General features: G+C 67.3%; 40 protein-coding genes, 1 tRNA gene, 1 pseudogene and 2 riboswitches (1 of these 44 running past the window's edge). Of the genes and pseudogenes, 14 read left to right on the top strand and 28 right to left on the bottom strand.

Going from position 1 to position 57,671, the window contains the following annotated elements:
* Positions 1-1,353, bottom strand: the 5' portion of a protein-coding gene (locus tag C8J26_RS14475) for a TonB-dependent receptor (RefSeq protein WP_107958994.1). Its footprint begins 1,035 nt before the window's first position; the window shows 1,353 of its 2,388 coding nt (coding positions 1-1,353); it begins with the start codon at positions 1,351-1,353; its stop codon lies beyond the left edge, outside the window.
* Between the two features lie 170 nt (positions 1,354-1,523).
* On the opposite strand from C8J26_RS14475, the gene C8J26_RS14470 reads away from it, so the two are divergent.
* Entirely contained in the window at positions 1,524-3,203 is a 1,680-nt protein-coding gene (locus C8J26_RS14470) for an alkaline phosphatase D family protein (protein ID WP_107958993.1), read from the top strand.
* A gap of 123 nt (positions 3,204-3,326) precedes the next feature.
* Here the strand turns inward: C8J26_RS14470 and C8J26_RS14465 are convergent.
* Positions 3,327-3,403 (bottom strand) — tRNA-Pro (locus tag C8J26_RS14465).
* A 108-nt stretch (positions 3,404-3,511) separates the two neighbouring features.
* On the opposite strand from C8J26_RS14465, the gene lepA reads away from it, so the two are divergent.
* The 6 genes from lepA (at position 3,512) to C8J26_RS14430 (ending at position 14,013) form a co-directional block, all read left to right on the top strand.
* Positions 3,512-5,332 (top strand): translation elongation factor 4, encoded by a 1,821-nt coding sequence (gene lepA, locus C8J26_RS14460; protein ID WP_055877500.1) that lies wholly within the window; start codon positions 3,512-3,514, stop codon positions 5,330-5,332.
* 730 nt (positions 5,333-6,062) lie between these two features.
* The gene (locus tag C8J26_RS14450; protein ID WP_107959186.1) at positions 6,063-8,369 is read left to right on the top strand and encodes a TonB-dependent receptor; all 2,307 of its coding nucleotides are present in this window, start codon (positions 6,063-6,065) and stop codon (positions 8,367-8,369) included.
* 158 nt (positions 8,370-8,527) lie between these two features.
* Positions 8,528-11,896 carry a polysaccharide deacetylase family protein gene (locus C8J26_RS14445; protein ID WP_107958992.1) on the top strand — a complete coding sequence of 1,123 codons (3,369 nt, stop codon included), beginning with the start codon at positions 8,528-8,530 and terminating at the stop codon, positions 11,894-11,896.
* Between the two features lie 79 nt (positions 11,897-11,975).
* Positions 11,976-12,734 (top strand): molybdate ABC transporter substrate-binding protein, encoded by a 759-nt coding sequence (modA, locus tag C8J26_RS14440; protein WP_107958991.1) that lies wholly within the window; start codon positions 11,976-11,978, stop codon positions 12,732-12,734.
* Positions 12,735-13,424 (top strand): molybdate ABC transporter permease subunit, encoded by a 690-nt coding sequence (modB, locus tag C8J26_RS14435; protein WP_107958990.1) that lies wholly within the window; start codon positions 12,735-12,737, stop codon positions 13,422-13,424.
* Entirely contained in the window at positions 13,414-14,013 is a 600-nt protein-coding gene (locus C8J26_RS14430; protein WP_107958989.1) for an ATP-binding cassette domain-containing protein, read from the top strand. Before modB ends, C8J26_RS14430 begins: the two co-directional genes overlap by 11 nt.
* A gap of 47 nt (positions 14,014-14,060) precedes the next feature.
* Here the strand turns inward: C8J26_RS14430 and htpG are convergent, their stop codons facing one another.
* Complete coding sequence (htpG, locus tag C8J26_RS14425) at positions 14,061-15,983, bottom strand: molecular chaperone HtpG (RefSeq protein WP_107958988.1); 1,923 nt, start codon at positions 15,981-15,983, stop codon at positions 14,061-14,063.
* A gap of 167 nt (positions 15,984-16,150) precedes the next feature.
* On the opposite strand from htpG, the gene C8J26_RS14420 reads away from it, so the two are divergent.
* Both C8J26_RS14420 and C8J26_RS14415 read left to right on the top strand, forming a co-directional pair.
* Positions 16,151-17,281, top strand: a complete 1,131-nt coding sequence (locus C8J26_RS14420; RefSeq protein WP_107958987.1) for a nucleoside hydrolase — start codon at positions 16,151-16,153, stop codon at positions 17,279-17,281.
* Positions 17,282-17,447: 166 nt separating this feature from the next.
* Positions 17,448-19,730 (top strand): TonB-dependent receptor, encoded by a 2,283-nt coding sequence (locus tag C8J26_RS14415; protein WP_244185324.1) that lies wholly within the window; start codon positions 17,448-17,450, stop codon positions 19,728-19,730.
* Positions 19,731-19,732: 2 nt separating this feature from the next.
* Here the strand turns inward: C8J26_RS14415 and bluB are convergent, their stop codons facing one another.
* From bluB to cbiE, 7 genes are read right to left on the bottom strand one after another with little or no spacing between them, the layout of a single operon-like run.
* Complete coding sequence (gene bluB, locus C8J26_RS14410) at positions 19,733-20,383, bottom strand: 5,6-dimethylbenzimidazole synthase (protein WP_056415324.1); 651 nt, start codon at positions 20,381-20,383, stop codon at positions 19,733-19,735.
* Positions 20,380-21,141, bottom strand: a complete 762-nt coding sequence (gene cobF / locus C8J26_RS14405; protein WP_107958986.1) for a precorrin-6A synthase (deacetylating) — start codon at positions 21,139-21,141, stop codon at positions 20,380-20,382. Before cobF ends, bluB begins: the two co-directional genes overlap by 4 nt.
* Positions 21,138-21,869 (bottom strand): uroporphyrinogen-III C-methyltransferase, encoded by a 732-nt coding sequence (cobA, locus tag C8J26_RS14400; protein WP_244185323.1) that lies wholly within the window; start codon positions 21,867-21,869, stop codon positions 21,138-21,140. Before cobA ends, cobF begins: the two co-directional genes overlap by 4 nt.
* Entirely contained in the window at positions 21,866-23,173 is a 1,308-nt protein-coding gene (locus C8J26_RS14395) for a cobyrinic acid a,c-diamide synthase CobB (protein WP_107958985.1), read from the bottom strand. The genes cobA and C8J26_RS14395 overlap by 4 nt, the downstream gene beginning before the upstream one ends.
* A complete protein-coding gene (cobM, locus tag C8J26_RS14390) occupies positions 23,170-23,955 on the bottom strand; it encodes a precorrin-4 C(11)-methyltransferase (RefSeq protein WP_107958984.1) in 786 nt (261 codons plus the stop codon). Before cobM ends, C8J26_RS14395 begins: the two co-directional genes overlap by 4 nt.
* The gene (locus C8J26_RS14385; protein ID WP_244185322.1) at positions 23,952-24,332 is read right to left on the bottom strand and encodes a cobalamin biosynthesis protein; all 381 of its coding nucleotides are present in this window, start codon (positions 24,330-24,332) and stop codon (positions 23,952-23,954) included. Before C8J26_RS14385 ends, cobM begins: the two co-directional genes overlap by 4 nt.
* Entirely contained in the window at positions 24,314-25,513 is a 1,200-nt protein-coding gene (gene cbiE / locus C8J26_RS14380; RefSeq protein ID WP_425275411.1) for a precorrin-6y C5,15-methyltransferase (decarboxylating) subunit CbiE, read from the bottom strand. Before cbiE ends, C8J26_RS14385 begins: the two co-directional genes overlap by 19 nt.
* Here cbiE and C8J26_RS14375 point away from each other — a divergent pair.
* A complete protein-coding gene (locus C8J26_RS14375) occupies positions 25,512-26,261 on the top strand; it encodes a cobalt-precorrin-6A reductase (protein ID WP_107959183.1) in 750 nt (249 codons plus the stop codon). The genes cbiE and C8J26_RS14375 overlap by 2 nt on opposite strands.
* Here C8J26_RS14375 and cobJ read toward each other — a convergent pair.
* From cobJ to C8J26_RS14325, 10 genes are all read right to left on the bottom strand, one after another.
* On the bottom strand, positions 26,237-26,986 hold the full coding sequence (gene cobJ, locus C8J26_RS14370) for a precorrin-3B C(17)-methyltransferase (RefSeq protein ID WP_107958981.1): 750 nt from the start codon (positions 26,984-26,986) through the stop codon (positions 26,237-26,239). The two genes, C8J26_RS14375 and cobJ, sit on opposite strands and share 25 nt — an antisense overlap.
* Positions 26,983-27,720 carry a precorrin-2 C(20)-methyltransferase gene (cobI, locus tag C8J26_RS14365; protein ID WP_107958980.1) on the bottom strand — a complete coding sequence of 246 codons (738 nt, stop codon included), beginning with the start codon at positions 27,718-27,720 and terminating at the stop codon, positions 26,983-26,985. Before cobI ends, cobJ begins: the two co-directional genes overlap by 4 nt.
* Complete coding sequence (locus C8J26_RS14360; RefSeq protein WP_107958979.1) at positions 27,717-28,346, bottom strand: precorrin-8X methylmutase; 630 nt, start codon at positions 28,344-28,346, stop codon at positions 27,717-27,719. The genes cobI and C8J26_RS14360 overlap by 4 nt, the downstream gene beginning before the upstream one ends.
* Positions 28,347-29,480, bottom strand: a complete 1,134-nt coding sequence (locus C8J26_RS14355; RefSeq protein ID WP_107958978.1) for a cobalamin biosynthesis protein CobG — start codon at positions 29,478-29,480, stop codon at positions 28,347-28,349.
* Positions 29,477-32,707: a cobaltochelatase subunit CobN gene (gene cobN / locus C8J26_RS14350; RefSeq protein ID WP_107958977.1), complete on the bottom strand. Its 3,231-nt coding sequence runs from the start codon at positions 32,705-32,707 to the stop codon at positions 29,477-29,479. Before cobN ends, C8J26_RS14355 begins: the two co-directional genes overlap by 4 nt.
* Before the next feature lie 9 nt (positions 32,708-32,716).
* A complete protein-coding gene (gene cobW / locus C8J26_RS14345) occupies positions 32,717-33,766 on the bottom strand; it encodes a cobalamin biosynthesis protein CobW (protein WP_107958976.1) in 1,050 nt (349 codons plus the stop codon).
* Between the two features lie 104 nt (positions 33,767-33,870).
* A riboswitch (cobalamin riboswitch) is annotated at positions 33,871-34,086 on the bottom strand.
* A 157-nt stretch (positions 34,087-34,243) separates the two neighbouring features.
* Positions 34,244-35,260 (bottom strand): HoxN/HupN/NixA family nickel/cobalt transporter, encoded by a 1,017-nt coding sequence (locus C8J26_RS14340; protein WP_056415862.1) that lies wholly within the window; start codon positions 35,258-35,260, stop codon positions 34,244-34,246.
* A 224-nt stretch (positions 35,261-35,484) separates the two neighbouring features.
* A riboswitch (cobalamin riboswitch) is annotated at positions 35,485-35,703 on the bottom strand.
* Positions 35,704-35,733: 30 nt separating this feature from the next.
* A complete protein-coding gene (locus C8J26_RS14335; RefSeq protein WP_107958975.1) occupies positions 35,734-36,879 on the bottom strand; it encodes a PepSY-associated TM helix domain-containing protein in 1,146 nt (381 codons plus the stop codon).
* Positions 36,879-38,912: a TonB-dependent receptor gene (locus C8J26_RS14330; protein ID WP_107958974.1), complete on the bottom strand. Its 2,034-nt coding sequence runs from the start codon at positions 38,910-38,912 to the stop codon at positions 36,879-36,881. Before C8J26_RS14330 ends, C8J26_RS14335 begins: the two co-directional genes overlap by 1 nt.
* Before the next feature lie 87 nt (positions 38,913-38,999).
* On the bottom strand, positions 39,000-39,383 hold the full coding sequence (locus C8J26_RS14325) for a hypothetical protein (RefSeq protein WP_244185321.1): 384 nt from the start codon (positions 39,381-39,383) through the stop codon (positions 39,000-39,002).
* A gap of 210 nt (positions 39,384-39,593) precedes the next feature.
* On the opposite strand from C8J26_RS14325, the gene C8J26_RS14320 reads away from it, so the two are divergent.
* Positions 39,594-41,660 (top strand): catalase, encoded by a 2,067-nt coding sequence (locus C8J26_RS14320; RefSeq protein WP_056415278.1) that lies wholly within the window; start codon positions 39,594-39,596, stop codon positions 41,658-41,660.
* A 198-nt stretch (positions 41,661-41,858) separates the two neighbouring features.
* A complete protein-coding gene (locus C8J26_RS14315; protein ID WP_107958973.1) occupies positions 41,859-45,176 on the top strand; it encodes a PAS-domain containing protein in 3,318 nt (1,105 codons plus the stop codon).
* Positions 45,177-45,326: 150 nt separating this feature from the next.
* On the opposite strand, the gene C8J26_RS14310 is transcribed toward C8J26_RS14315, so the two are convergent.
* Both C8J26_RS14310 and acs read right to left on the bottom strand, forming a co-directional pair.
* Positions 45,327-45,950: a response regulator transcription factor gene (locus C8J26_RS14310; protein WP_107958972.1), complete on the bottom strand. Its 624-nt coding sequence runs from the start codon at positions 45,948-45,950 to the stop codon at positions 45,327-45,329.
* A complete protein-coding gene (gene acs / locus C8J26_RS14305; protein WP_107959181.1) occupies positions 45,947-47,902 on the bottom strand; it encodes an acetate--CoA ligase in 1,956 nt (651 codons plus the stop codon). The genes C8J26_RS14310 and acs overlap by 4 nt, the downstream gene beginning before the upstream one ends.
* A 155-nt stretch (positions 47,903-48,057) precedes the next feature.
* Between acs and C8J26_RS14300 the strand changes: the two genes are divergently transcribed.
* Together C8J26_RS14300 and C8J26_RS14295 are read left to right on the top strand one after the other, a co-directional pair.
* Positions 48,058-49,506 carry a DcaP family trimeric outer membrane transporter gene (locus C8J26_RS14300; RefSeq protein WP_244185320.1) on the top strand — a complete coding sequence of 483 codons (1,449 nt, stop codon included), beginning with the start codon at positions 48,058-48,060 and terminating at the stop codon, positions 49,504-49,506.
* A 224-nt stretch (positions 49,507-49,730) separates the two neighbouring features.
* Positions 49,731-51,398, top strand: a complete 1,668-nt coding sequence (locus C8J26_RS14295) for an MFS transporter (RefSeq protein ID WP_107958971.1) — start codon at positions 49,731-49,733, stop codon at positions 51,396-51,398.
* A gap of 247 nt (positions 51,399-51,645) precedes the next feature.
* On the opposite strand, the gene C8J26_RS14290 is transcribed toward C8J26_RS14295, so the two are convergent.
* The 6 genes and pseudogenes from C8J26_RS14290 to C8J26_RS14265 form a co-directional block, all read right to left on the bottom strand.
* Positions 51,646-51,861, bottom strand: coding sequence for a hypothetical protein (locus tag C8J26_RS14290; protein ID WP_107958970.1), 216 nt, complete (start codon positions 51,859-51,861; stop codon positions 51,646-51,648).
* Between the two features lie 133 nt (positions 51,862-51,994).
* A complete protein-coding gene (locus C8J26_RS14285; protein ID WP_107958969.1) occupies positions 51,995-53,107 on the bottom strand; it encodes an SGNH/GDSL hydrolase family protein in 1,113 nt (370 codons plus the stop codon).
* Positions 53,086-54,093, bottom strand: a complete 1,008-nt coding sequence (locus tag C8J26_RS14280; protein WP_244185319.1) for a glycosyl hydrolase — start codon at positions 54,091-54,093, stop codon at positions 53,086-53,088. Before C8J26_RS14280 ends, C8J26_RS14285 begins: the two co-directional genes overlap by 22 nt.
* The gene (locus C8J26_RS14275) at positions 54,093-55,412 is read right to left on the bottom strand and encodes a glycoside hydrolase 5 family protein (RefSeq protein WP_483009887.1); all 1,320 of its coding nucleotides are present in this window, start codon (positions 55,410-55,412) and stop codon (positions 54,093-54,095) included. The genes C8J26_RS14280 and C8J26_RS14275 overlap by 1 nt, the downstream gene beginning before the upstream one ends.
* A gap of 51 nt (positions 55,413-55,463) precedes the next feature.
* Positions 55,464-56,252: a TolB-like translocation protein gene (locus C8J26_RS14270; RefSeq protein ID WP_244185318.1), complete on the bottom strand. Its 789-nt coding sequence runs from the start codon at positions 56,250-56,252 to the stop codon at positions 55,464-55,466.
* A 420-nt stretch (positions 56,253-56,672) separates the two neighbouring features.
* Positions 56,673-57,244 (bottom strand): annotated as a pseudogene (locus tag C8J26_RS14265) (tyrosine-type recombinase/integrase).
* Positions 57,245-57,671 lie beyond the last annotated feature (427 nt).

Raw genomic sequence — 57,671 nt, 5'->3', positions numbered from 1 at the left:
ACCGCCGGTCAGTACCGATGTCGCGCGGGTCGCCGGGATCGTGCCGTCGGCCGCGACGCAGCCCGTTCCGGTCGGAATTCCGGCGGCGTTAAGCGCGGAGCGAATCGGCGCGAACGAAGCCGACACCGAGCAGGCGAGATACGTGCCTTCCTCGGTCGCGAACGGTACGCGCTGGAAACCGTTCTCGAAGAACGCGTTCCAGCCGACCGAGGCGCGGTATTTCGGGCCTTCGAAGGCGAAGCGGCTTTCATGGCTCCACTGGTCGCCCTTGGCGTCTTCGGCGAACTCGAGATACGCTGCGGGGCCGCCATCCGCATCGAAGATCTCGAGCGCATCGAACCGACGATAGCCGTTGACCGTGGTGAAGGTTATGCCCGGCGACAGGTCAGCGGTAATCGTCAGGTTCGCGTCATAGACATTGCGGTCGAGCCCGAGCTTGCGCGCGCCGAGCGCCGCTTCGCTGTACGGCGAGCCCGAAAGCTCGGCATAGCCATAGTCGCCGGTCTGGCCGCCCGTCGGGGCATGCGCACGGCTCTTGAACGCGGTGCCGGGGTTGCGCTGGCCGTCATAGGTGAGGACGAGATCGGCGGTGATGCTGTCACTGGGCGTGAAGCGCAGCGAACCGCGGACGCCACGCTGGTCCTGCCCGTTCAGATCGTCCTGGTCGACGCCGCCCTGATTCTGGTTCGGGACGTTCGCGTCGCCCGCGATGTTGCGGACATAACCCTTGCGATATTTGTACGCGAAGGCGAGCCGCCCGGAGAGGATGTCGTTGCCCGCGTTGAGGAAGCCCGACACCTGCGTCCGGTCGAAATTGCCATAAGAGGCATCGAGCGCGCCCGAAAATCCCGGCTGCGGCTTGTTCGAGATGAAGCTGACCGCGCCGACCGCGGCGGCGGTGCCGAACAGCGTCGCCTGCGGGCCCTTCACGACTTCGATCCGCTCGAGGTCGTACAGATCCTGCCACGCGCCGCGCGACCGGCTGATGTCGATGCCGTTATAGTAGAGGGTGACGCGCGCGCCCTGCTGCGACGAGCCGTTGTCCGAGGTGATGCCGCGGATCACGAAGCCGGGATTGTTTGCGCTCTGCTCCTGCACCTGCAGGCCGGGGATGAACGCGGCGACCTCGTCGAGTTCGGAGACGCCGATCGCGGCCATCCGTGCGCCGGTCAGTGCGGTGACGGTGACGGGAACGTCGGCGATCCGCTGTTCGCGCTTCTGTGCGGTGACGATGATGTCGTCGCTCGCGGTGCCGGCTTGCTGCTCGGCCTGCGTGGTGGCCTGCGCGAGTGCCGCCGTCGAGCAGGTCGTGGCGAGCGCCGTCAGCGCCAGCCGCGTGAAGATGTGTGTCATGAAGTCCCCCCGTGTCGTTGGGGAGCCACTAGGCGGCCGACGTGACGTTTCGATGGCGTAATAATGAAAGGAAGATGACGCTTGCGTAACGACGCTGTCACATCGCTGCCACCGCGCTGTCTTCGATCGCGGCTAGCAGGCGCTCACACCGCTCAAGAAAGCCTCAGCCGATGACGATCAACCGCCGCGACGCCTTGAAGAATGCCCTGAAGCTGGCCGGATCGGGTGCCACGCTCGCGCTGCCCGCCGTCGCGACTCAGGCGGCGGACGCGGTCAGGAGCCGGTTCGACCACGGCGTAGCGAGTGGCGATCCCTCGGTCGACGGGGCGATCCTGTGGACGCGAGCGACGCCCGCCGACCTCGCGCAGTCCAGCGACATCGCGTTGACGTGGCACGTCGCCGAGACCGAAGGCGGCAAGCCGGTTCGATCGGGCAGCGTCAAGGCGCGTGCCGCACGCGACTTCACGGCAAAAGTCGAGGCGACCGGGCTGCAGCCGGGCCGCGAGTATCGCTACTGGTTCGACGCTGCGGACGGGACGCGCTCGCCGGTCGGCCGGTTCCGGACGCTGCCAAGGGGCAAGGTTGCCGACGTCGTGATGGCAGTGGTCTCGTGCCAGCTCTACGCGGGCGGGCTGTTCAACGCCTATGATGCGATCGCCAAGCTCGACCGGCTCGATGCGGTGCTTCACCTCGGCGACTATATCTATGAATATGGCGTCGACGGCTATGGCGCGGACATCGCCAAGAAGATCGGCCGCCTGGTCGAGCCGCGCCACGAGATCGTCAGCCTCGCCGACTACCGGGTGCGCCATGCGCAGGTGAAGCGCGACGTCGACATGCAGGCCGCGCATGCTCGCGCTGCGTTCATCTGCGTGTGGGACGACCACGAGGTCGCCAATGACGACTGGATGCACGGCGCCGAAAACCACGATCCCAAGACCGAGGGCGACTGGGAGGCGCGCAAGGCCGCCGCGATGCAGGCCTATTTCGAATGGATGCCGATCCGCGATCCCAAGCCCGGCCAGCCCTGGGCGGCGATCAACCGCAGCTTCGATTTCGGCGATCTTGCCACGCTGGTGATGGTCGAAACGCGGCTGCTCGCGCGCAGCCATCAGGTCGTGTCGAAGGGCGAGGAGATCACGCCCGCCGAATATGCGCCGATGATGGCGGAACGCGCGCGCAACGACCGCGAACTGCTCGGTCCCGCGCAGCTCGCCTGGGTCGAGAAGACGATGGCGAGCTCGGTTGCGGCGGGCAGGCCGTGGCAGGTGCTCGGCAACCAGGTGGTGATGGCGAAGGTCGCGGGACCCGACATGGAGCGACAGCTCGGCGCGGCGAAATTCGCCGAGACGATGGCCAAGCTGCCGACGATATGGCGCGAGCGGCTGACCGCGAGCATCGCGTCGTACCGCGCAGGGCTGCCGTTCGGGTTCGACAGCTGGGATGGCTATCCGCCGGCCCGCGAGCGGCTGTACGCCGCGTTCCAGCGTGCCAAATCGCGCCCGATCGTGCTGTCGGGCGACAGCCATGCGGCATGGGCGAACGATCTGCACGATGCATCCGGCACGCTGGTCGCCGCGGAATTCGGCTGCACCGCGATCACGAGCCCGTCCTATGGCTCGCTGCTGCCCGGTATCGGCACGCTTATCGCCGACGCCAATGCGGGCGAAGTCCGCTTCTGCGACCAGGACGGCAAGGGGTTCACGCTTCTGACGCTGACGCCGGAGCACGCGACGGCTGATTCGATCACCGTATCGACAGTGATGACGAAGCCCTACACGCAGGCCACCGCAGCGCGCTTCCGCACGCACACCGATCGCCGCGATCAGCCGCTGGAAAAAATTGCCTGAGACTTGCCGGGCGCGTCGACGGCCTTGGCCGGGAATGCGCCCAATCGGGCCCACGATAGGCGCCGCGTGATCTTAAAGCTCGGGGAAGATCGGGGGGCTCGGAACCCCCCGAAAAATCGGCAATGGTCGGGGCGATAGGATTCGAACCTACGACCCCTGGACCCCGAGACCAGTGCGCTACCAGACTGCGCCACGCCCCGACAACATTGCCGGTGAGCCCCCTAGCCGCGACGCGGGTGGCGATCAAGACAATTATGGACTGTCACCATGATCTATCGCGCGCGCGACGTCGCTGCTAGGAGCGCGGCATGACTCCGCTCGACCGCATCCGCAATTTTTCCATCATCGCCCATATCGACCATGGCAAGTCGACGCTCGCCGACCGATTGATCCAGCAGACCGGCGGCCTGACCGCGCGCGAAATGTCCGAGCAGGTGCTCGACAATATGGACATCGAGAAAGAGCGCGGGATCACGATCAAGGCGCAGACCGTGCGCCTTGCCTACAAGGCCAAGGACGGTCTCGATTACGTCCTCAACCTGATGGACACGCCGGGCCATGTCGACTTCGCTTATGAAGTGAGCCGCAGCCTCGCCGCGTGCGAGGGCGCGCTGCTCGTGGTCGACGCGGCGCAGGGCGTCGAGGCGCAGACGCTCGCCAACGTCTATCAGTCGATCGAGCATGATCACGAGATCGTCCCCGTCATCAACAAGATCGATCTTCCCGCCGCCGAACCCGAAAAGGTCCGCAAGGAAATCGAGGACGTGATCGGCATCGACGCGTCGGGCGCGGTGCTCGCGTCGGCAAAGTCGGGGATCGGCATCGAGGACATCCTCGAGGCGATCGTCACGAAGATCCCGCCGCCCAAGGGCGATCCCGAGGCACCGCTGAAGGCGATGCTCGTCGACAGCTGGTACGATCCGTATCTCGGCGTCGTCATCCTCGTCCGCGTGATCGACGGCGTCCTGAAAAAGGGCCAGCAGATCAAGTTCATGCAGACCGGCACGATGCATCTGGTCGACCGGGTCGGGTGTTTCCGCCCCAAGATCGAGCAGCTGACCGAGCTCGGCACGGGCGAGATGGGCTTCATCACCGCGCAGATCAAAGAGGTCGCGCAAACACGCGTCGGCGACACGATCACCGATGCGAAGCGGCCTGCGCTCGAGGCGTTGGCGGGCTTCAAGGAAGTCCAGCCGGTGGTGTTCTGCGGGATGTTCCCGGTCGATGCCGCGGAATTCGAGAAGCTTCGCGAGTCGATCTCCAAGCTGCGGCTGAACGATGCGAGCTTCTCGTTCGAGATGGAGACGTCGGCGGCGCTGGGCTTCGGTTTCCGTTGCGGGTTCTTGGGACTGCTGCATCTGGAGATTATCCAGGAGCGCCTCACGCGCGAATATGACCTCGACTTGATCACGACCGCGCCGTCGGTGGTGTACGAGATCGAGCTGACCCACCCCGATCCCGCGGGCACGACGCATATCGAGTTGCACAACCCCGCCGACATGCCCGAGCCGAACAAGATCGCGACGATCAGCGAGCCGTGGATCGAGGCGACGATCTACGTCCCCGACGAATATCTCGGCAGCGTCTTGAAGCTCTGCCAGGATCGCCGCGGCATCCAGAAGAACCTGACCTATGTCGGCGGCCGCGCGCAGGCGACCTACGAGCTGCCGCTCAACGAAGTCGTGTTCGATTTCTACGATCGGCTGAAGTCGATGTCGAAGGGCTATGCCAGCTTCGATTATCACCAGATTGGCTATCGCGAGGGTGACCTCGTCAAGATGGGCATCCTGGTCAACGAGGAGCCGGTCGACGCGCTGAGCATGATCGTCCACCGCGGTACCGCCGAAGTGCGTGGTCGCGGCATGGTCGAACGGCTCAAGGACCTGATCCCGCGGCATCTGTTCAAGATCCCGATCCAGGCGGCGATCGGTGGCAAGGTGATCGCGCGCGAGACGATCAGCGCGATGCGCAAGGACGTGACCGCCAAATGCTATGGCGGTGACGCGAGCCGCAAGAAGAAGCTCCTCGAAAAGCAGAAGAAGGGGAAGCTGAAGATGCGCGAGTACGGCTCGGTCAGCATCCCGCAGGAAGCGTTCATCGCCGCGCTGCGGATGGGCGACGACGCCTGAGGCCAAGCTGTGCTTGGACGAGGATAAGCGTCTAGCCGGGCGGCGACCCGCCGAGCTTGTACTCGGTCGTGTCGTCCGACGACGCGGCTTTGCCGCGGCGCCGCTTCGTTGCATTCTACCGCGACGCGCGTAAGTTCGCGTGATGGCGCAAGACTCGTCCAAACCCTTCGGGTCCAAATTCCCGATTCCAGCGGAAGCCTATGATAGCTGGCTACGAGAAAAGTCGCGCACTCGTTGGCGGATCCTCGTCCGTCGATCGCTCACGAAGACGCCGTTGCCGCGATGAGCTTGGTCTTTGCGCCCTTGGGCCGTTCCAACCGACACTATTGAGCCGCGTTATCCGCGGATCACGCTCGCCGCCTACCGCCGTCACCCCAGCGAACGCTGGGGTATCCGCAAGGTGCGGATGCGGCTCAGTCGCGGAGATGCCAGCTTTCGCTGGCATGACGGAGCAGGGTTTCGTTTTTCCTCAGCAGCAGAAATATCGCATGCCGTTGCAAACCCGCAACGACCCGTAATCTTCGTCACCGCCTGTCATCATACCAACACAATCCCCGCCTAACCGCCGGCCCGGGGAGTGAGCGTCGCGAGGCGTCGTCGCACCGTCCGGGGAGGGCGGGCGAGGGCAAGCCGCGACGTTGTATTTTGGGATGTGCGGCCGGTCGTCAGGGACGGCGCCGCACGATTGGGGAATATCATCTTGAAGATTTCGGTCGTTAAGTCGGCGCTGATGCTCGGCGTCGCGTTTGGTTCGGTTGTGGGTGGCACGGCCGCGTTCGCGCAGGCTGCGCCGGTCCAGGATCAGGCTACGCAGGCCGCGCCCGAGGAAGGCCTCGGGGACATCGTCGTGACCGCCGAGCGTCGTTCCGAGAACCTCCAGAAGGTGCCGCTGTCGGTCGGCGTCGCATCGGGCGATGCGCTGCGCGCCTACACCGCCGGCGGTGACGACACATTGCTTGCGCTGTCGGGCCGCGTCCCCGGGCTGTACGTCGAATCGACGACCGGCCGCATCTTCCCGCGCTTCTACATCCGCGGTCTGGGCAACATCGATTTCTACCTCGGCGCGTCGCAGCCGGTCACGATCATCCAGGACGACGTGATCCTCGAGCATGTCGTGCTGAAGTCGAACCCGGTGTTCGACGTCCGCCAGGTCGAAGTGCTGCGCGGGCCGCAGGGGTCGCTGTTCGGGCGCAACACCACCGCCGGCATCATCAAGTTCGATACGAACAAGCCGACCAACGACTTCGAGAGCCGCGCCTCGGCCTCGGTCGGATCGTACAACAGCGTCAGCCTGGACGCCGGTGTCGGTGGCCCGCTGATCAAGGACCTTTTGGCGATCCGCCTGTCGACGCTGATCCAGCACCGCGAGAACTATGTCGACAACGCGTTTGCGGGCACCAGCCAGGACAGCACGGCCACGCCGCGCAAGAACGCGATGGGCGGCTTCGACGATCGCAACGTCCGCCTCCAGCTCGCGCTGACGCCGGGCAACGCGTTCTCGCTCGACCTGTCGGGCCATGCGCGCTGGTATGACGGCACCTCGACGCTGTTCCACCGCGGCGCGCTCAAGAAGGGCTCGAACGACGTCTCGGCCGAGCCGCGCAACACCGTGTCGCTCGACGAAGGCAACGACAACCCGCAGAGCTACACCACCTATGGCGGCTCGGTCCGTGCGACCTACGACTTCGGTCCGGCCGCGCTGACCTCGATCACCGCCTATGAGACGACGTCGGGCTTCAGCCGCGGCGATACCGATGGTGGGGCGGGTGCGAACTTCCCCGTGCGCGGGGTCGCCAACGGCTTTGGCCAGTCGCAGGGCCAGATCCGCGATCTCGACCAGTGGTCGCAAGAAGTGCGGGTCGCGGGCACGCCCGGCGGGCGCTTCAACTGGCAGGTCGGCGGCCTGTATTTCGACAACCGCGACATTACCGACTTCTATCAGCGCACGTTCTTCCTGACGACCGCCGCGCGCAACCCGAACAACTGGGTGCGCCTGCACGACGTCAACACGTCGTGGTCGGGCTTCGGTCAGGTCAGCTATGAACTGGTCGACAAGCTGACGCTGACGCTCGGCGGCCGCATCACCGAGGACAAGAAGCGCACGCAGCTGCTGAAGACGGTGCAGAATGTCGCGGGTGTCAGCCAGTATCCGGCCAATTTCCGTCGCGACGTGACGCTCAAGGCGACCAAGCCGAGCTGGGATGCGAGCCTCCTGTATCAGGCGAGCCCGGACGTCAGCGTGTACACGCGCATTGCGCAGGGCTTCCGCGGACCGACGATCCAGGGGCGTTCGGCGGTGTTCAACTCCGACTTCTCGACCGCGAAGTCCGAGACGATCCTGTCGGGCGAGGCGGGCGTGAAGAGCCGGCTGTTCGACAACACGCTGACGCTGAACGCGACGGTGTTCGCCTATCGCGTCAACGACATCCAGCTCAACGGCAACGACGTCAACGGCAACGGGATCCTGTTCAACGGCAACAAGGCCGACGCGTACGGCATGGAAGCCGAGGCCAACTGGAAGCCGGTGCCCAACCTGACGCTCGGCGCAGGGCTCAGCCTGTTGCATAGCGAGATCCGTGACAAGACGACCGAGGTGCAGATCTGCGCGCTCAACAACGCCGTGGTGTGCACCCCCTCGGCGGCGGTTCGTCCGGTCCCGGGCGCGTTCGGGACGACCTATCTGGTGAAGATCAACGGCGAGCCGTTGCCGAACGCACCAGAGTACAACGTCGACCTGACCGCACGCTACGACCAGCCGCTGGGCAATGGCGGCCGCGCGTTCATCGCGGGCGACTTCAACATCCAGGGCTACACGCAGTTCGTGCTGTACAAGACCAAGGAGTTCACCGCGAACGGCAACTTCGAGGGCGGCCTCAAGATCGGCTATGCCGCGCCCGACGATGCGTATGAGCTGTCGGTGTTCGCGCGCAACATCACGAACGAGAAGAACCTCAAGGGCGTAATCGAGAACTATATGGCCGCGGTGTTCAACGAGCCGCGGATCATCGGCGTGTCGCTGAGCGGCAAGTTCCGCTGATCGACTGATCGACCGGCGCTTCCCCCTCCCGACCGCGGGAGGGGGAAGCGTGCTTAACATCCGCGTGACGCATTTTTCAGGAGCGCGGCCTGTAACCGTGTCGTAGCGATCTGAAATGGCGATTTGCCGTTTTCCTTCCGCCGGTTGATACTCCCCCGATGTCGCTCAATCCTGTCTTCTACGATGCTAGCGGCCGTCGGCGCCGGCGGTTCACCTTTGGCGTTGCCGCGTTCGTCGCGCTGCTTCTGCTGTCGATCGCCGTGTTCGCGGTTTCGATCGGCGCGGTGCCGACCGCGCCGCTGTTGCCGATCGAGCCGGAACACCCCGCGCTCCACAAGCTGCCGGCACCGCGTGGCGGCATCCTGCGTGAGACGCGGCGCGACCTGAACTATTACGCCAAGCAGCTGTTCGGGACGAGCGCAGCCAAGCCCGGCGTCGGCAACGGCGCCAACCCCCAACTCGCGATCGCCTTCCACGCGCCATGGGACGAGGCGAGCACCGCCAGTCTCGCGCGGCATGTCGAGCAGCTCGACTGGCTGATCCCTGGATGGGTCTCGATCACCGGCAAGGATCACCGGATCACCGTGTTCCGCGACCAAGCGGGACGCGACATCCTCAACAAGGCGGTCCACCGCCCGATGATCTTGCCGATGGTGCAGAATGCGGTCGATGGAAACTGGGACGGCGCGGGCAGCGCGGCGCTGTTCGCCGACCCGAAGGCGCGGTCGGCGTTCCTCGACAAGCTCGTCCCGTTCCTTAGCGCGAATCATGCCGGCGGCGTGTTCTACGATTTCGAGGACCTGCCGGTCAGCGCGCAGCCCAACTACCGGGCGTTCCTGGCGGAGACGCGGGCGCGGTTCGCGCCGCGCGGCTGGGTGGTGGCGATCGCGGCGCCGGTCGCCAATCCGGACTGGAGCCTGCCGGCCTACGCCAAGGTCACCGACAAGATCTTCCTGATGGCGTATGACGAGCACGAGACGAGCGGCGCCCCCGGTCCGATCGCGTCGCAGCGCTGGTTCGCGCGGATGGTCGCCGATGCCGCGCGCGGGATCCCGCCGTCGAAGCTGGTCGTCGCGATCGGCTCCTACGCCTATGACTGGCATGCCGGCGCCGATGCGGGCAATGGCGACGCGCTCGATGTCGAGGAAGCGTGGCAGAACGCCGCCGATTCGGGCACGATGCCGACCTTCGACAAGGCCAGCGGCAACAGCAGCTTCGCCTATTCCGAAGGCGGCGTGCAGCATCAGGTCTGGCTGCTCGACGCGGCGTCCGCGTACAACCAGATCGCGTTCCTGCAAAAGGCCGGCCTCGGCAGCGTCGCCTTGTGGCGGCTCGGCTCGGAGGATCCCGGGCTCTGGTCGATCTGGGGCCGCGATCACCGCAAACTGCCCGTTCCCGATGCGATCGACGCGATGCCCGCGGGTACCAATGTCGATATCGAGGGCAGCGGCGAGATCCTGAAGATCGCCGCCGAACCTGTCACCGGCATCCGCGATGCGGTCCCCGCCAAGGACGGTACGATCGCCGACGTCAACTTCACGCGGATGCCGTCGCCCTATGTCGTGGTGCGGACCGGCTATCGCCCCAAACAGCTTGCGCTGACGTTCGACGACGGCCCCGATCCGGAATGGACGCCGCAGATCCTCGACGTGCTCAAGCGCGAGCATGCGCCGGCCACCTTCTTCGTGATCGGCGAGAATGCGCTGACCGAGCGGCCGCTGCTCGAACGGATGGTCGCCGAGGGACACGAGATCGGCAGCCACACCTATACGCACCCCAACCTCGCCAACGTCTCGACGCGGCAGGTGAAGTACGAGCTCAACGCGACGCAGCGGCTGTTCCAGGCGTTCACCGGCCGCTCGCTGCGGCTGTTCCGCGCGCCCTATTTCGGCGATGCCGAGCCGAGCACCGCGGACGAGATCCTGCCCGCGCTCGAAGCGCAGCAGCGCGGCTATATCTCGGTCGGCCTCCACGTCGATCCCGACGACTGGAAGCGGCCGGGCGTGCAGGCGATCATCGACCGGACGATCGCCGGCGTCGAGGCGGGCAACCCAGAGCGTAGCGGCAACGTCATCCTGCTCCATGACGCCGGCGGCAATCGCGCCGAGACCGTCGCCGCGCTGCCGGTGATCATCGAGCGGCTGCGCGCGATGGGCTATAGCTTCGTCCCCGTCTCGACGCTCGCCGGGCTGTCGCGCAACCAGTCGATGCCGGTGATCTCGTCGAGCGACCGCGTCGCAGCGGTCGCCGATCTCGCGCTGTTCAGCACGCTTGGCGGTATCGTCGTCGCGCTGCGCTGGATCTTCGGGATCGCGATCACGATCGGCATCATCCGCGCGCTGGCGCTCTCCGCGCTGGCGCTGATCCAGGCGCGGCGCGAGTTGAAGACGGTGTTCCCGGCGATCGATCCGTCGCGGTTTGTCACGGTGATGATCCCCGCATTCAACGAGGAGCGCGTGATCGTCCGCGCGGTGCAGGGCGTGCTCGCATCGACCGATGTCGCGATCGAGGTGATCGTGATCGACGACGGATCGAGCGACGGCACCAGCCGCGTGGTATCCGACGCGTTCGCGGGCGACGACCGGGTCCGCCTGCTGACGCTCGAGAACGGGGGCAAGGCGCGCGCGCTCAATCGCGGACTCGAACTCGCGCGCGGCGAGATCGTGATCGCGCTCGACGCCGACACGCAGTTCGAACCGATGACGATCGCGCGTCTGGCGCGGTGGTTCGTCGATCCCAAGCTCGGCGCGGTCGCGGGCAACGCGAAGGTCGGCAATCGCGTCAACCTGATCACCAAATGGCAGGCGCTCGAATATATCACCGCGCAGAATCTCGAACGCCGCGCGCTGGCCCGTCTCAATGCGATGACGGTTGTTCCAGGCGCGGTCGGCGCGTGGCGGCTCGAGGCGATCCGCAGCGTCGGGGGCTATCCCGACGATACGCTCGCCGAGGACCAGGATCTGACGATCGCGATCCAGCGGCATGGCTGGACGGTGCAATACGACCAGTTTGCGATCGCCTGGACCGAGGCGCCCGAGACGATGCGCGCGCTGGCGAAGCAGCGCTTCCGCTGGGCGTTCGGGACGCTGCAATGCCTGTACAAGCACCGCTCGGCGATCGGCCGTTCGCAACCGCGCGGGCTTGGCTGGGTTGGGCTGCCGCAGGCGATCGTGTTCCAGATCATCCTTGCTTCGATTTCACCGATCATCGATCTCGCGCTGCTCGTGAGCTTCGCCTCGACCTATCTCGCGGTGCAGGCGCATGGCTGGGAGCAGACGAGCCACGACGTCTATACGATGCTGGCTTACTGGCTGATCTTCACCGCGATCGACCTGCTCGCCGCGACGATTGCATTTGCCTTGGAGCGCAAGGAGCGCTGGCGGTTGCTGTGGCTGCTGATCCCGCAACGGATCGGCTATCGCCAGGTGATGTATTACGTCGTCCTCAAGGCGATCGCGCAGGCATTGCGTGGGCCGCTGGTCGGCTGGGGCAAGCTGGCGCGGACGGGACGCGTGACCGCGAACTGAGCGCGCAACATATCGCACCGACTGGCGTTATGGTCCCGCGCTATATATCGGTATGCGCAAGGTTCGAGGGACAAGCGGCATGCGGTATCTGACGTCGGCGCTGGGGATCGTGGGGTGTTTCGCGGCGCCGAGCGCATACGCACAGGCTCGCCCGCCCTTGGTGCTCGCCGCCGCATCGTTGCAGGAATCGTTGACCGCAGCGGCCGATGCGTGGGCCAAGCAGGGCCACGTCAAGCCGACGATCTCGTTCGCGGCGTCGTCCGCGCTCGCGCGACAGGTCGAGGCTGGCGCACCTGCCGATCTGTTCGTCTCCGCCGACGAAGACTGGATGAACGCGCTCGCCAGGAAGAACCTGATCGTCGCCAGGACGCGGGTCACGTTCCTTGGCAACCGCCTGGTCGTCGCGGAGGCGGCGGGTAGCAGCGTGCGCATCCCGGTGCGTCCGCCTGCCGCGCTTGTCCGCGTCCTGACCGCGGGGCCGCTCGCAATGGCGGATACCGCGGTGCCGGCGGGGAAATACGGGCAGGCGTCGCTCGAGGCGCTGGGGGTATGGGCGCAGGTGGCACCGAAGGTGGTCCGCGCCGAGAATGTCCGCGCGACGCTCGCGCTGGTCGAACGCGGCGCGGCGCCGCTCGGGATCGTTTATGCGACCGACGCAAAGGCGTCTGCCAAGGTACGGATAGCAGGCGTTTTTCCCGAGCGCACGCACCCGGCGATCACCTATCCGATCGCGCGGCTCAGCGCGTCGACCAATCCCGAGGCGGAGGCGTTTCGCCGCTTCCTCGTCTCGCGCGCGGGCAAGGCGATCTTCGTGCGCTATGGCTTCTCCGCGCGCTAGATGCTCGATGCGACCGAATGGGGCATCGTCGCACTGTCGCTGAAGGTCGGCGGCGTGGCGATGCTGGTGACGCTGCCGGTCGCATTCGCGTTGGCTTGGCTGCTCGCGCGTGTCCGCTTCCCGGGCAAGGTGATCCTCGATGCGGCGATCCATCTGCCGTTGGTGGTGCCGCCGGTCGTGACCGGCTGGATGTTGTTGCTCGCCTTCGGCCCCAATGGCCCGATCGGCGGCTGGTTGCAGGGCTGGTTCGGGGTGACCGTGCTGTTCCGCTGGACCGGGGCGGCGATCGCGGCGGGGGTGATGGCTCTGCCGCTGATGGTGCGCGCGATGCGGATCTCGATCGAAGCGGTCGACCTGCGACTCGAGAATGCGGCGCGGACGCTGGGCGCAGGGCGGTGGCGCGTGTTCTGGACGCTGACGCTGCCGCTCAGTATTCCGGGCGTGCTGGCAGGGGCCGTGCTGGGCTTTGCGCGGTCGATCGGGGAATTCGGTGCGACGATCACCTTCGTCTCCAACGTCCCCGGCGAGACGCAGACTCTCCCGCTGGCGATCTACTCCGCGCTGCAACAGCCCGGGGCGGACGCCCTCGTATGGCGCTTATCGTGCGTTTCCGTGGCCTTGTCGCTGGTCGCTCTCATCGCATCCGAACTCCTGACGCGGCGCGCGGGGAGGGGGCTGCATGTCCTTTGAGATCGATATCGAGAAGCGGCTCGGCGATACGCGGATATCGCTGACGCTCGACGCGGGGCAGGGTGCAACGGTGCTGTTCGGTCCCTCCGGGGTCGGCAAGTCGAGCATCCTGAACATGGTCGCGGGCCTGCTTCGCCCCGATCGCGGACGCATCGCGATCGACGGCGAGACGCTGTTCGGCAATGGCATCGACTTGCCACCCGAACGACGACGTGCCGGCTATGTCTTTCAGGAAGCGCGGCTTTTTCCGCACATGCGAGTCCGTGCCAACCTATTGTATGGCGTCCGTGGCGAGGCTGATCGGTTCGAGGATAGTATCGGCTTTCTCGGCATCGGCCATCTGCTCGATCGCTGGCCACGTACGCTGTCGGGCGGCGAAGCGCAGCGCGTCGCGATCGGGCGCGCGTTGCTCAGCAAGCCGCGTTTCCTGTTGCTCGACGAACCGTTGTCGTCGCTCGACCGTGCGCGGCGCGACGAGATCATGCAGGCGATCGAGCATGTCCGCGACGTGCTCGGACTACCGATCCTGATGGTGACGCATGATCCGGACGAAGCCGAGCGGATTGGCACGCGGGTCGTGCGGATGTAGCGTGCCGCGTGACCCCGCCCAGCGCGGGCGGGGTCACGCGGTGCGACTTAGCCCAGCGCGCGCGTGAACAGCCGCGCGAGGCGGGCGGAGAAGGCGCGGGGGTCGAGCGGGCGCTCGCCATCCGCGATCTGCGCCTCGTCGAACAGCAGATGCGCGGCGTCCTCGCGCAGTGCCGTCTCGTCCTCGCCGAGCGCGGCGAGCCGGGCGATCAGCTCCGAGCGCGGGTTGATCTCGAGCACCGGCTTGGCGGCGGGCATCGCCTGGCCGCTCGCCGCGAGGATCCGTTCGAGCTGGCGGTCCATGCCGCTGTCGGCGGCGACGAGGCAGACCGCGCTGTCGGTCAGGCGCTCGGAGGCGCGAACCTCCGACACGGCATCGGCGAGCGTCGTCTTCACGAACGCGATGAACGCCGCGACGTCGGGCGTGGTCTCGGCGGTCGGCTGCTCGGCGCCGTCGAGCAGCGGGATGAGGCCGAGATCGGCAGCGCCCTGCGTGACCGATTTGAACGGCTTGCCGTCGGAATCGATGCCCGCCGAGACCCAGAACCCGTCGACCGAGTCCGGCAGCAGCAGCACTTCAATCCCGCGCGCGCGGAACCCTTCGAGTTGCGGCGAGGCTTCGAGGCGATCGAGATCGGTGCCGACCGCGTAATAGATCGCGGTCTGGTTGTCCTTCATCGCCGCGACATAGTCGGCCACCGAGCGCCAGGCGCCGCCGGACGTGGTGGTCTTGAACCGCGCGAGCTTGAGCAGCGCTTCGCGGCGTTCGAAATCCTCGTACAACCCCTCCTTCAGCACCGCGCCGAAATTCTCCCAGATCCTGGCGTATGCCTCGGGATCGCGCGTCGCGAGCTTGTCGAGTTCGGCGAGCACGCGGCCGGTGACGCCCTTGCGGATCGCGGCGAGCATCGGGCTCTCCTGGATCATCTCGCGCGACACGTTGAGCGGCAGGTCGGACGAATCCACCAGCCCGCGCATGAAGCGGAGGTAGCGCGGCAGGACCTCGGCATCGTCGGTGATGAAGACGCGCTTCACGTACAGCTTCATCCGGCCGTTGCGATCGGGATCGAACAGGTCGAACGGCTTGGCACCGGGGACGAAGGCGAGCACCGAATATTCGTGGAGCCCCTCCGCCCGGTAGTGGAGCGTCAGCGCGGGCTCGTCGAATTGGCCCGAGACGCTGCGATAGAAATCGGCATAGTCTTCGGGGGTGATGTCCGACTTGGGCTTGGTCCAGAGTGCTGCGCCGTCGGCGATGTCGACCGGCTCGGCATCGGGCTTTTCGCGCAGCGTGATGGGGACGGGGACATGGCCCGACTGGTCCTTGATCAGCCGCTCGACGGTGTAGCGATCGGTGAACGACGTCGCGTCTTCGAGCAGATGGAGCACGACGCGGGTGCCGCGTGCGGGGGCCTGCGCGATGTCGACGGGCGCGATCGTGTAGGTGCCCAGACCGTCCGAAGACCAGACCGATGCGGTGTCGGCGCCTGCGCGACGCGAGACGACGTCGACCTTCGCGGCAACCATGAACGCCGAATAGAAGCCGACGCCGAACTGGCCGATCAACTGCGCGCCTTCGCTGCCGCTGGAGGCGGCGATGCGGTCCATGAACGCCTTGGTACCGGACCGGGCGATCGTGCCGAGCGCCTCGCCCATGTCGTCGGCGGTCATGCCGATGCCGTTGTCCTCGATCGTCAGCGTGCGCGCGTCGGGATCGAGCGTGATCGCGATCTGCGTGCGCGCTTCGTCACCGAGCAGGTCGGGGGCACTCAGCGCCTCGTACCGGAGCTTTTCGCAAGCATCGGCGGCGTTCGAGATCAGTTCGCGCAGGAAGACGGTCTTATCCGAATAGACCGAGTGCACCATCATGTGCAGCAGCCGCGCGACATCCGCCTCGAACGCGTGCGTCGCGGTGGGCGTATCGGTGGTCTGCGGGGTCTCGGGCTCGATCGATGCGGTGTCTGTGGTCATGATGCGGACTGACTTTCGCTGGAATTCTATGGGCGAGAGTTGGACGGGGACCGTAACGAATTCAAGAGGCGGCGGCGGGTACGCTGGCAGAGGACCGGCGGACGCGTCATAGGCAGCGGTGCTGGCGTGGCAGAAAGTCGCGCGCTGCGAAGGGGCGGGACGTGACCATGCGAAGAGTTCTCCGGTTCGGCGTCGGCTGGGCGCTGATCCTTGCTCTCGCCGTGCCCGTTGCGGCGTCTTCGGGACGCGATGCGCCGACGAAGCGGCTCGTGCTGATCGACGATGACGTGGTCGGCCTGAGCGGTGCGCCGGCGCTGTTGCTGCAGGCGCCTGATGTCGAGGTGCTGGGCATCACGACGACCAGCGGTTCGGTGTGGCGCGATACCGCCACCGCCTATGCGCTGCGCACGGTCGAGATCGTCGGGCGTACCGATGTGCCGGTCGTGCCGGGTGCGACCTACCCTCTGCTCAACAATGAAGCCGCGACCGCGCGGTGGGAGGCGCTTTATGGCCGCCTCGAGTTCAAGGGGCCGTGGACTGCGCCAGCACCGGGGGGTGCGAGCGGGGCGGAAGCGGGCACGCCGTCGCCCGCGGTCGTGCCGAGCCTGTCGATCGGCAATCCCGTCACCAAACCCAGCAGCGAGATCGCCGCGGCGTTCCTCGTCCGGATGGTGCGGGCGCACCCGCACCAGATCACGCTGTTCGCGACTGGGCCGATGACCAACATCGCGATCGCGCAGAGCCTCGACCCGAGCTTTGCCGCGAACGTGAAGGAGCTGGTCTATATGGGGGGCAGTCTGAGCCCGCAGCAGACACTCGACACGCCGGCGGCCGCTGCGTTTGCACGTGGTTTTCTCGATACGCCGCGGCGCGAGTTCAACATACGCTGGGATCCCGAGGCGGCGCGGATCATGGCACATGGTGCGTGGCCCAAGGTCACGATGGTGCCGATCGATCCGTCGACCGGGACGCAGTGGACTCGCGCTTTCCTCGGCAGCCTGAAGCCTGCGCACACCCCGCTCACCGATGCGCTCCGGACCGGGCTCGAACCGGGGTTTCCGATGTGGGACGAGATCGCGGCGATGGTCTGGCTCGAGCCCGGAATCGTCACGCGTGCCGAGACGCTCTACATCGATTTCGACACCAGCCAGACCGCGGGATATGGCGACACGTTGTCGTGGCAGGCGGCGGACAGCCCGCATCTGGGCGAACGCGCGCAGACCGTCGTGTTGCGCGTCGACCGCGCAAAGATGGAGACGGCGATGCGCGCGCTTTACATGCGGCGCATCAGGCGCTGAGCCGACCGGCGCGGAGTGGGGCAAAGATGTCGCGGTGGCGGGTAAAAGCGCACCCAGCCTGATCCCGCCTATTGCAGCGCGTTACAGCGGTGTTACCGATCCACGACAGATCCGGGGCACACGGATCGACGCCGGAGGATGTTCGAAACCCAAGGGGGGACCATCCATGATTCGCTTGCCCGTTCGTACGTCTGCCATCGCCCGCCTGCTCGCTGCCAGCGCGCCGCTGCTCGTCTTCGCCGCGCCTGCCGCCGCTCAGCATCAGGGGGCGGCGAGTCAAGCCGTTGCCGATCCGGCCGCCGATCAAGGCGTGGGCGAGATCGTCGTCACCGCGACCCGACGGCAGGAATCGTCGAAGGACGTGCCGCTGGCGGTCACCGCGATCAGCGGCGAGAAGCTCGACGTTCTGAACTCGAGCGGTCTCGACATCCGGTTCCTCGCCGGCCGGACGCCGAGCCTCCAGGTCGAATCGTCGTTCGGCCGCACCTTCCCGCGCTTCTACATCCGTGGCCTCGGCAACACCGATTTCGATCCGAACGCCGCACAGCCGGTGTCGGTGGTGTATGACGACGTCGCGCTCGAAAATCCGATGCTGAAGTCGTTCCCCGTGTTCGATCTGCAGAGCGTCGAAGTGCTCCGCGGCCCGCAGGGGACGTTGTTCGGGCGCAACACGCCGGCGGGCGTCGTGAAGATCGATTCCGCCAAGCCGAACCCGGACAAGGTCTCTGGCTATGCGACCGGATCCTGGGCGACGTACAACACGATCAACGGCGAGGCAGCGATCAACCTGCCGATCGGCAGCGGCTTCGCGTTCCGCGCGTCGGGCCTGATCCAGTCGCGCGACGACTGGGTCACCAACGATTCCACGACGGGCAATGCCGACCGCAAGCTCGAAGGCTATCGCGATGTCGCCGGCCGCTTCCAGCTCGGCTATACGAGCAGCGACTTCAACGCGTTGCTGAACGTCCACGTCCGTGACCTGACGGGCTCGCCGCGTATCTTCCGCGCCGGGCTGTTCAAGCCGGGCACCAACGACTTCAACACCGGCTTCGACCCCAAGCACGCCACGCTCGACGGCTATACCAGCCAGAGCCTGACGCAATGGGGCACCAACCTGCGGCTCGACTATCATCTCGACGGCATCGGGACCTTCTATTCGGTCACCGGTTACGAGCAGGCCAAGGTCGAGAGCACCGGCGACGTCGATGGCGGCAACAGCTATCCGTTCACCGGCGGCACGATCGGTGCGATCGGCGTCGGGCTGTTCCCGTCGAACACCGGCGGCCTCACCAAGCCCAAGGAGTTCAGCCAGGAGCTGCGCTACGCCAGCGAGGACATGAACGGCATCCGCCTCCAGGGCGGGCTGTATTATTTCCACCAGACGCTGCGCTATCATCAATATGACTATGCGTTCGGCGGCACCGGATCGCGCGCGACCGACCTGACGCAGGACGTCTTCCACGACAATCGCAACGAGAATTACGGCGCCTTCGCGTCGATCGAGGCCAAGCCGACCGAGTTGCTGACGTTGCGCACGGGCGTCCGCTATTCGCACGACTATCGCAACGACCTGGTCACCGCACCGATCCCCGGCACGGGGATCAGCGACACGCTGCCGGCGCGCGCGGTCGTCCGCGGCTCGAACGTGACCTGGGACGCCAGCGCGACCTACGAGCTGACCCCGGCGATCAACGTCTATTCGCGGCTCGCGACCGGCTATCAGGGGCCGGCGATCCAGGACCGCGTGACGTTCGGCAGCGTCCAGAGCACCGCGCCCAAGCAGACGACCTTCTCGGGCGAGAGCGGGTTCAAGGGCACGCTGCTCGACCGCAAGGTGAACTTCTCGCTCGACGCCTATTGGTACGACACCAAGGACCTGCAGATCACCGCGGTCGGCGGCAACAGCAATTCGGCACGTCTGATCAGCGCGAACAAGGCGATCGGCTATGGCGTCGAGGGCGAGTTCGAGGCGCGGCCGGTGCCCGAATTGTCGCTGACCGCGAGCGGCAGCTACAACTTCACCGAGATCCGCGATCGCTCGATCGGCGTGGGGGTCTGCGCGACCTGCACCGTGCTCGATCCGATCGTGAACGGGTTTGCGATGATCGACGGCAACGACCTGCCGCAGGCACCGCGCTGGATCGCCAACTGGACCGCGCGCTACGGGATTCCGCTGGCCAATGGCGGCGAAGTCTATGCCTATACCGACTGGGTGTATCGCAGCCGCGTCAATTTCTTCCTGTACGAAGCGGTCGAGTTCACGGGCAAGTCGTCGCTCGAAGGTGGTCTGAAGATCGGCTATAAATCGCCGCAGGGCTATGAGGTCGGCGCGTTCGTGCGCAACATCACGAACCAGTATCGCAGCATCAGCGCGATCGATTTCAACAACCTGACGGGCATGATCAACGAGCCGCGGATCATCGGCGGCCAGTTCAAGGTCGCCTTCTAGGATCAGCGTTCGACGATCCGGTCCGCGATCGGTTCGCGGTGCTGCCAGTCGCGGCGTTCGAGCTCGGGGACCGCCGACGGGTCCTCGGGATAGCCGAGGCACAGCACCGCGATCAGCGTCCAGTCGTCGGGTACGCGCAGCATTGCGGCGACCGTCGCCGGATCGAGGATCGAGACCCAGCCAAGCCCGATCCCGCGCAGCCGTGCCGCGAGCCACAGCGTGTGGATCGCCATCACCGTCGAATAGCGGAGCGTCTCGGCCATCGTCGTGCGGCCGAGACCGTGGCCGGCGCGCGGGGCCTCGTCGGAAAAGACGGCGACGATCTCGGGTGCTTCGCGCAGGCCGTGGAGCTTGAGCGAACGGTAGCGGGCGCGGCGATCGGGGTCGGGCTGCGCGTCGGCTGCGTCCTGGTTGGCGGCATCGACGTGATCGGCGAGGCGCGCGCGCAGACTGGGCGAGCGGAGGCGGACGAACCGCCACGGCTGGGCGTTGCCGACAGACGGCGAAAGCGCGGCGGTTTCGAGCAGCGCGTGGAGATCGCCCTCGGCGATCGGCGTCGTGCGGAAATGGCGGACGTCGCGGCGCCAGCGCAGCAGCGTATCGAACTGCGCGGCGAACGCGGCGGGGAAGACCGGCGGTGGCTCGGGCGTCATGCGCCGGCCGGCGTGCGCCGCAGGAGATAGATGTCCATGATCCAGCCGTGCCGCGCGCGTAGCGCCGCGCGGTCGGCGACGATGCGCGGGCCGACCGTTGCGAGTGGACCGCTTGCAAGCTCTTCGTAGGCCATGCCGAGATAGGCGCCCCACCATATCGTCACGCCCGCAGGGTCGAGCGTGTCGAACGCGCATTTGCCGTCGAGCATCACCGCGAGCGTGTCGACGCCGTCCGGCCAGCCGGCTTCGCGGAGCCGGCGGCCGGTGGTGATCAATACGGGCGCGGCGACATCGTTGAGCGGGATCGCATGCGCGGCGGTGAGCGCCTGGAGACTGGTGATGCCCGGGACGACGGTGACCGTCATCGCCATGCCGCCGGCGCGCAGGCGATCGGCGATGCGCAGCGTGCTGTCGTAGAGCGACGGGTCGCCCCAGACGAGCAGCGCGAGGCGTCCGCCGTTCGGGAGATGCGCTGCAATCTGCGCGGCCCAGGCGTCGGCGATCGCGTCGTGCCACTGGTCGACGGCGTCGCGATAGGGCGTATCGGGGTCGCGGTCGGGGAGGTCGAACGCGATCACCTGCGTCTGCCCCGTCAGGACCTCGGCGCACAGGGCGCGGCGGACGTCGATCAGATCGGACTTCTCATCGCCCTTGCGCGGCAGGAGGATCAGGTCGGCGGCGTTCATCGCGGCGATCGCGGCGCGCGTGAGGTGGTCGGGGTTGCCGGTGCCGGTGCCGATGAGGTGGAGATCGATCATTCGGCGTCCATCAGCGGGCCGTAGAGGATGAGCGCGGGCTTGCCGGAGAACCCCGCCTGCAGGCGTGCGGCGAGCTCGGCGATCGTCGAGCGTGTCAGCGACTGATCGGGGTGGCCGACATTTTCGGCGATCAGCGCAGGCGTGTCGGGCGAGAGCCCGCTTGCGATCAGCGATTCGGCCAGCGCGGGAAAGGTACGCTTGGGCATGAAAACGACCGTCGTCGCATCGGGATCGGCGAGCGCGGCCATGTTGCGTTGCTCGGGCAGGTCGCCGGTGACGTCGTGGCCGGTGACGAACTGGACTCGGCGTGCGCTGAGGCGGCGGGTGAGCGGGATCTGCGCGGCGGCGGCGGCGGCGCTGGCGGCGCTGACCCCGGGAATGATCTCGAACGGGATCCCTGCTGCCCTCAGCGCGACGATCTCCTCTTCGAGGCGGCCGAACACGCCTGCGTCGCCCGATTTGAGGCGGACGACGCGGATGCCTGCCTGCGCATACTCGACCAGCAGTTGCGAGACGTGCGCCTGAGTCGGCGACGGGCGACCTGCACGCTTGCCGACCGCGACGAGGTCCGCCCCAGTGCGCGCATGGCCGAGCACGGCGGAGGAGAGGTCGTCGAACAGCACTGCGTCGGCGGATTGCAGGCGGGCAACCGCCTTCAGCGTCAGCAGCTCGGGATCGCCGGGGCCCGACCCGACGAACGAGACGAAACCGGTCATGTGCTCGGTCATGCCTCGCCCGCGATCATGTGGAAGAAGCTGCCCGAGACGTGACCGCGATATGAGCCGGTCTCGGCGACCGCGGTGCCCTGCGCATCGGTGACGTGCGCGAGCGGGGCGTCGGGCTGGTCGAGGATCGTCGAATAATGGAACTCGTGCCCGGTGAGCGCCGCGCCCGCGGTAAAGCCGCCCATCGGCGCGCGGAGCGTCGCGCTGCGATAGCCCAGATGCATCTTGCGCTGCGCATAGCTGGTGACGAGGCCGAGCAGCCCCGCCATCCGGTGACGCGTGCCATCGGCATCGATGAGCGCCTCGCCGAGCGCCATATAGCCACCGCACTCGCCGTGGACCGGCCGCGTGTGCGCGTGCACCGCGAGCGCCGCGTGGAAGTTGCCTGCCTGTGCGAGCGTGCCGGCATGGAGTTCGGGATAGCCGCCGGGGAGCCAGACGAGATCGGCGTCCGCGGCAGGCGCCTCGTCGGCGAGCGGCGAGAAGGGCAGGATCTCCACACCGGCGCGCCGCCAGGCTTCGAGCACATGCGCGTAGGTGAACGAGAAGGCGGCGTCCTGCGCGAGCGCGATGCGCTGGGCGGGCGGGCGTATCCAGCTCTGCGCGGCTGTCGGCCGGGCGCTGGCGGACGCGGCGGCGCGGAGCGCTGGGATGTCGACATGCGCGCGCAGGAAGGTCGCATAGTCGTCGATCCGGGCGTCGAGGTCGGGATGCTCGGCGGCCTGCACGAGGCCGAGGTGACGCTCGGGCAGCTTGAGGTCGCCGCGTCTCGGCAGGCTGCCGAAGACGGGAATGCCGACCGCCGCCATGCCGCTGCGCGCAAGCCGGTCGTGGCGCGGGCTGGCGACGCGGTTGAGGATGACGCCGGCGATCGGCACGTCGGGATCGTAGCGGCTGAACCCGAGCGCGGTCGCCGCGGCGGACTGTGCCTGGCCGGAGACGTCGATCACCAGCACGACCGGCCAGCCCATCCTGCGCGCGATATCGGCACTGGCGCCGTTTCCGGTCACACCCGGCGTCGCGACCCCGTCGAACAACCCCATCGAGCCCTCCGCCAGCGCGAAATCGGCGTCGTCGGCCTTGGCGGCGAGCGTGTCGAGCATTGGCGCGGGCATCGACCAGCTATCGAGGTTGAACGAGGCGCGACCGCTCGCGGCGCGGTGGAAGGCGGGATCGATATAGTCCGGGCCGCTCTTGAACGGCTGGACCGAGAGGCCGTCGTCGCGCAACGCCCGCAGGAGGCCGAGCATGACGGTCGTCTTGCCGGTGCCCGAGGCTGGCGCGGCGATGAGCAGGCCGGGGGTCATGTCAGGTCTCCAGCGAACTTGGACTGCGCGGATTGCGGGCGGAAGCGACGATCATAGCCTGTCGCATAGAGGCTGCTGTCGGCAAAATCGCGCGGCGAGATCGCCTGGCCGACGAGGATCAGCGCCGTGCGATCGGGCTTGCCCTCGATCGTCGCCGCTATCGTCGCGAGCGTCGCGCGCTCGATCTGCTGGTCGGGCCAGCTGGCGCGCCAGACGATCGCGACCGGGCACTGCGCGCCGTAGGCCGGCGTCAGGTCCGCGACCACCTGCGCGAGGTTGTGGACCGACAGATGAATCGCGAGCGTCGCGCCGGTGGCGGCGAAGGCGGTCAGCGTCTCGGCGGGGGGCATGGCGCTGGCACGACCGGGGGTGCGGGTCAGCACCACCGACTGCGCGACGCCGGGCAGCGTCAGTTCGATCTCCAGCGCGGCCGCGGCTGCGGCGAAGGCGGGCACGCCGGGCGTGATCGTGACCGGGATGTCGAGCGCACGCAGCCGACGCAACTGCTCGCCCATCGCCGACCAGATCGAGAGGTCGCCGGAATGGAGGCGCGCGACGTCGTCGCCAGCGTCATGCGCGGCCTGGATCTCGGCAATGATGTCGTCGAGCGAGAGCGGTGCGGTGTTGATGCGGCGCGCGCCGGGCGGGCAATGATCGAGCATCGCCGCGGGGATCAACGAGCCCGCATAGAGGCAGACGGGCGAGGCGGCGATCAAGTCGCGGCCGCGCAGGGTGAGCAGATCGGGCGCGCCGGGGCCTGCACCGATGAAGTGGACGGTCATGCTGGGAGTCCTTGAGCGATGGCGCAGGTCGCCATTCGGTCGGGCGAGATGTGGCGGGTGGCGAGCAGCTGCGCGCCGGGGCCGGCGGCGGCGAGCGCCGACGCCTCGGCGACGCTGCCCGCGCGTCGTGCCGCGAGACTGGCGACCGACTGTGTTGGCGTGGTGGCGCGCTGCAACGTGCCGGGTGATACCGCGATCACGGGGAGGCCAAGCGTTTCGGCGAGGGCGGAAACCAGCGCCAGCTTGTCATGCGGTGCCGCGACCGCCGTCACATCGGGGTGCCCCTCCTGAGCCTCGCGGAGCGCCGTACGCAGCGCATCGAGAGTGGCGTCGCGCCGAAATCCGAACCCGGCGACGATCACAGAACGACGCTCCACTGCACGACCGGATAGCTTGCCCGCCAGCCGCGACGCGTGCCGAGCGGGGCGGCCTCGGACAGCTCGATCCGCAGCAGCGTGCCGCCTTTCGACGCATGCCAGGCGGCGAGCAGCGCTTCGGATTCGAGCGTGACGGCGTTGGCGACGAGGCGCGTGCTGGTGGGGAGCATGCTCCAGAGCGCGTTCAGCACCGCGTCCGACAGCCCACCGCCGATGAAGACGGCATCCGGCGCGGGCTGGCCTTCGAGCGCGTCCGGCGCGCGGCCTTCGACGACGCGGAGGCGATCGACGCCGAGCGCGGCGGCGTTGCTTCGGATGCGGTCGGCGCGGGCGGGGTGGGCTTCGAATGCGGTCGCCTGCGTGGACGGATGCGATCGCAGCCATTCGATACCGATCGATCCCGACCCTGCGCCGATGTCCCACAGCGTCTCGCCGGGCTTGGGCGCGAGGGCGGACAAGGTCAGCGCGCGGACGGGGCGTTTGGTGATCTGGCCGTCATGCTCGAACCACCTATCCGCCAGCCCGGAGACGCATGGCAGCACCGAGCCATCGCCGGCAAACGCTATGCCAACGGCGACCGGGTGCGCGACGTCGTCGTAGTCATAGGCGGCGGCGGTCGTTTCGCGGATGCGCTCGCGCGGTCCGCCAAGCGCTTCGAGAACGTGACACGCCGAGGCGCCGAAGCCGAGTTCGTCGAGATATCGTGCGAGCTGCCCCACCGCCTCGCCGTCGCGGACGAGGACGAGCGCGCGGCGATCAGGCGCGATATGCGGGCGCAGGCGTGCGAGCGGCGTGGCGTGGAGACCGAGGCAGGTCGTATCGTCGATCGGCCAGCCGAGCCGGGCGGCGGCAAGCCCGAACGTCGAGGGTGCGGGATGGGCGACCCACTCCGTCGGGGCGAGATGGCGGGTTACCGCGGAGCCTGCGCCGAACCAGAACGGATCGCCCGACACGAGCATCGCGACACGGCGACCGCGCTGGTCCAGCAGGCGTGCAATCCCGGCGTCGAACGGGACTGGCCACGGCATGACCGCGCTCCTAAGATTGGGCAGCAGCGCGAGATGGCGGGGCGCGCCGGTGACCAGTTCGGCTTCGTCCAGCGCCGCTTTTGCCGATGCGGACAGGCCGTCCGCGCCGTCTTCGTTCAGTCCGATGATCGTCAGCCAGGGAGTGTCAGCCATGTCGAACATCCTGGTGCTGGGCGGCACGACGGAGGCCAGCGCGCTTGCTGCGATGCTGGCAGCGCGCGGCGATGCGGCGGTGCTGAGCTATGCCGGGCGCGTGGCAAGCCCGAAGGTTCAGCCGATCCCGACGCGGGTTGGCGGCTTTGGCGGTGTCGAGGGGCTGGCCACTTATCTCAGCGATCACGGCGTGACGCATCTGGTCGACGCCACGCATCCGTTCGCGGCTCGAATGAGCGCGAACGCCGTCCTCGCTGCGGCGCGGACGGGGGTCGCGCACATCGCGCTGACGCGGCCCGCCTGGGTGCCCGTGGCGGGCGATCGGTGGATTCGCGTTACCGATATCGAGGCGGCAGTCGCGGCGCTCGCCGGGCCGCCGCAGCGCGTGATGCTGGCGCTCGGGCGGCTTCATGTCGATGCGTTCTCGGTGCAGCCGCAGCACGCGTATCTGCTGCGGTTCGTCGATACGCCCGATCGTCCGCCGGGGTTGCCGCGGCATCATCTTGTGATCGACCGGGGACCGTTCGACGTCGAGGGCGACCGGCGGCTGATGGAGGCGCACGGGATCGAGGTCGTGGTCTGCAAGAATGCAGGCGGGACCGGTGCCGACGCCAAGCTGCATGCCGCGCGCGCGCTCGGGCTGCGGGTAATCATGATCGATCGGCCGGTCCTGCCGGCGCGGCTGGAGGTGCATGCGCCGGCGGCGGTCCTGCGCTGGATCGATCATGGTGCCGACCGCGGCGTGTAAAGGATCGGGCCGGCGGGGCGTTCGATGATTCGTGTGAGGCTGGAGCCGATGATGATCATCGTCCGCATGTCGGCCATCTCTGCGCGTGCTGCGGGCAACGCGACGATGCGCAGCGCTTCTTCCGGGGTGGAGACGGCGCGGGCGAACAGCACCGGGCGATCGTCCCGGCAGGTTTCGCGCAGGATCTCGAAGACACGGATCAGCGCATTGGGGCGCGCCTTCGAGCGAGGATTGTAGAAGGCGATTGCGAAGTCGGCTTCGGCAGCGAGGCGCACGCGGCGCTCGATCAGCGGCCAGGGCTTGAGATTGTCCGACAGGTTGATCGCGCAGAAATCATGTCCGAGCGGCGCACCGGCGCGCGCGCTCGCGGCGAGCATCGCGGTGATGCCGGGGAGGACGCGGATATCGAGGTCGCGCCACGGCGGCGGGCCGGCTTCGAGCGCTTCGAAGACCGCTGCGGCCATGGCGAAGACGCCGGGGTCGCCGGACGATACCACGACGACGCGGTGGCCCTCCGCCGCGAGTTGGAGCGCGTGCGTGGCGCGGTCGAGTTCGACGCGGTTGTCGCTCGGGTGGAGCGTGAGGCCGTCGCGCGGCGCAACCCGCGCGACATAGGGGATGTAGCCGATGACGTCGGTCGCATCGACGAGCGCGGCGGTGACCTCGGGCGTCACGAGCGCGGTATCGCCGGGGCCCAGCCCGGCAATGGCGAGCCAGCCGGTCATGGACGCCGCCCCTGGCCATGGATCAGCAGGATCGAGAAATAGGGCGTGATCGCGTCGGCATCGCACAGCCGCGTGACCCGCTGATCCGCCATCGCAGCGTATTCGACCAGCCATGCCTCGTCCTCGCGCCCGGCAGCGGCGACCGCCCGGCGGAGCTTGTCGAGGTGGCGGCCGATCTTCATCACCACCAGCGCGTCGGTGTCGCGGATCCGGCGGACCAGATCCGCCTCGGGCAGCGTGCCCATCAACACCGTGAGAACGTCGTCACCCCAGGTGATCGGCGCGCCGCTCGCGGTCCATGCGCCCGACATCCCGGTAATGCCGGGAACGACCGCGACCGGGGCGATCGTCTGGAGGCGCGTATAGAGGTGCATGAACGAGCCGTAGAAGAACGGATCGCCTTCGCAGAGCACGACGACATCCTCGCCCGCGCTCGCGAGAGCTGCAAGATGGTCGATGCAGCGGCTGTAGAAGGCCGACAGGCAATCATTGTAGCGCGGGTCCGATACGGGAATCTCGGTGGTCACCGGATATTCCATCGGGAATTCGACCACATCCGCGCGGAGCATGCCTTCGACGATCTTGCGCGCCTGCCCGGGACGCCCGGCCTTGCGGAAATAGGCGACGTGGCGCGCGGTTCGGACGAGGCGATCCGAACGGACGCTCATCAGGTCCTGCGCGCCCGGGCCCAGCCCGACGCCATGGATCATGCCACCCGGTCGCATCGCGGTCATTCGGTGCCGCTCGCCAGCGCGTTGATCGCCGCCACGGTGATCGCGCTGCCGCCCATCCGGCCCTCGACGACGACGCAGGGGACGGGCTGGTCGGTCCAGAGCGCCGCCTTCGATTCGACCGCGCCGACAAAGCCGACCGGGCAGCCGATAATCGCGGCGGGGCGCGGGCAATCCGGATCCTCGAGCATGTTGAGCAGGTGGAACAACGCGGTCGGCGCGTTGCCGATTGCGACGACCGCGCCGGCGAGGTGCGGGCGCCAGAATTCGAGCGCGGCGGCCGATCGCGTGTTGCCCATCGCGCGTGCGAGATCGGGCGTCTCGGGGGCGTGGAGCGTGCAGACGATGCGGTTGTTCGCAGGCAATCTGGCGCGCGTGATGCCCTCGGTGACCATGCGCGCGTCGCACAGGATCGGGGCACCCGCCTGGAGCGCGCGGCGCGCATCGACCGCGAAGGTCGGCGAGAACCGGATATGCTGCGCGAGGCCGACCAGTCCGGCGGCGTGGATCATGCGGACGGCGACGGGTTCTTCCTCGGGTGAAAACCGGGCGAGATCGGCTTCTGCGCGGATCATCGCGAATGACTGGCGATAGATCGCCGCGCCGTCGGTTTCATAGGCGTACGGCATTCAGGCGGCTCCGAACTGGGCGAGGATCTGCGCGGTATCGAGTCCCGCGCGGGAAGGGGGTGCACCGGCGCGCGCATCGAACGCGAGGTCGTAGCGGCCGTCGCAACCCGTCAGCGTGACGTCCGCCGGGCCAGCGCGCGCACACCCCTTGGCGCATCCGGAGACGTGGAGGCGTCCGACGACGTGCGGCGCGAGGCGGCGGGCGAGGGTGCGGGTCTCGACCGTGGCTTGCGGGCAGGCGGGGGCGCCGACGCAGGCGTCGGTGCGGAGCAGCGCCGTGGACGGCGTGGTGATGAAGGCGGCGGGATCGGGTGTAGCCGCGAGCGGCGACTCCGTTTCGAGGACCGCGATATGCCAAGGCGTCAGGCGGATCGCGCGGATCGCGGGCTCGACCTCGAGCAGGCGGGTGAGCGCCGACGCTTCGATGCGACCGAAGGGCAGCCCGAGCGCGTGCGGGCCGGGTTCGAGCCGGGGTGCGGACCCGGCGGGGGCGATCGTCGCGGCGGCCCAATCGGGCAGCGGTGCGTGATGACGCGCCATGCGCCCGCTGGCGGTGCCGCCACTGTCGACGAACCAGCGGGCGAGCGCGATCAGTCGGTCGACTTCGGTGCCGGGCGACAGCGGCCTGCCGTGATCCCGGCCGTCGGCGCGGAGGATCAGGTGGCCGCTCGCGGCGCGTTCGATCCGGAAGTCCGCGGATGCGTCCGCGAGCATTGGCGCGACGCCCGCGTCGATCGCGAAGCCGACCTTGCCGGGAAGGTCCGGCAGCTCGTGCAGTCGGGCGTGCAATTCGGAAGCGATGCGGTGCGTGTCGTCGCCTTCGCGCCAATCGGGAGCGACGAGGATGTTGGCGCGGGCCTCACGCGCCGTATCGGGGTCGATCAGGCCGAGTTCGAGCATGGCGTCGATCAACGGGCGCCACTCGTCGTCGGAAACGCCCCGGATCTGGAGGTTGGCGCGGCTGGTGACGTCGATCTGGCCGCTGCCGTGGCGAACTGCAGCGGCGCACAGGCCGATGATCTGCGCCCGGGTCAGGCGACCCAGCGGCGGGCGGATGCGGACGAGCAGGCCGTCGCCGGCCATCATCGGGCGCCACGCATCGGGGCACCAGCCCTTGACGACGAACGCGCTCATGCCGGCAGGTCGAGCTGCGCGAGGATCGAGTTGCGGCGGGTCGGCCAGAGACCGGCGGCGTTGAGCGCGGCGAACCGCGCCTGCATCGCCGCGAGCGCTTCGGGGTTGGCCTGGGCGAGGAACGCCCGGACGTCGTCACGGCCGAGCGTCGCATCGTGATAGAGGTCGATCAGTTCGGGGCGGACTACGCCTGCAAGATGCGCGAACGCGCCGAGATGGTCGAGCGTCGCGGCGATCTCCGCACCGCCGCGAAAGCCGTGGCGCATCATGCCATCCACCCAGCCGGGATGCGCGCGGGCGTGGACGACGCGGGCGATCTCTTCCTTCAGCGGGCGGGCCCTGGCCTGAATCGGGTCGCGCGCGTCGAGATGGTAGAGCGTGGCGTTTCCACCCGCGATCGCTTGCGCGGCGGCGAAGCCCGCTTCGTGCGCGGCATAGTCTGCCGCGAGGAGCAGGTCGGTCTCGGGCAGGTCCTGCACGTGGACGAAGGCGTCGGCGGCGGCGACGCGGTCGCGGATGCCGATAGGGTCGAAGGTGTCGTTGCCGTCGTCGAACGCGTGGGCGGAGGCCGACAGCCATGCCTTGCCGGCATCGAGGCGCGCGTCGGGCGTGTAGGTCTCCGCGGCGTCGCCCATGCTCAGGCCGTAGCGGCCCGGTTCGGGACCATAGACGCGCGGCGTCGACGGTCTGCCGACGAACGGGTTCCAGTCCGCGGGTTCGTCGCGCGTGCCGAGCGCACGTACGGTCTGGCCGAACATCGTGCACAGCGTCGGGAAGGCGTCGCGGAACAGCCCGGATATGCGCAGCGTGACGTCGATGCGGGGCCGGTCGAACGTGGCGAGCGGGAGGATCTCGATGCCCGTCACACGGTCGGACTGCATGTCCCAGACGGGCTCCGCACCGAGCAAATGGAGCGCCATCGCGAATTCCTCGCCCGCGGTGCGCATCGTCGCCGACGCCCAGAGGTCGATAACGAGCGTGCGGGGATAGTCGCCATGGTCCTGCAAATGGCGGCGGACGAGTTCGGCGGCGAGCGTCACGCCCTGGCGATGCGCGGCGCGCGACGGGACGGCGCGTGGATCGGTGGTGTACAGGTTGCGGCCGGTCGGGAGGACGTCGGATCGACCGCGCCACGGCGAGCCGGACGGGCCCGAGGCGACGCGTTTCCCCTGGAGCGCCGACAGCAAGCCGGCGCGTTCCGCCGCGCCGTGCTCGCCGCGGCCATAGATGTGCAGGCCGTCGCCATATTGGCTTTCCTTCACGTCGCACACGAACGTGTCGATGCGGGTAATCGCGTCCGCTGGCGACTGCGCGTCGTCGAGCCCCAGCGTCGCAGCGAGGCCGGTGGCGGTCGCTTCGTCGCGAATGTCGCGCTGCAGCCGATCACGCCGCGCGGGATCAAGGCCGTCGGCGTTGGAGAACTCGTCGAGCAACGCTTCGAGGCGGCCCAGCCCGGCGCCGGTGCGCGTCCGTTCGAGCGGCGGCGGGACATGGCCGAGCGTGACCGCGCCGATCCGGCGTTTGGCTTGCGCTGCCTCGCCGGGATCGTTGACGATGAACGGATAGATGACGGGCATCGCCGCGGTCAGCGCCTCGGGCCAGCACCTGTCGGACAGCGCGACCGACTTGCCGGGCAGCCATTCGAGCGTGCCGTGCGCGCCGACATGGACCAACGCGTCGACCCCGCGGGCGTGCAGCCAGAGGTAGAAGGCGACATAGGCGTGCGACGGACAGCGCGAGAGGTCGTGATACTCGTCTGCGCGATCCTCGCTGCGGCCGCGTTCGGGTTGCAGCGCGATCAGCGCGCCGCCCCGGTCGATCGCGGTGAAGGCGAAGTCTTCGCCAGGCTCGCACCAGACGTCGTGAAGCTCCTGGCGCAGACCTGCGGGGAGCTTTGCGAGTGCCGTGCGATACGCGGCGAGCGGCCAGTGAATCCGCGCCGTCGCCAGGTCGCGGTCGTCGGGCGTGATCGCATAGCCGGCGGCGGTGAGATCGGCGAGGATCGCCTGCGTCGACGCCAGCGCGTCGAGCCCGACGGCGTGCGCCATCTGGTACGCCTTGCCGGGGTAGGTCGACAGGACGATCGCGATGCGGTGATCGGCAACGGGCTTGCTGGCGAGGCTGATCCACGCTGCGATGCGCGCGGCGATGGCGGCGATGCGGTCCGGGTCGGCGCGGTGTTCGCGGCGGGTATATTCTAGATCGCCGTCCCGGGCTGCGGCTTCCTTGAAGCTGGCGACGCCGGCGAACAGGCGGCCGTCCACTTCGGGCAGGACGACGTGCATCGCGAGGTCGGCGGGCGACAGGCCGCGCGTCGCACCAAACCAGGAGGCGCGGTCGGAGGTCGCCAGCGCGATCTGGAACACGGGCACGCCGGCACCGTCGAGCGGCGTGGCGTCGGTCGCGCCACGCGCGGAGAAGGCGGTGGCGTTGACGATCGCAGCCGGCGCCAGCACGTCCACCCAGCGCGTCAGCCAGCCGGCTGCGTCGGGCGCTTTCAGCGAGGGCGCGAACAACCCGATCACGTCGAAGCCCCGCCCGGTCAGTGCGGCGTGGAGCGCCTCGATCGGGTGGAGATCGGCCGCGGTGAGGTACGAGCGGTAGAAGACGATCAGCACGCGCGGGCGCTTTGCGGTCAGCGCAAAGGCGGCCGGGCAGGTCACGCCCTCCTGCGGCTGCCATCCCCCGACATCGGCGATCGCGCGGACCCCGGCGACCGGGCCGGCATAGCAGCCCGCGGCGAGCGCGAACTGCGCCAGCGCCGCGTGCGCCGCGACCGCCCCGCCGGTATCGCACAGCGTCGCGAGCTGGCGCAGCGTCGAGACCGGGATCGTCGAGGCGGCATCGAGCCGCGTATCGATCCGACCGTCTGCGGCGAGGACCGCCAACGCGATGCCCTTTTCCCGCGCGAGATGTTCGACCTGTTGCAGGCCGTAGCTCCAATAAGACCGCCCGCCGATTAGCCGGATCAGGATCCCCTTCGCGCCCGCCAGCGTCTGCTCGACATAGGTGTCGACCGACAGCGGGTGCTGGAGCACCGCCAGGTTCGCGAGGCGCAGTGACGGCAGGCGCCGCCCGGCGGCATCCGCACGCCGCCAGCCCGCGGCGAACGCGCCGAGGTCGCCGTCGGAAAAGGACAGGACGACGAGGTCCGCGGGGGATTGCGCGAGATCCTGCGGGACCGCGTTTTCCTCCAGCCCGTGGGTCTCGCGGAAGACGACGTGCATCGTGGCGCCTCAGGCGTCCAGCGCGGCCTTGATGCGGGCCTCGTCGATGCGATCATGCTCGGCGATGACCACCAGCTGCGTGCGGCGGGGTTCGTCGGCGCGCCAGGGGCGGTCATATTGCGTGCGGACTCGTGCGCCGACCGCCTGGACGAGCATGCGCATCGGCTTGCCGGTGACCGCGGCATAGCCCTTTACGCGCAGGATGTCGGCGCTGCGGGCGAGCGCCTCGATTTTGGCGGCAAGCTCGGCCGGATCGGCGATCTCGCCGAGCGCGACGACGACGCTGTCGAAATCGTCATGCTCGTGATCGTCCTCGCCGTCGTGATGCGACGGGCGGCTGGCGATGTCGTCCTCGGCGGCGGCGTTCAGGCCGAGGATCACGCGCGGGTCTATGATGCCGTCGGTCAGGTCGATCACCGGAAGCGGGCGGGCGGACTCGGCGGCGATGACCGCGCGCGCCTTGGCGACGCCCTCGGGACCGGCAAGATCGACCTTGGTGAGCAGGACGAGATCGGCGCAGGCGAGTTGGTCCTCGAACACTTCCGAGAGCGGCGTCTCATGATCGACGCTCGGATCGGCGGCGCGCTGCGCATCGAGCGCGGCGACGTCGGGTGCGAACCGTCCGGCGGCGACCGCCTCCGCATCGGCAAGCGCGATGACGCCGTCGACGGTGATGCGCGAGCGGATCGCGGGCCAGTCGAACGCTTTCAGCAGCGGCTTGGGGAGCGCGAGGCCGGACGTCTCGATCAGGATGTGATCGGGGCGCGGGTCGAGCGCGAGCAGAGTCTCGACGGTCGGGATGAAATCGTCGGCGACGGTGCAGCAGATGCAGCCATTGGCCAGTTCGACGACGTTCTCCGCGGGGCAATCGGGGATTGCGCAACCCTTGAGGATGTCGCCATCGATGCCGAGCGTGCCGAATTCGTTCACCACGACCGCCAGCCGGCGGCCGCCCGCGTTGCGGATCAGGTGGCTGATAAGCGTCGTCTTGCCCGCGCCGAGAAAGCCGGTGACGATGGTGACGGGGACTTTTGCCAAATTGGGCGAGCGGTCCGACATTCTTGTTCTCCTTCGAGCATACGCAGGCACGCACGACCTTTCGGCCGCACGCGTTCGTCGCTCAGACGGAGTACCGTGCCGCGACCATCCCCTGGATCAAGGCAAGAGCGACCGTTACGCTGGCAGGTCTCCTGGCTCACGGGTCAAAGCTCGACACACGCCTTCCCAGGTCTTCGACCCAGTGGCTGCCCCCTCGCGAAGGGCCTGTGCGTCTCGCTCACCGCTTACAGTTGCAGGGACAGCCGCGGCATTGGGAGGACATCCTCCCGCACCGCATTCCCATTCAAGCCCCGAAGGGCACCGGCGCGATCTGTTGAAGTTCGGTAAAACCGAGCCTCGGGCGTGGGGTTAGAGGAATATCACGGGACTGCCAACTCGCTCGCGCCCGTCATCCTGACGAAAGTCAGGATCCAGAGTTACGCATGCTTCGGTGTTTGGCTCTGGGTCCCGGGTCGAGCCCAGGATGACGAAGGGGTATCATCCGTGCACGACCTCGATCTCGTCGAAGCGTTTCCAGCGATAGATCGCAAAGCTCAGCACCCAGCACAGCACGAACAGGCCGATGATCGCAAAGCCGAGGCCGTTGAAATTCTCGCCCAGCGCGGCCGCCAGATCCCAGACGCCGCCCGATAGGCCGAGCTTGGCGCCCAGCAACGCGAGCGTCTCGATCCCGCCGATCGCGATCGCGACGATCGCCGATATCAACGTGATGGTGATGTTGTAGTAGAGCTTGCGGATCGGCTTCACGAACGCCCATTCATACGCGCCGAGCATCACGACACCGTCCGCGGTGTCGACCAGCGCCATGCCGGTCGCGAACAGGATCGGGAGGACGAGGATGGTGCCGATCGACAGACCATCGGCGGCCTGGCTCGCGGACAGGCCGAGGATCGCGACCTCGGTTGCGGTGTCGAAGCCGAGCCCGAACAGGAATCCGAGCGGCGCCATGTGCCAACTGCGCGTGACGAGCCGGAACATCGGCCGGAACAGACGCGCGAGCAGCCCGCGGTTGCCGAGCAAAAGATCGAGGTCTTCCTCGACATAGACGCCGCCGCTGCGGACATGGCCGAACGTCCGCCAGACCGAGCGCAGGATGACGAGGTTCATCGCGGCGATCGTGAACAGGAACACTGCCGAGATGACGGTGGCGATCACGCCGCCAACCTGTTTGAACGCCTCGAACTGCGCGAGCGCGCTGGCGGTAAGCGCGATCGCGACCGCGGCGATCAGCACGATCCCCGAATGGCCGATCGCGAACCAGAAGCCGACCGCGATCGGGCGCTGGCCGTCCTGCATCAGCTTGCGCGTCACATTGTCGATCGCGGCGATGTGGTCCGCATCTACCGCGTGGCGCAGGCCCAGCCCCCAGGCGAGCAACGCGGTGCCGAGCATCAGCGGCTGCGCGTGGAACAGTGAGAAGGCCCAGCCCCAGGCGGCGATATTGGCCGCGACCAGGCTTGCGAACATCCAGCCGATGCGTTTGCGCGTCGCCATCCGTGCCGGCCCGCCGGGCGTTTTCTTGGCGGGCTCATCGATCGTCATCGTCGTCATGCAGAACTCCCCGGCGTCCGACGAGGACGGGGACCTGCCGCACGCGGCCGGGACGCGTGAAGACCGGACGCCATGAGCGGCCGACGCGCGTCGTCGATGCGGCCCCCGCCACAAGGTCGTCGCTCAGACGGCGTTCACCGTGCCTCGGCCACCCCCTGGGCCGGGACGAGAGCGACCAGACGCCGGCAGGTCTCCTGGCTCGCGGGTCACGGCTCCACGCCACACCTTCCCAGGTCGTCGACCCAGTGGCTGCCCCTCGTCGCGAAGGGCCTGTGCGTTTCGCTCGCCGCTTACAGTTGCAGGGACAGCTGCGGCATTGGACGGCGAACCCTCCGCACCGCATTCCCCTTCAAGCCCCGAAGGGCACCGACGCGATCTAGCGAGCCTCCGGTTGAACCGGCTGCTCACGCGCCGTGCTAGCCGGGTTCGCCGCGGGTGCCAATCGTCCTTTGCGGCGTACGGCGTTCGCGACGAAGCTGCCACCGGAGCAGGCCCGTCACGAACAGCGCGATCGGCACGAGGCCAGCGATGAAGGCCAGGATGCGCCCCGTCAGCCCCAGCGCCTCGCCGCCGTGCAGCGGGTGGAGCCAGTTCAGCACGACGTCGCCGCGGGTCTCGGCAAGCCCGTCGCGCGTCGCGAGGACGGCGCCGGTATAGGGATCGAGCCAGACGTTGGTGCGCGGGAAACGGCGGCTGGGTTCGCCGACCTGCGCGAGATTGATCCGGATGGCGCCGATCGGCGAGGCCGGCGTCTCGATCCAGGCGAGCGCGGCTCCGGGGAAGACGTGTTCGGCAATGGCGACCAATCGATCGACCGGCAGGGGCGCGCCGCGCGCGACCACGGCCCGCGGCGGGGTCCGGTAGAGGGGCGAGGCGCACGCGATCACGAACCGGGTCTGGTCGGGCAAATCGAGCATCACCCCGGTCGCGGTGACGACGAGCACGAGGATTGCGCCGCCCAGACCGATCAACTTGTGCCAGTCATACAGACGACGGAGCGGCGCGGCGTCGCGCTTGAAACGGAGCGCGCGCCACCAGCTGCCGGGGCGGGGCCACCATGCCCAGATCCCGCTGGCGATCATCCCGAGCATGACGATTCCTGCGATCCCCATGACGACACCGCCGGGCTTTTCCAGCAGCAGCCGGTAATGGAGATCGTAGATCCAGGTGACGACCGTATCGCCCCAGAAGCCGATGCGGATCGTCGTCAGGCGGACCGGATCGACCCAGGCCAGGAACGGCGCGAAATCGTGGCCCGCGGTTTCTCTTGGCTGGTAATAGCGCACCGGGACCGCGCCGCCGTCCCCGGTCACTTCGATCCGCCATGCGCCGGTGCGGGTGGGATGCTCGCGGTGGAGCGTGTCGACGATTGCCTGCCAGGAGCGGGCGCGCGCATCGTACGGCACCGCGCGCAATGCGGGGTTCAACGCCGCGTCGATCTCCGGATAGAAGACGAGTATGCTGCCAGTCAGCCCGGCGAACGCGAACAGCGCGCCGATCGACAGGCCAAGCCAGAGATGCACGCGCCGGACGATGGCACGCAGCGGCGGTCGGCGCGTCATCAGAGCGTCAACCGGACCGCACCGAACAGCGATCGCGGATCGGCGGGCGCGTGAAGCCGCTGCGTGCCGTCGTACCAGACATACTCGTAACGCTCGTTCGCGAGGTTCTTCAGTTGCGCGGATATCTCGATCTTCGGCGTCAGCTTGTACGCGACCTCGGCATTGAGGACGACGTACTCGCCGTAGCGGCCCTGCGTGTTGGCGGGATCGAGTTCGTAGCTCGACTGGCCGTTGCCCCATAAGGACAGCCGGACCTTGGGGGCGGGCGTGACGTCGAGCCCGCCCGAGAAGACGTTCTGCGGGACATGGTCGATTAGGTTGCCCGCCTGCGACGGGGTGGCGGGATCAGGCGTGACGATCCGCGCGGTCTGGTGCGAATAACTGCCCCATAGCGCAACGGTGCGGACCGGCTTCAGGTCAAGCTGCAGATCGATCCCGCGCCGCCGCGTTCGGCCAAGATTGTCGACATCGCCGGAGGGATCGTTCAGCCGCCGCTTCAGCTCGCCACTCGCGGTCTGCTGCCACAATGCGACGCGGGCTTCGAGCCAGCGCCCGCGCGTGAGCTTGACGCCCGCTTCAAAGCCTTCGTTGATCGAGGGTGCGAGGTCGGTCGTCCGTGGTGGCACCAGATACGAGGCCGAGCCTGCGCCGATCTGGAAGGTGCGTCCGTAATTGGCATAGGCGGTGACGCCGGTCAGGGGCGTGACGGCGACGCTCAGCTTGGGCTGGCTGATCGTGCCATAGTCGTTGATCGGCGCGGTCGTGCCCGCCAGGCGATTGGTGAAATCGCCCGCGACTCGGTCGATCCGCCAGGCGGGGGTGATCTTGAGCCAGTCGGTCGGCTCGATCACGGCCTGGAGATAGCCGCCATAGACGGTCAGCCCGAAATCCTGGTCGCGCGTCTGGCTGGTGAGCGTGCGCCGGTCGGTCAGCCAGCGCAGGCTCTTATTGTCCTGCACCTGCACGTCGCCGCCCGCCTCGATCATCAGCGCGTGGAGAAACTCGACGCGGGGGTGGTAATGCAGCGCGGCGGTCGCGCCATATTGCCATTCCTCGGTCAGGCGCCGCTGTTGCGGGACGCCTGCGGAGTAGCGGACGTAGCGGTCGTCGTGCAGGCTGTTCGCATAGCCCTTGACGCTGAGCGCGAGCGGGTCGGCGAGATCGGCGTCGAGATGCAGGCTGTACTGGCCGATCCGTCGCGTGCCGCCATCGGTAGCCGACACCGCATAGGATCGGGTGCGGTCGGTATCGGCGTCGGCATCGGTCAGATAGCCCGGCTCCTGCGCGTGCGCGACCGAATGGCGGACGATCGCGCCGATCCGGGTGGATCCGACATCATAGAACCATTTGCCCGCGAGATTCAGGCGATCGAGGTCGGCATGGTCGCGATACGCGTCGGTCCGCCGATAGCCGATCAGGTAGTTCTGGCTGAACCCGCCGCGCTCCAGTCCAGCCGAGGCCTGTGCGTCGACCGTCCCGAACGCACCGCCGATCAGGCGCGCGTCGAGATAATTGCCGCCGATCCGCGTCAGGATATTGGCGTTGCCGGCGATATTGTTCAGCCCCCAGCGCGGATCGGACGTCCCCCGAACCAGTTCGATCCCGGCGACGTCGAGCGGCGAGATCATGTCGATACCGGTCATGCCGCCGGCATTGTCGTTGCTGGGTATGCCGTCGATCATCAGCTTGACCGCGTTGATCTCGCCTTCGCCGTTGAACCCGCGGATCGAGAAGCGGCCGGACGTGGTGCCCTGGTTGAAATCGGTGAGCACGACGCCGGGCAGGCGGGCGAACAGCTCCCACGCATTGTCGACCGACTGGCGTTGCGCGATGTCGCCGCCGAGCATGTCGACCGAGGTCAGGATGGTCTCGGTCGAGCGCGCCATGCTGCGCGCGGTCACGACGACCTCGCCGATCACGAAGCGCGTATCGGACTCGGTTGGGGCGGGGGCGGGGGCCGGGGTCTGCGCGGTGGCGGGCGAGGCGAGGGCGATCGCCATCGCCGCCCCGAACGTAGACGGAGTATCGAACATGAACCAAGGCTTTCGAAAGGCGCGCGACCACACGGACGCGCGTCGACAGAGGTGGCGTACCGCGCGTCGGGCGACGCGCGGTACGGGTCAGACGGTCGAAAGCAGAGTCGGCGGGCCCCGCAGCGGCGGACGAAGATGCGGCGCGCTGGCGTGGACGGGGGGACGGATCGGGCGGACGCCGATCGCCACGACGAACGCGATCGCCGCGATCAGCAGGATCGCATCGACACTGGCCAGCGCCTGCGCCGACAGCCCCGAGAACGCGCAGGGCAGCTCCGTCTTGCCGTGGCTCGTCGACGGATCATGCTCCGGCATCGCATGGCCCGCCATGATGTGATCGGGTGTGCTCATATCCATCGACGTCGCGGCCATCGGAGCCGCACCCGGGCACAGCGTGATCGCGATGTGCCCGGACTGGTTTGCGATCATGTACCCCGTGGGCACCAGCAGCTTCATCGCCAGTGCCGCCACGCACAGCCATCCCGCGAACAGCGGGCAGGACGAAAAGAGGCGGCGTATGGCGAGCACGGCGCACGGGTAGACCGCAACGCCGATGCTGTCACTGAGGCATCCTGTCCACCGCTCGGGGCGCGGCCCCCGAATTCTTTCATTAGCGTGGACCCGGCCGCGGACGAGGATCGTTCACTCTCCAGAACTATGACTATCAAACAAGGATTTGCTATGAGCGACCCCGCAGAGCGCAATCCCGGCAACGGTGGCGAAACGCACCAGCAGGCCGGCGGCGATGTGCCCGTTCTCACAACCAACCACGGCGTGCCCGTCTCCGACAACCAGAACAGCCTGAAATCGGGCGTGCGCGGCCCGACGCTGCTCGAAGATTTCGTGCTGCGCGAGAAGATCTTCCACTTCGACCATGAGCGGATCCCCGAGCGGATCGTCCACGCCCGCGGTTCGGGCGCGCATGGCTATTTCGAGGCTACCGACGACATTTCGGACCTGACCAAGGCGGCGGTGTTCAAGAAGGGCACCAAGACCGAGCTGTTCACGCGCTTTTCCACCGTGGCCGGCGGTGCAGGTTCGGTGGATACGCCGCGCGACGTTCGCGGCTTCGCGGTCAAGTTCTACACGACCGAGGGCAACTGGGATCTCGTTGGCAACAACATTCCCGTGTTCTTCATCCAGGACGCGATCAAGTTCCCCGACTTGATCCATTCGGTGAAGATGGAAGCCGATCGCGCCTATCCGCAGGCGGGTTCGGCGCATGACACGTTCTGGGACTGGGCGTCGCTGACGCCGGAATCGACGCACATGCAGATGTGGGCGATGTCGGACCGCACGTTGCCGCGCTCGCTGCGCATGATGGAAGGCTTCGGCGTCCACACGTTCCAGCTCGTCAACGACGAAGGCAAGTCGAGCTTCGTGAAGTTCCACTGGAAGCCGAAGCTCGGTCTTCAGTCGACGATCTGGGACGAGACGCTGAAGCTCCAGGCCGCCGACAACGACTATCATCGTCGCGACCTGTGGGAAGCGATCGATACCGGCGACTTCCCAGAGTGGGAGCTGGGCATCCAGGTGTTCGACAAGGCATTCGCCGAGGCGCAGCCCTATGACGTGCTCGATTCGACGAAGCTGATCCCCGAGGAGGACGTTCCCGTCCGGATCATCGGCCGGATGGTGCTCGACCGCAACGTCGACAACTTCTTCGCCGAGACCGAGCAGGTCGCGTTCCTGCCGACCAACATCGTGCCGGGGATCGATTTCTCGAACGATCCGCTGCTCCAGGGTCGCCTGTTCAGCTATCTCGACACGCAGAAGTCGCGTCTCGGGACGACCAACTTCCACCAGATCCCGGTCAACGCGCCGCGCAACAACGCGCAGAACTTCCAGCGCGATGGGATGATGCAGACCAAGGTGCCGAAGGGCCGGGCGAATTACGAGCCCAACAGCCTGTCGGTCGTTGGCGAGGACGGTGGTCCGCGCGAATCGCCGAACGGCTTCGTGACGACGACCAACCCGACCGGTGCGGACGAGCAGGGCGAGAAGCTGCGGATGCGCGCCGAGCTGTTCGGCGATCACTACAGCCAGGCACGCCTGTTCTGGGTGTCGGCGACCGACAACGAGAAGGCGCATATCGCTTCGGCGTTCACGTTCGAACTGTCGAAGGTCGGCCTCGCGCATGTCCAGGAGCGCACCGTTGCCAACCTGCGCAATGTGAACGAGGAACTGGCAACGCGGGTCGCCGACGGTCTCGGCATCGAGCTGCCAGCGGCGAACCCCGCCTATCGTGAGCCGATCGACATGCCTGCGAGCGACGCACTGTCGATCCAGAAGTCGATGAAGGAGACGCTCGAGGGTCGCCAGGTCGGCATCCTGATCGCGGACGGGTCCGACGGTGGCGAGATCGATGCTGTTGTGAAGTCGGTCGAGGCCGCCGGCGGCAAGGCCGTTCTGGTCGCGCCGAAGGTCGGTGGTGCGAAGCTTGCCGATGGCAGCAAGAAGAAGGCGCACGGACAGCTTGCGGGCAGCCCGTCGCAGATCTTCGACGCGGTCGCCGTGGTGCTTTCGGAGGAGGGCTGCAAGGCGCTGCTCAAGGAAGGCGCAGCCGTCCAGTGGGTCATGGACGCGTTCGGGCATCTCAAGGCCGTCGCAGCCAATGCGGCAGCCAAGCCGTTGCTCGATAAGGCAGGCGTCGAGCCCGATGCGGGTGTGGTCGATCTCGGCCAGATCGCGACCGCGGGCACCAAGCGCTATTGGGACCGCGAAGCCAACGTGCGCACGCTGGCCTGATCGCTACATCTGACCTGACGTGGCAAGAAATGACCGGGGGCGCAGTCCATGCGCCGCCGGTTTTTTTGTGTCCTCGTGGCGACGGGGCTGATGGTTCTTCGGTTCCTTAGCATGGTCGCCGTCAGTCCGGATCGGCGCTATAACGCGTCGTGACCCTGCGCTGCGGCGCCAGACCGGAGCGCCTTCATTACCCGTCCGATGATCATCCTCGCCATTCTCGGGTACGGCGCGACGCTGTTCGGGATTGCGTGGGTGGTGGACCGGCGGGGCCTGTCGCGGCGGCTCGGGCAGATCGCGTATCCGTTATCGCTGGCGGTCTATTGCAGCAGCTGGACGTTCTTCGGCGGGGTCGGCACTGCGGCGACGCGCGGCTGGGATTATCTCGCCATCTATCTCGGGCCGGCGCTGGTGTTCCTGCTGGCGCCCAGGTTCCTTGCGCGGCTGGTCCGGCTGGCGCGCGAGGAGGGATCGAGTTCGATCTCGGACTTCATCTCCGCGCGCTATGGGCGCAGCCGGGGGACCGCGGCGATCGTCGCGGGGACGGCTCTGCTCGCGTCGGTGCCATATATCGCGCTGCAGTTGCGCTCGGTCACGCTCAGCTTCGGCGCAATCGCGGGCGTCGGGAGTTCGGCGGAGGTCGGCACCTTCGTCGCGCTGCTGCTGGCGGTGTTCGCGATCCTGTTCGGTGCGCGACGGTACGAGGTGGCGGGACGCAACCCCGGCGTGGTGGCGGCGATCGCGGCGGAATCGCTGATCAAGCTGCTCTGCTTCGTCGTGCTCGGCGTGGTGACGCTGGCAGTGCTCGTCGACGTGCCCGCCGCGACGCTCGCGGCGCCGCTGGCCAGACTGCGGTCCGGTTTCACCTGGGGCGCGCTGACGTCCGATTTCTGGGTGCGGACGCTGTTGTCGGCGCTCGCGATCCTGTGCCTGCCGCGGCAATTCTATGTGGGCGTGATCGAGGCGCGCGGGCCCGATGCGGTGGCGCGCGCGCGCTGGCCGTTCATCGCATACATGGTCGTGATCTCGCTGCTGGTGCTGCCACTGGCGCTGGCGGGCATGACGCTGCTGCCGGGCGATGCCGAGCCCGACCTGTACGTGCTAACAGTGCCGTTGCAGCGCGGCGAGCATCTGGTGGCGCTGCTCGCGTTTCTTGGCGGGTTTTCGGCGGCGACGGCGATGGTGGTGGTCGAGACGATCGCGCTGTCGACGATGGCGACGAACGACCTGCTCGCGCCGATGCTGCTCCGGCGGCACGGCGAGGCGGGCGAGGGCGAGCTTGGCCGGCGGATGCTGCGCGTGCGGCGGGTGATCATCGCGGCGATCGTTGCGGTGGCGCTGGTGTACGGGCGGAGCCTCGGCGCGGACCTGCCGCTGGCGTCGATCGGGCTGATCGCTTTTGCGGGCGTCGCGCAGTTCGCGCCTGCGCTGATCGCGACGGTCGGGTGGAACTTCGCCAACCACACAGCGGCGCGCGCCGGGCTGATCGGTGGCGTGGTCGTCTGGATCTACTGCCTGTTGCTGCCGTCGATCGGGGAGGGCATCGGACCGGCGCTCGCGCACTTCACGCGCGGCTGGCTCGATCCCGACGCGTTGCTCGGCTGGCGGATCGGCTCGCCCTTGGTCAACGGCACGGTGTGGAGCCTGGGCGTCAACGTCGCGCTGATGGCCGGGCTGCATGCGATCGAGCGGCATCGCGGGAACAGCGCGCTCGACCATGTCACGACGCTCGGCGAACTGCGGATGCTGGTCGCGCGGTTCGTCGGCGAAGGCGAGGCCGAGGCGATCGGCGTGGCGTCCCCCGATCTGCGGGCCCCGATCGACGGACCCGCCGCGCGCACCGCCGAGCGGTTGATCGCGGGCGTGATCGGCGCACCGTCGGCGCGCAAGATCGTCGCGTCGAGCATTGCCGGGTCTGCGATGGACGTCAGCGACGTGGTCCGGCTGCTCGACCAGCGCGGGCGGTCGCTGAGGTTTTCGCGCACGTTGCTGTCGGCGACGCTGGAAACGATCGATCCGGGGGTGAGCGTGATCGACGCGGACCTGCGGCTGGTCGCGTGGAATCCGCGTTATGTCGAGATGTTCGACTATCCCGAGGGCTATGTCGTCGTCGGCCGATCGATCGCCGACCTTATCCGCTACAACGCCGAGCGCGAGGGGAGCATCGACGATATCGCGGCGCATGTCGGTCGGCGGATGGGGCATCTCGCGCGCGGGACCCCGCATAGTTTCGAGCGGCAACGGCCGTCGGGGCGGTGGATCAAGATGGTCGGGCGGCCGATGCCGGGCGGGGGCTATGTCCAGAGCTTCACCGACATCACCTCGGAAAAGGAGGCGCAGGCCGATCTCGAGGCGCGGGTGGCGGCGCGGACCCAGGATCTGGCGCAGTCGAACGCGATGCTCGGCGAGGCGCGCGCGGTGGCGGAGACCGCGACGCGCGACAAGACGCGGTTCCTGGCGGCGGCGAGCCACGATCTGTTGCAGCCGTTGCACGCGGCGCGGCTGTTCTGCGCGGCGCTCGACGAGGGCAAGGCGCCGCATCAGGCGGAGCTGGTGCGCGCGATCGATGGCGCGATCGGATCGGCGGACACGTTGCTGCGCGCGCTGCTCGACGTGTCGCGGCTCGATGCCGGGGGCGTGGTGCCGAAAGTCGAGCGGTTTGCGTTGGGGGCGCTGATCGAGGAGTTGGCGGTACAGTTCCGGCCACTCGGGGGCGAGCGCGGACTGGTACTGGCGTCGCATCCTGCTGTGTTCAGCGTGGCGACCGATCGCTCGCTGCTCCGCTCGATCCTGCAGAATTTCCTGTCGAACGCGGTGCGCTATTCGGCGGACGGGCGGATCTGGATCGGCGCGCGGCGGCGTGGCGATGACGTGCTGATCGAGGTGCGTGACAACGGACCTGGCATTGCCGCGGCCGACCGCGAGCGGATCTTCGAAGAGTTCGAGCGGCTCGAAAGCAAGGGGAGTGCGGGTGGCGGCGTCGGTCTGGGGCTGGCGATCGTCCGGCGGATCGCGCGGTTGCTGGGGGTAGCGGTGGAATTGCGCTCGGCGCCGGGGCGGGGGACGACGTTCGCGGTACGGGTGCCGATTGCGCCTTCCGGGCTGGACGTGCCGCTGCCGACGCCATCGGCGACGCGTGCGCTGGTGCCGGGTCTGCGCGTGCTGTGCCTCGACAACGACGTGACGATCCTGGCGGCGCTCGACGCGGCGTTGCGCGCGCGACGGTGCGTGCCGCTGCTGGCGGGGACGATCGCGGAGGCGCTCGAACTGGCGGCGGACGAGGAGCCGGATGTTGCGCTGGTCGACTATCATCTCGACGAGGCGGAGGACGGGTTGGACGTCGTCGCGCGGTTGCGGGCGATGGCGCCGGCACCGGCAATCGCGCTGGTGACCGCGGACCGCACGGTTGCAGAGGACGATCGGTGTGCGGGGCTTGTAGTGCTGACGAAGCCCGTCGTGCCCGCGGACCTGTGGCGGTTCATCGAGGATGCGGCGGCGGCAGCGGCGCGGGGGAGTTGAATGGCGTCTTTGGGGAGGGCATTCGAAAGCCTGTCGGCCCCCTCGTCATCCTGACGAAAGTCAGGACCCAGGGTACCGGCCACACCGATTTTGGCTCTGGGTCCTGACTTTCGTCAGGATGACGGGTTGGGGGAGGGCGGGTGTCCCGCCTCAATCGGCGAAGTGGATGTCCATCGCCCTTGCGGCCAGCACGGCCTGTGTTCGGTTCTGCACGCCGAGTTTGCGCAGGATGGCGGTCATGTGGCCTTTTACGGTGCCCTCGGAGATGCCGAGGTCGAACGCCACCTGCTTGTTCAAGCGCCCCGCCAGCACGCCGAGCAGGACCTTTAGCTCGGTCGGCGTCAGGCTTGCGACGCGCGTAGCCATGTCATCGACGGGCGCGTCTTCCGGTGGTGCATCGCGTTCGCCGGCCAGGGCTCGCGCGACGGCTTTCTCCAGCGCGGCAAGATCGGCCGTCTTCGAGACGAAGCCGACCGCCCCATACGCCCGCGCGCGCGGTGCGGCTTCGGCCTCGTCCGCCGACGAGATCACGAGGATCGGCGTGCCGGGGCGTTCGGCATGGAGCAGCGCGACGCCGGCAAAGCCTTCCGACCCCGGCATCCGCAGGTCGAGCAGGATGAGGTCGAGACGCTCTGCGCCGCGCACCGCATCGGCCGCCTCGCAGAGCTGCCCGGCCTCGATCACCACCGCGTCGGGCGCGGCGCGGCTGACCGCCAGTTTGAGCGCCTGGCGGAACAGCGGGTGATCGTCGGCGATGAGGATCGTGCGAGTCATGCCGGGACTGAAGTGGCCTCCTCGCGGCCGGCGATCAAGGCGTCGACCACCGCGGGATCGGCGAGCGTCGAGGTGTCGCCGAGCTGGTCGAGCTGGTTCTCCGCGATCTTGCGCAGAATGCGGCGCATGATCTTGCCCGAGCGCGTCTTGGGGAGCGCGGGCGCGAACTGGAGGATGTCGGGGGTCGCGATCGGGCCAATCTCGCGGCGGACCCACTGGACGAGTTCCTTGCGCAGATCGGCGCTCGGCTCGGCGTTCGCGTTGAGCGTGACATAGGCATAGATGCCCTGGCCCTTCAGATCGTGCGGCATGCCGACGACCGCGGCCTCGGCGACCTTGGCGTGCGCGACGAGCGCGCTCTCGACCTCGGCGGTGCCCATCCGGTGGCCGCTGACGTTGATCACGTCGTCGACGCGGCCGGTGATCCAGTAATAGCCGTCCTCGTCGCGGCGGCAGCCGTCGCCGGTGAAGTACTTGCCCGGATAGGTCGAGAAATAGGTCTGGAAGAAGCGCTCGTGATCGTTCCACACGGTCCGCATCTGGCCGGGCCAGCTGTCGGCGATGACGAGGTTGCCCTCGACCGCGCCGTCGAGGACCTTGCCCTCCGCGTCGACCAGTTCGGGGATGACGCCGAACAGCGGCTTGGTGGCGCTGCCGGGCTTGAGTGCGGTCGCGCCGGGGAGCGGGCTGATCATGTGGCCGCCCGTCTCGGTCTGCCACCAGGTATCGACGATCGGGCAACGGCCGTCGCCGACGACATTGTGATACCAGTTCCACGCCTCCGGATTGATCGGCTCGCCGACCGAGCCGAGCAGGCGGAGCGACTTGCGGCTGGTCCGCGTCACCCAGTCGTCGCCCTCGCGCATCAGCGAGCGCAGTGCGGTCGGCGCGGTGTAGAGGATGTTGACCTGGTATTTGTCGACGATCTGCCAGAAGCGGCTGTGGTCGGGATAGTTGGGTACGCCCTCGAACATCACCGTCGTCGCGCCGTTCGCGAGCGCGCCGTAGAGCGAATAGGTGTGGCCGGTCACCCAGCCGACATCGGCGGCGCACCAGAAAATCTCGCCTTGGCGGTAGTTGAAGACGTATTCGTGCGTCATCGACGCCCAGACCAGATAGCCGCCGCTGGTGTGAAGCACGCCCTTTGGCTGGCCGGTGGAGCCGCTGGTGTAGAGGATGAACAGCGGATCCTCGGCGTTCATCGGCTCGGGGGCGCAGTCGGTCGATTGGCCTTCGACGCACTCATGATACCAGCAGTCGCGGCCCTCGGTCATCGTGACCTTTCCACCGGTGCGGCGGACGACGATGACGGTCTCGACCGCGAGGTCGCCGTGATCGAGTGCGGCATCGACATTGGCCTTCAAGGGCACGGTCTTGCCACCGCGCAGGCCTTCGTCGGCGGTGATGACGATACGGCTGTCGCAGTCGTGGATGCGGTTGCACAGGCTCTCGGGCGAGAAGCCGCCGAAGACGACCGAGTGGATCGCGCCGATCCGCGCGCAGGCGAGCATCGCGAACGCCGCCTCGGGGATCATCGGCAGGTAGATCGTGACTCGGTCGCCCTTCGTGACGCCGCGCGACTTCAGGCAGTTGGCGAGCTTCGAGACCTCGTCGCGCAGTTCGGCATAGCTGATCTTGCGGGATTCGTCGGGGTTGTCGCCTTCCCAGAGGATCGCGATCGCGTCGGGGCGGGCGTCGGCGTGGCGGTCGACGCAGTTGGCGGCGACGTTGAGCTGACCGTCTTCGAACCAGCGGATGCGGAAGTCGCTCTCATCGAACGACGTGTCCTTGATCTTGGTCGGGGCGACGATCCAGTCGAGACGCTTGGCTTCCTTGGACCAGAAGGCGTCGGGATCGGTCGCGGCCTCGGCATACATCCGGTCAGAGGCGGCGGCGTCGATCAGCGCGTCCTTCGCCCACTCCGCGGGGACGGGATAGCTTGCCTCGGTCATCTGGCTCTCCTTTTGCCGCGCTGTACGCGGTCGGCCGCGCGCGATCATCCCGCACCAAAGTAAGGGATGGACGGGCGTTCGCAATCCGCCATGGTGGCGAGGCTTATATCCACGCGTAAGACCAGTGGAAAAGTGCGGAGACGGGGATGACATGTATGGTGTTCAAGACACGGCTGGCCTTCACGGCGCTGCTCGCAGGGACTGCGCTGGTACCGGCTGCGGCATATGCGCAGACGGCGCGTGAGGTCGAGCTCGAGACGCGACTGAAGGCGCTCGAGGCCGCGGTGCAGGACCTGCGGGGCGAACTGACCGCCGCGCGCGCCACTGCTGCTGCAGCGCCGCAAACCGCTGTGTCGCCGACCGCGCCACCGACCGCCATGGCATCGTCGCCGACTGCGCCGCATCCGACCGGGCCGAGCGGCCCGACCGCGCCGACCGCGCTGGCGGAGGCAAAGCCCGCCGGACCGGGGCCTGCGCCGACCGACGGGTTCAAGGTCGCGGGCACCACGGTCAAGCTCAACGGCTTCTTCAAGACCTGGGCATCGGTGAGCCGCTACAGTGGCGGCAATATCGCGCCGGAATCGGTCGGTCGTGATTTCTACTTCCCCAGCATGACCCCGGTCGGCGGACGCAACGAAGGCAACAGCTTCGAATCGCATGCCAAGCAGACCCGGATCGTGCTCGCGACGGATACGCCGATCGCGGGGCACAGCCTGAAGGGGCTGCTCGAACTCGATTTCCAGGTCGTGCCCGGCACGCAGGGCAACCAGCGCGTCGTCAGCGGCTATAACCCCGGCCTGCGTCGCGCGTTCTTCACCTACGACAACTGGCTGTTCGGGCAGGAATGGACGACCTTCCAGTATATCGGCGCGTTGCCCGAGACGACCGACTTTATCGGGCCGTCGGAAGGCACCGTGTTCGTCCGTCAGGCGCAGGTTCGCTACACGCGCAAGCTGAGCGACACGCTGTCGCTGTCGGTCGCCGCGGAAAACCCCGAGACGGCATCGACCAATCTGGTGTCCGCGGCAGTGGTCGAGAATGCGGATGACCGTCTTCCCGACGTTGCCGCGCGGCTGAACTACAAGACCGCGTTCGGCGAGTTCTCGCTGGCGGGGCTGGCGCGGAAGCTGACGATCGACACGGGACCGCTGAACGAGAGTGCTACAGGCTGGGGCGTGTCGTTCGCGGGCAAGGTGCCGCTCGATGCGTCGGGCCATTCGGACATCCGCTTCATGGTCACGCATGGCGACGGGATCGGCCGCTATGTCGGCCTGAACCTCGCACCCGATGCGGTCTTCTCGGCCGTGCCCGGGGCGGAATTGCAGACGCCGAGCCTCACCGCCGGGTTCGCGGCGCTCAAGCTGGGCTGGACCGACAAGCTCCGCTCGACCTTCATCGGCAGCGTCCAGTCGATCGACTACCCGACCGGCGGCGAGCCGATCGGCGCGACCGACTCTGCCTGGAGCGCATCGGCCAATTTGTTCTACTCGCCAATCAAGAGCATCGATCTCGGCGTCGAATTTCGCCACGCCCAACGCCAGCTCGTCAACGGCCAGGTTGGCAAGATGGACCGCGGCGAGCTTGCCGCACGCTATTCGTTCTAGGGCATGATTTCGTGATCCTCCCCCGCAAGCGGGAGGTGTCGCCGAAGGTAACGGAGGGGGAGGGCACGCAACGATGGTCATCGTTTACCGCCTCCTCCGTCTGGCAAGCGCCAGCCACCTCCCCCTTGCGGGGGAGGATGAGAGCGGCGCCGGATCGACTTCTTTGCGTTCAAGAGCCGGCGACGATCGGCTGTTCCATCCACCTTATCTGAGAGGATATCGCCATGGCGACGACAACCGGGGACGCATCGCCCCTTGGTCATGCGAAGCAGAGCCAACCCTTGATCATCATCGCGTCGTCGCTCGGCGCGGTGTTCGAATGGTATGATTTCTATCTGTACGGCCTGCTCGCGACGATCATCACAGCGCAGTTCTTCTCGGGCGTCAACGAGACGACCGGGTTCATCTTCGCGCTCGCGGCGTTCGCGGCCGGGTTTGCGGTGCGGCCGTTCGGTGCGCTGGTGTTCGGGCGGATCGGCGATGTCGTCGGTCGCAAGAACACCTTCCTCGTCACGATGGCGATCATGGGGCTGTCGACCTTCCTCGTCGGCCTGCTGCCGAGCTACGCGTCGGTCGGCGTCGCCGCGCCGATCGCGCTGGTCGTGCTGCGGCTGTTGCAGGGTCTCGCGCTCGGCGGCGAATATGGTGGTGCCGCGACCTATGTCGCCGAGCATGCGCCCGACAAGAAGCGCGGGCTGTTCACCAGCTTCATCCAGACGACCGCGTCGCTCGGGCTGTTCGCGGCGCTGCTGATCGTGATCGGCGTGCGCACGCTGGTCGGCGAAGAGGCGTTTGCCGCCTGGGGCTGGCGCATCCCGTTCATCGTCTCGATCGCGTTGCTCGCGGTGTCGCTGTGGATCCGCATGCAGCTCGAAGAGAGCCCTGTGTTCCAGAAGATGAAGGACGAGGGCAAAACGTCGAAGGCGCCGCTGACCGAGGCGTTCGGGCAGTGGAGCAACCTGAAGATCGTGCTGATCGCGCTGTTCGGGGCGGTCGTCGGGCAGGGCGTCGTGTTCTACACCAGCCAGTTCTACGCGCTGTTCTTCCTCGAGAAGAACCTGCGCGTCGACGGGCCGACCACCAACATCCTGATCGCGATCGCGCTGTTGATCGCGACGCCCGCGTTCATCTTCTTCGGCTGGCTGTCGGACAAGGTCGGGCGGAAATACATCATCCTGACCGGCTGCGCGCTCGCCGCGCTGACCTACATGCCGCTGTTCCACGCGCTGTCGAAAGCCGCTAACCCGGCACTTTACGCGGCGCAGGCCAATTCGCCGGTGAGCGTCGTCGCCAACCCCGACGAGTGCTCGGTCCAGTTCGATCCGGTCGGCAAGAACAAGTTCGACAGCAGCTCGTGCGACATCGCCAAGGCGTATCTGGCGAAGGCGGGCATCTCCTATGCCAACGTCATCGCGCCTGCCGGCACCGTCGCGCAGATCCATATCGGCGGCGCGACCATCCCGGTCGTCAATCCCGCGGTCGTGTCGGGCCCGGAAAAGGCCGCCGCGATCAAGGCGTTCGGTACCGAGGTGAAGACCGCATTGACCGCGGTCGGCTACCCCGAAAAGGCGGATCCGGCGCAGATCAACAAGCCGCTGGTCATCGCGATCCTCGTCATCCTCGTACTGTACGTGACGATGGTTTACGGGCCGATCGCGGCGCTGCTGGTCGAGCTGTTCCCGACCAAGATCCGCTACACGTCGATGTCGCTGCCCTATCATATCGGCAATGGCTGGTTCGGCGGGTTCCTGCCGACCGCGGCGTTCGCGATGGTCGCGGCGACCGGGGATATCTATTACGGGCTGTGGTACCCGATCGTCGCCTGCGCGGTGACCGCGCTGGTCGGGCTGGTGTTCCTGCCCGAGACGTTCCGCCGGTCGCTGCATAGCTGACCGACGACGCTACGAACGACCTGATCGGGCCCGAGGCGCTAAGGCGCGCCTCGGGCCCGAAGTGTTTCGGGGGTCAGGTTCGAAGCGTGATCGCCGCCATGCCGAGCAGGCGCTGGTTCAGTCGCCGACCTTGGCCGTAGCGAGCGTCCTGGTGATTGGGACGGTGGCCGTCTTGCCGTCGGTGCTGACCATGCCAAGCCGACCGGCGCGGTGGCGGGACGGTCGACGCGGACGTCGAGGACAAGGCTCAGTCGGCATCTCTGCCGTTGAGGATCGAGCCGTGCTTGTAGGAGCGCAGGTCCAAGAGCTCGATGCTGGCGATGTTGACCTGGATCAGCTGGCTGATCTTGTCCGCGACCGACATGCGTTTCAGCAGCGCCTCGATCCGAGCGTTCGCGGTTGGCCAGATCTTCAGATGCGCGACCGCGGGCACGGGCGCCGTGGGACGCGCTATCGGCGTCACCGCGGACTAGGGCCGAAGCGCGAGGTTAACGTGGAAACGCGGCCTACAACGTACTCTCCCCCGGGCGGTAGGCATCATCCGTGCCTTGGCAGCGCTGCTAGCGGGTTAGCGCTACGACGGCCAGATCGTTTGGCTATTTCTGTCTCCATATCTCCGGGTGCGTGTCGATATAGGTTGATAGCGCCATGGTAATCCGGGCGTCGTCCGAGGTCGACGGGTGGGCGTGACAGCCAGTGAAGGCGAGGCCGGCGACGGGAATGAAGCCTATGTCGCGCTCGCCTTCGGCGTTGAGGCGCGAAGCGACCTTGCCGACTTCGGATGCGATTTCGCCGTTGGCCATATCGGTGGCCCACAGGATGACGTGCGCGTTCGGGGCATGCGCGCGCAGGCGTTTGACGAAATCGACATAATGCTGCTCGTAGTCGGCGTGCAGTGCGTCGCGCGTTTTCCATGGCTCGCCGGGGTGGAGAGGCGTGGTCAAGTCGTTGGTCCCGAGCGCGATCACGAACAAGTGAGGGTGCCAGGCGGGGTCGGCGTAGCGCGCGGCCTTGTCGAACAGCGTGAACGGGTAAGCGGTCGGGACGGTATCGGCGGCCATGCCGTCATAGTTGCGGACGATGCCGCGGCCGGAGATCGCGTTGACCTGATAGTCCGCGCCATAGCGGCGGGCGGTCAGCGCGGGCATGGCTTGGGCGGTGTCGGTGGTCGCCCAGACTTCGTCTTGCGTACAGTCGCGCCGGGTCGAGATATTGCCGTAGCCGACGGTGTGCGAGTCGCCGATGAATTCGATTTGGCGGGCGCGGCTCGGCGCGGGGAGGGGGCGTGTTCCGGACGCGGCGTAGAATCCTCCGAAGACGGTGGGCGCGGACTGGCTTTCGCTGGCGACGTCAACGCGGATCGCGTGGCGACCGTGGGCGAGACCGGCGACGCGATAGAGCCCCGGCTTCGGCTTGACGAGTTTGGCGACTGGGGCGCCATCGACGGACACATGCAGGACGATGTCACCCTGGCCGATCTTCAGCAGCGCGCTCGGGCCGCGGAACGCCGACTCGAAATACGTGCCCGGCCATTGGCGCCTATACCCTTCCGCGACCCGTTCGGCGCGTCCGCCGATATGGACCGGGAGGGCCGCACCGGCTTTCGTGGTGGTCGGCGTCAACGTTGGCGAAGCGGCGATCACCGACGTCGACAGGAGTGCCGTGGCAAACAGCCCGAGGACCGCTTTCATGCCTTCACCTTCAGCCATGCGGGCAGTTCGTCCTTGGTGACATAGCGTTTTGATGCGTAGTCACGGTGTAGCTGGTCCGCCGTGTTCTGGTCGGTGCCGGTCAGCCAGCGCGTGTGCCATGTCATGAACCAGAGCCAGTCTGCGGTGGGGCCGAGCAATGCCGGATCGGGGACTGGGCCGTTCTCGTGCAGGCAGATTGGAAGCGTGTCGCCGACGATGGCCTTCACCTGCGCGAACATGGCTGCGAGATTGCCATGATCGTTCGCGTAGATATCCGCGCCGGCGACATCGACCGTTGCGTCCCCGGGATACCAGGCGGGGTCGACGTTCTGGCCCGCCCAGCCGAGCACCCAGATGAGGTTGCCCAGGCGGTGGACGCGCGTGAACTGATCGTACATCAGCGCCCAGAGCGATTTGAACGCATCGGGGCCGTGCTTGCCCCACCAGAACCAGTCGCCGCTGAACTCGTGGAACGGGCGCCATAACACCGCCACGCCGCGGTCCTTAAGAACGGCAAGCAGCCGCGCGACCTCCGTCATGTCGCGCATCATGGCAATGTTCTGCGGCGTACCGGGTTTAAGTGCGGCCGCGACGTCGAAATCCTTCTTCGAATTTTCGTAGCCTGTGCCGATATCGGGTGCGCCCCAATGCCAGCACAAGGTGACGATGCCGCCCGAGCGCGCCCAAGCGGTCGCCCGGTCGTTCACCGCATCGTTATCGCGCGGGTCGATATAGTCGAGCCCGAGAATAGCCGGGAGCTTGCCCGTGACCTGCTGGAGGTAATCGAGTTCACCGCGCGGGTTGGGCGGCGCGGATCCCTGTTCCTGCTGGCCGGTCAGTGTCTTGCGACCATACTGGCTCCAAAGATACGTATAGAGCTTTCGCGCAGTCGGGGTGGCATTCGCGTTGCTCAGGGTACGGTCCGGTACCGCTGCCAGTGCCGGTATGCCCTGCATCAGGCCGAGCGCCGCCGTCAGACCGAGCGTCTCGCGTCGGTTGAGCATCACAGTCCTGCCATCACGGCGGCGTGCGCGCGAATCACGGATTGCGTGGCGGTGTCACTGTCGAAAACGCCGTACCAGCCCTGCGGTTCGTGCGGCGGGTCGCCCATGTAGCCGAGGTCGCCGCGCTGGAAGCGGTGATCGGCATGCGGCGTGCGCGCTTCGCCGTTCCATGCCCAGAAGTTCGAGCCCGCGAGCGGTCCGCCGGCGTTCGCGTTTGCTTCGATCGCGGCATATATCTGACGGTAGAAGCGGTCCTTGAAGACGGTGGTGATGGTCGGGTCGTAGGCGGTCTTGCCGTCGCGCGGATAGCCGAACTCCTCGATCACCAGCGGCTTGCCCAGCGTTGTCGCAAGTCGGATATGCGTGTCGAGATAGTCCGCCACCTTCGCCGCGCCCGCGTCATAGGTGCCGGCGAGGTTCCCCGAATCCATCCAGGTCCAATTATTCGGCCAGATATGCGTTGTGAGGTAGTCAATCGCCGGCGAGCGATGCGCGGCGAGCACGACGTCTTCGCGTTCGATCGAGCCCTTCAGCCCTTCCGAGCCAGTCGAGACGAGGTGATTGGGATCGAGCGTCTTGATGTAGCGGGCGGTCTCGTCGATCCACCGATAAAAGTTCGGAAGATTGGGAATCGCGGCCTTGTCACCGCCTGCGGGACGCGGTTCGTTCGCCAGTTGCCACGCCATGATCGTCGGATCGGCGGCATAGCCGACGCCAGTGACGCTGTTTGTGCGCGTGACGACCGCGCGAATATAATCGCGGTACATCGCCTGCGCCTGGCCGTTGGTATAGAACGCCGCGTTCCAATCGGCGAACTCGGGCCAGGGGTGTGCGGGGTCGTTCATGTCGATGAACCTGCCGCCGTTGACCCATGACAGATACGTCATCATTCCACCCGACCATTCCCAAAAGTTGGTCAGGTAGATGACCCCGGTCATGTCGCGCTTCGCCATCTCGGCGAGCGTCCAGTCGAGGCCCTTGAGCAGATCCTCGTTGTAGGTCGCGGTCCGGTCGCGGAACCCCGGCGTGATCGAGTTTTTAAGGGGCGACAGTTCGGCCGAGCCCAGGATGCGCAGGTTGCGCACGCCGAGCGCTTTCAACCGATCCAGCTCGCGGCCAAGCCGTGCACGATCACCATAGGCTGTGTCCGCGCCAAGCCATGCACCGTACCAGATATTCGCGCCAACGTAGCGATACGGCATGCCGTTGCGCTCGAAACGGTGCCCGTGGACTGTAACGAACGATGAAGCCTCCGAACGGCTAACGAGCCTGTTGGCCCCAAGATGCGCCGTATTCGTGCAGGCAGCGACGAGAGCCATTCCCGCGAGCAACGCTGCGCGCCTGTCGATTACCGCCATGCCCTCTCCCTGTTACGCCTGTGTTTCGCAACCGATCGCGCCGGTCCGTATCGGAATGACCTTAGGATTCCACCAAGCTCGGCGCCACCGCCGAATGTCCTCACCGGATGAATTCCGTCGGCCAAAGCGAGGCCCCGAATGGCCGGCGTAACTCAGTGTTTGATAGGTCCGCGCCGCCGAAGTGCGACCGGCGCTTTCCTGGATCACCGGGCCGGTGGGCGTGCTGCTCGAAACGGGTGCCGCTCCGCGACTGGCGGGCACGGTATTGCTGACTAGCGCCTTGCTGTCCGGCATCCTTGCGAAGGGCGTGCCGAACGTGCCGTTCAGCCCCCGAGCGACCATGCGGGCGCTGCCGTTGCGCTCGGCGATCCATAGCGACAGGCCGTCGGCCTCGTGCGCGCAGAAGGCAAGACGGGTGCCGTCGGGTGACCAATTGGGTGCGGCGAAGCGCAAGCCGGCGGGCAGCTTGACCGCGACGGTCCTCCCCGAGCCGACGTCCTTGAAGCTCAGTGCGTTCAGCCATTGCACGCGGACCTCGGCCTGACCATTGGCGGCGGGGTCGATGCGGTAGCCGCCCAGCCGCGAGATCGGTTTTGACAGATTGGCGATCGACGGCAAATTCTCGCGCCCCAAAATCACCAGCGTGCGGTGATCGGGGCCGACGGCGACGCCGGGGATAGGCGGCGTTTCCAGTGCCTTGGCGATCACATCGGGTGCGCGATGATAGGCGCTGCCGCTGGGCGTTTGAGCGTTAACCGTGGTGATCAGGAGCAGGGCAATCAGGCAGGCACCGGCGCGCATTCGAATTTCTTTGTGTCCTACGTCACGCCGTTTGGCATTCGGGTCTGCGAACGTCAACGACAACGCTAGATGCCCGAGCTTACGTGAGTTTGGTCGTGGAACGAGATATCGAACGGAGCCTTGGCATCTCCGCGGACGCAGATGAACGACCGGCTACCTGACCTCAGTCTTTACATAGACTTCTCAGGGCCAAAAGCTCGAGGCTGATGCTGTGCGTGGTACGGGCCTGAAGTCACCGACGCCATTCTGATGACCGTGTTCTCGAACGCTTCGAGCGACTGAGCTAACGGGGGCTCTCTTCTCATTTTGCGCCCTACAGGCTGCCGACCGGCCACCCGCCAGTTGCCGTCCGATCACATGAACGAATGGCGGAAATTATGAACCGGGGGAGGGGGCGCGAACGTCTGCAATTGGGTTTGCTCAGACCTCGGTTCGTTCCGCCAATTCGAGGGCATCCTCCACACCGACCCCGAGGTAGCGCACCGTGCTGTCATTTTTAGCGTGACCAAGCAGGATCTGGACGGCCCTGAGATTGCCCGTCGCCTTGTAAATGATCGACGCCTTGGTTCGCCGGAGTGAGTGGGTCCCGTAATCGCCGGGCTGGAGGCCGATGCCAGCGCCCCATTCGTGAACGAGGCGGGCATACTGGCGCGTGCTCATGTGGTTCATGTAGTCGTTTCGACTGGGGAAGACATAGTCGCCCAGCGTGCCACCGCGTCGCTCCAGCCACGCACGCATTGTCTTCCGGGCCGTCTCCATCAGCCCGAACTGCACCGGCCGGTTGGTCTTCTGCTGCACGACAATGGCTCGATCGCGGACGCGTCCGCCTGACCCCACATCGCCCATGCGAACTTTGACGACGTCGCAGCCGCGTAACTCGCTGCCGATCGCGAAGTCGAACAGCGCCGTGTCGCCTAATCGGCGATGCTGGTCCAACCAGAAGCTCTCGCCCAGACCTGTTGCTGTTTCAGCGCGCGCTTCGCACCACGCAGGTGTCCCTCATTCCAAGGACGACGTTCTGCAAATGCAGGATCAAGCGTCGAGTGCCCCGTAGCTCACCTCCAAGGAGCAGGGTTGTTCTTCCGAAGTAGTGCATCAGAGTTGATCATCGGTGTTCGAATGAGGTGTCCGTGCCACAAACTAGCAGTCGGAACAGCAACGGTAATTCGAAGCCTAGCGCGTCTTCTCCGGCGTTAGTGTGAACAAATATCGGAGGTTCGGTACTCGGATTTAGACTCTGACCCCGGCGGAGTTCATTGCCGCCGCGCTGAGCCGCCCTGACGGAGGTTCCCGCTTGAGTGGGAAGGATTGGGGCGGCTAACTTATTAGGGTCAGAACTCGTTGATCACAGCCAGAAGATGACGGTGGCAGCGAGGGCAACCGCAGAGAAGAAGGCTGTTGGGCAACGGTCGTAGCGGG

Source organism: Sphingomonas aurantiaca, assembly GCF_003050705.1.
Taxonomy (GTDB): Bacteria; Pseudomonadota; Alphaproteobacteria; order Sphingomonadales; family Sphingomonadaceae; genus Sphingomonas; species Sphingomonas aurantiaca.
This window is presented reverse-complemented; position numbering and strand designations above follow the sequence as displayed.

Excerpts from the sequence above, each read along its gene's own strand:
- cobW (WP_107958976.1), bottom strand. The coding sequence starts at position 33,766 with ATGTCGGACCGCTCGCCCAATTTGGCAAAAGTCCCCGTCACCATCGTC.
- modA (WP_107958991.1), top strand. The coding sequence starts at position 11,976 with ATGCGGTATCTGACGTCGGCGCTGGGGATCGTGGGGTGTTTCGCGGCG.
- C8J26_RS14280 (WP_244185319.1), bottom strand. The coding sequence starts at position 54,093 with ATGCTCAACCGACGCGAGACGCTCGGTCTGACGGCGGCGCTCGGCCTG.
- C8J26_RS14415 (WP_244185324.1), top strand. The coding sequence starts at position 17,448 with ATGATTCGCTTGCCCGTTCGTACGTCTGCCATCGCCCGCCTGCTCGCT.
- C8J26_RS14275 (WP_483009887.1), bottom strand. The coding sequence starts at position 55,412 with ATGGCTCTCGTCGCTGCCTGCACGAATACGGCGCATCTTGGGGCCAAC.
- C8J26_RS14270 (WP_244185318.1), bottom strand. The coding sequence starts at position 56,252 with ATGCGCGCCGGTGCCTGCCTGATTGCCCTGCTCCTGATCACCACGGTT.
- C8J26_RS14320 (WP_056415278.1), top strand. The coding sequence starts at position 39,594 with ATGAGCGACCCCGCAGAGCGCAATCCCGGCAACGGTGGCGAAACGCAC.
- cbiE (WP_425275411.1), bottom strand. The coding sequence starts at position 25,513 with ATGGCTGACACTCCCTGGCTGACGATCATCGGACTGAACGAAGACGGC.
- htpG (WP_107958988.1), bottom strand. The coding sequence starts at position 15,983 with ATGACCACAGACACCGCATCGATCGAGCCCGAGACCCCGCAGACCACC.
- C8J26_RS14470 (WP_107958993.1), top strand. The coding sequence starts at position 1,524 with ATGACGATCAACCGCCGCGACGCCTTGAAGAATGCCCTGAAGCTGGCC.
- C8J26_RS14340 (WP_056415862.1), bottom strand. The coding sequence starts at position 35,260 with ATGGCGACGCGCAAACGCATCGGCTGGATGTTCGCAAGCCTGGTCGCG.
- C8J26_RS14335 (WP_107958975.1), bottom strand. The coding sequence starts at position 36,879 with ATGACGCGCCGACCGCCGCTGCGTGCCATCGTCCGGCGCGTGCATCTC.
- C8J26_RS14330 (WP_107958974.1), bottom strand. The coding sequence starts at position 38,912 with ATGTTCGATACTCCGTCTACGTTCGGGGCGGCGATGGCGATCGCCCTC.
- C8J26_RS14450 (WP_107959186.1), top strand. The coding sequence starts at position 6,063 with ATGCTCGGCGTCGCGTTTGGTTCGGTTGTGGGTGGCACGGCCGCGTTC.
- modB (WP_107958990.1), top strand. The coding sequence starts at position 12,735 with ATGCTCGATGCGACCGAATGGGGCATCGTCGCACTGTCGCTGAAGGTC.
- C8J26_RS14420 (WP_107958987.1), top strand. The coding sequence starts at position 16,151 with ATGCGAAGAGTTCTCCGGTTCGGCGTCGGCTGGGCGCTGATCCTTGCT.
- C8J26_RS14285 (WP_107958969.1), bottom strand. The coding sequence starts at position 53,107 with ATGGCTGAAGGTGAAGGCATGAAAGCGGTCCTCGGGCTGTTTGCCACG.
- cobF (WP_107958986.1), bottom strand. The coding sequence starts at position 21,141 with ATGATCGATCTCCACCTCATCGGCACCGGCACCGGCAACCCCGACCAC.
- C8J26_RS14315 (WP_107958973.1), top strand. The coding sequence starts at position 41,859 with ATGATCATCCTCGCCATTCTCGGGTACGGCGCGACGCTGTTCGGGATT.
- cobM (WP_107958984.1), bottom strand. The coding sequence starts at position 23,955 with ATGACCGTCCACTTCATCGGTGCAGGCCCCGGCGCGCCCGATCTGCTC.
- C8J26_RS14375 (WP_107959183.1), top strand. The coding sequence starts at position 25,512 with ATGTCGAACATCCTGGTGCTGGGCGGCACGACGGAGGCCAGCGCGCTT.
- C8J26_RS14360 (WP_107958979.1), bottom strand. The coding sequence starts at position 28,346 with ATGCCGTACGCCTATGAAACCGACGGCGCGGCGATCTATCGCCAGTCA.
- C8J26_RS14300 (WP_244185320.1), top strand. The coding sequence starts at position 48,058 with ATGGTGTTCAAGACACGGCTGGCCTTCACGGCGCTGCTCGCAGGGACT.
- cobN (WP_107958977.1), bottom strand. The coding sequence starts at position 32,707 with ATGCACGTCGTCTTCCGCGAGACCCACGGGCTGGAGGAAAACGCGGTC.
- lepA (WP_055877500.1), top strand. The coding sequence starts at position 3,512 with ATGACTCCGCTCGACCGCATCCGCAATTTTTCCATCATCGCCCATATC.
- bluB (WP_056415324.1), bottom strand. The coding sequence starts at position 20,383 with ATGACGCCCGAGCCACCGCCGGTCTTCCCCGCCGCGTTCGCCGCGCAG.
- acs (WP_107959181.1), bottom strand. The coding sequence starts at position 47,902 with ATGACCGAGGCAAGCTATCCCGTCCCCGCGGAGTGGGCGAAGGACGCG.
- C8J26_RS14445 (WP_107958992.1), top strand. The coding sequence starts at position 8,528 with ATGTCGCTCAATCCTGTCTTCTACGATGCTAGCGGCCGTCGGCGCCGG.
- cobA (WP_244185323.1), bottom strand. The coding sequence starts at position 21,869 with ATGACCGAGCACATGACCGGTTTCGTCTCGTTCGTCGGGTCGGGCCCC.
- C8J26_RS14310 (WP_107958972.1), bottom strand. The coding sequence starts at position 45,950 with ATGACTCGCACGATCCTCATCGCCGACGATCACCCGCTGTTCCGCCAG.
- cobI (WP_107958980.1), bottom strand. The coding sequence starts at position 27,720 with ATGACCGCGATGCGACCGGGTGGCATGATCCATGGCGTCGGGCTGGGC.
- C8J26_RS14430 (WP_107958989.1), top strand. The coding sequence starts at position 13,414 with ATGTCCTTTGAGATCGATATCGAGAAGCGGCTCGGCGATACGCGGATA.
- C8J26_RS14395 (WP_107958985.1), bottom strand. The coding sequence starts at position 23,173 with ATGACCCCCGGCCTGCTCATCGCCGCGCCAGCCTCGGGCACCGGCAAG.
- C8J26_RS14355 (WP_107958978.1), bottom strand. The coding sequence starts at position 29,480 with ATGAGCGCGTTCGTCGTCAAGGGCTGGTGCCCCGATGCGTGGCGCCCG.
- C8J26_RS14295 (WP_107958971.1), top strand. The coding sequence starts at position 49,731 with ATGGCGACGACAACCGGGGACGCATCGCCCCTTGGTCATGCGAAGCAG.
- cobJ (WP_107958981.1), bottom strand. The coding sequence starts at position 26,986 with ATGACCGGCTGGCTCGCCATTGCCGGGCTGGGCCCCGGCGATACCGCG.